Here is a 57671-nt window from a genome sequence, read left to right as displayed (position 1 = left end):
CCCGACGGATCCAACCCGCTGAAGAAGCGCGAGGTTCGCGAGGCCATGTACCGGGCCATCAACGAGGACGAGATCGTGGCCAAGGTCATGAACGGCTACGCGAAGCCCGCCGCATCGTACATCCCGGAGGGGCTGAACGGCTACAATCCCGACGTCAAGCGCCTGGCCTACGACCCCAAGCTGGCGGAGAAGCTGCTGGACGATGCGGGGTATCCCCGTCAGAAGGACGGCTACCGCTTCGAGCTCACCTTGGACGCTCCCAACGACCGTTACGTCAACGACGCGGCCGTCGCCGGTGCGGTCGCGGGCTACCTGGAGAAGGTGGGGATCAAGGTCAACCCCAACCTCATGTCCCGTTCCATTTTCTTCACCTACATATCCACCTCCAACAAGGAGGGCGACAAGACTCACCTCTGCATGACGGGCTGGGCCGACTCGGTGGGCGAGAGCGCCCTGCTGGCCAAGGACCTGCTCTACAGCTTCAACCAGGACGGAAAGGCCGTGAAGCCGGGCTTCGGCGGCGTCAACCGGGGCTATTATCTCAACCCCGAGGTGGACGCTCTGATCGACCGGGCGCTGGCGTCCCGAAGCCACGAGGAGCGCGGTACGATCATGAAGAAGGTCTGGCAGATCGCTGCGGACGACGTTTCCTACATTCCCCTGCACTTCCAGGAGGACCTGTACGCCTACGGCAAGCGCATCGTCTACCACCCGCGCAAGGACAAGCACGTCTACGCCTGGGACATCGAGTTCAAGTAGGCGGGCGGCAGTCATCCGCCCCAACTCTTAAAGGTTGGCCTCGTCGGCTTTTCGGCCCGGCGGGGCCTTTTCCCTGCGTCTTTCGCCCGCGCGGGGGCGCTTCGGAGGTGACGGAGTGCTTCAGTTCATCGTCAAACGTTTGATTCAGCTCTTCATCGTCCTGTTCGCGGTCTCCGTGATCGTGTTTCTGCTCACCAGCGTCATGGGCAATCCGGTCTACCTGATGCTCCGCGAAAGTGCGACCCCGGAGGAGATCCAGGCCGCCACTCAGGCCCTGGGACTGGACAGGCCGTTGCCCGTTCAGTACGGGATCTTCGTGAAAAACGCCCTGAGCGGAAATTTCGGCAGGTCCTACATGTTCCATCTTTCCGCCCTGGGACTGATCCTGGAGCGGCTTCCGGCTACGCTCGAGCTGGTTCTGGTCGCGATCCTGCTCTCGGCCGTCGTCGGAATCCCCTGCGGCGTCCTCGCAGGGGCCTATCCGCGATCGCTCTTCAGCAAGTCCGTCATGAGCCTCTCCATCGCCGGCATCTCCATGCCCTCCTTCTGGATCGGGATGGTGATGATCTACTTCTTCAGCCTCCATCTGGGGCTTCTGCCCGTCTCGGGCCGGGGGGAGGTCGGAACCTTTCTGGGCATCCGAACCAGCCTGGCGACGGCGGACGGCTGGGCGCACGTCGTCCTTCCGGCCGTCACGCTGGCGCTCGGCAGCGTCGCCACCATCATGCGCCTGACCCGGGCGGGGATGCAGGAGAATATGAAGCAGGACTACATCAAGTTCGCCCGTTCCAAGGGGGTGCCGCGCCGCCGTCTGCTCTTCGGGCACGCGCTCAAGAACACCCTGATCCCCGTGGTGACGATCTTCGGGCTCCAGCTGGGCAGCCTGATCGCCTTCACCACCATCACGGAGACCATCTTCGCGTGGCCGGGCATGGGCAAGCTGCTCATCGACGCCATCCACAGCGCCGACCGTCCCATCGTCGCGGCCTACATCCTGTTTGTCGCGGTGCTTTTCGTCTTTATCAACTTCGTGGTGGACGTCCTGTACGTCTTCATCGATCCCCGAATCGATCTGCGCTAGGGGGGCAGGGTATGACGCATACGAAACGCAGAAATTTCTGGCGGGCGCTCATGGCCTCCGAGGGCTGGGCGCGCTTCAAACGTTCCAAGCTGGCCCTGATCGGTGCGGCGATCGTCCTCCTCGTGACGGCGGTGGCGCTCGTCGGGCCCTTCTGGGTCGTCCAGAATCCCTACGACCTCTCCGCCCTCGACCTGGGGGATGCCTACAAGCCTCCGATCTGGTCGGACGGCGGATCGATGCCCTTCATCCTGGGGACCGATCAGCAGGGGCGCGACATGCTGAGCGCCATCGTCTACGGCAGCCGGGTCTCGCTCTTCATCGGCGTTGTCGGAACGCTCCTGGCCAGCGGCCTGGGCATCACGCTGGGGCTGATCTCGGGCTATTACGGCGGACGCGTCGATGCCTTCATCATGCGTCTGGCGGACGTTCAGCTTTCCTTCCCGTCCATGCTGATCGCGCTCTTCCTGATGTCCGTCCTGGGCCGCGGCGTGGCGAACATCCTGCTCTCGCTCACCCTCGTGGGCTGGGTCCGCTACGCGCGGACCGTCCGGGGCGAGACCCTGACCGTCAAGAAGAGCGAGTACGTCGAGGCGACCCGGGTCATCGGGCTGCCGGACGGCAGGGTGCTCCGGCGGCATATCCTGCCGAACGTCTTTGCCTCGATCATCGTGCTGTCGACCATCCAGGTGGGCAATTTCATCCTGACGGAGGCGACGCTGAGCTTTCTCGGGCTGGGCGTGCCCATCACGCGCCCGTCGCTGGGCATGCTCTGCAACGACGGGTTCAGCGTGCTCTACAGCGGACTCTGGTGGGTCTCCATCCTGCCGGGGCTCTACATCATGATCATCGTCTTCGGGATCAACCTTCTGGGGGACTTCCTGCGCGACGAGATGAACCCGAGGCTGAGGTGACCGCCATGGAATCGAAAAACGAAAACGCCCTCGGACGGGCCGGCGAGGTGCTCCTGGAGGTCCGGGACCTGAGGACGTACTTCCACACCTTCAGGGGCGTCGTTCGGGCCGTGGACGGCGTGTCGTTCGACGTCCGGAGGGGCGAGGTCCTGGCCGTGGTGGGGGAGTCCGGGGGCGGCAAGTCCGTCACGGGTTTTTCCATCATCCGCCTGATCGACGAGCCGGGGCGGATCGAGGGAGGCCGGGTCCTCTTCGGAGGCCGGGACCTGATGGTCCTGTCGGAGACGGAGATGAACCGCCTGCGGGGGCGGGAGATCTCCATGGTCTTTCAGGACCCCATGACGTCGCTCAACCCTGTCTATACCGTGGGGCAGCAGCTGGACGAGTGCTTGCGCCTGCACACCCGGATGGGACGGGCGGAGCGTCGGAGGGCCTGTGTGGAGCAGCTCCGTGCCGTGGGGATACCGAACCCGGAGGCGCGCCTGAACAACTACCCGCATCAGTTCAGCGGGGGGATGCGCCAGCGGGTGGTCATCGCCATCGCCCTGGCTGCGGATCCGCAGCTGATCATCGCCGACGAGCCCACCACCGCCCTGGATGTGACGATCCAGGCGCAGATTCTGCGGCTCATGGTGCGTCTGGTTCGCGAACGGGAGCGCTCGCTGATCCTGGTGACTCATGACCTGGCCGTGGTGGCCGAGTCGGCCGATCGGGTCAACGTCATGTACTGCGGCAAGATCGTGGAATCCGGCGATACGCGCACGATCATCGACCGAAGCGCCCACCCCTACACCGACGGGCTGCTCCGCTCCATTCCGAACATGGAGGACAACCGGCGTCGGCTCGACACCATCCCGGGGATCGTCCCGAACATGTTCGACCTTCCGGAGGGCTGCAACTTCGCGCCCCGCTGCGACTGTGCGCGCGACCTGTGTCGTGTTCGGGAGCCCGAACCCGTGGAGCTCGAGCCCGGGCATCGGGTCAGCTGCCACTTCCCTCTGAGGAAGGAATCTCCCGAGCGAAAGGAGGTTCGCTGAGATGGCCGGCTCGGCATTGATGGAGGTACGCGATCTCGTTCAGAAGTTCGAGCTGGACCGAGGGCTGCTGGGCGGGCTCCGGTTCCAGGGGGGGCGTCCGGTGCGGCACACGCGCGTCGTCAGCGCGGTCGACGGGGTCAGCTTCCGGATCGAGAGGGGCGAGGTGTTCAGCCTCGTGGGCGAGTCGGGATGCGGCAAATCCACGGTGGCCCGCACCGTCATCAAACTGTTGGAGCCCAAAGGAGGGAGCGTCTTCTTCGACGGCGCCGACATCACGCGCTACACCCGGCGCCAGATGCTGCCCCTGCGCCGGCGCGTACAGATGATCTTCCAGGACCCCTACGCCTCGCTGAACCCGCGGCTCTCGGTCCGGGAGATCCTGACGGAGCCGATGCTCTTTCACGGTATTGCGGGGACGCGGAGCGAGGCGGAGGAACGGGCTTTGGCGCTGTTGGAGCGGGTCGGCATCCGTCCCGAGCAGGCCGGACGCTATCCGCACCAGTTCAGCGGCGGCCAGCGCCAGAGAATTGGCATCGCCCGGGCCCTTGCGGTGGAGCCCGAGCTGGTCGTCGCCGACGAGCCGGTCTCGGCCCTCGACGTGTCGATTCAGGCTCAGATCCTGAACCTGCTGATGGACCTCCGGGAGGAGTACGGGTTCTCCTGTCTCTTCATCGCCCACGACCTGTCGGTGGTGCGGCACATCAGCGACCGCGTGGCGATCATGTATTTGGGGCGCATCGCCGAGATGGGGGACAGGGACCAGATCTTCGGCGCCCCGCGGCACCCCTACACGGAGGCGTTGTTCTCGGCGGTCCCCCATCTGTCGGGCGGGCATATCCTCACTGCCGCCCCGCTGGAGGGAGAGGTGCCGAGCCCCATCGATCCGCCCTCGGGCTGCCGCTTCCGGACGCGCTGTCCTCGGGCGGTGCCCCTCTGCGCCGAGTCGGTGCCGCAGGCGCGGGAGGTGACGCCAGGGCACATGGTGTTCTGTCACCGGGTCTGATGGAGACAATGGAGGCCTGGACAACGGGGCTCGGACACACCGTGGTTCGCTTTGACGCTGCGGAACTCCGCATCGGGGGGTGCCGTGCCTATGAATTCTGCTACAGAACGAGCAAAGCCTGCACTTTCGACGACGATTTCAACACGATCGCCCCCAAGGTCGAGGAGGCGGACGCCGTGGTCTTCGCCTCTCCGGTTTCTTGGTGGGGATTCTCCGCACAGCTCAAGGCAATGATCGACAAGCTGCACTCACTCCATCGCGCGAAAGAGGAGTTTTCCGGCAAAACATGCGCTCCGATCGCCTGCGCCGCGGACGCAGGTGACATCCGGCACACGGACGGGACGACACGGGCCGCAGCGCTCGCCGAAAAACTCTGAGTTTTATATGCTCTCCACTCCAGAAAAGAGCGAAAGTAAAAGGATTTTTCGGTGTCCTGGGGGCCGCGGCGGAAGCATTCTTCCTCCATTTCGACTCCCAGGACCGATCCGAAGTCATGCCCTATCCGATCTTCGTAACCTCCGAAACAGGATCGGGCTCCGTCAGAAGCGATACGACGAACGCCACAACGCAGCAAACCACGAACGTCATGGTCCGCGCCGTCATGATCGTCGACTCGTAGCCCATCAAATTCCAATATATCGTAAAGAACACGCCGACAACCATGGTCGCGAAGGCCGCCTTGGAATTGAAGCGTCTGGAGAAGATCGCTCCCAGCACGATGACGGAGAACGTGCATCCGATTCCGGCCCAGGCATACCCCACCACCGTATTGATGAGCTTGCTCGGCACGACGTAAGCCGCCAGGAGCGCAACGCAGGCCACGGCCCCCGTGGTGAGGCGTGAGATCCGGAGCATCCTCTCCTGAGAAACTTCCCGGGTACGCTGCAATCTCGGGACGATGACGTTGTCCGCCAGCTCCGTCGAGGCCAGCACCAGCAGGGAGTCCGCCGTGGAGAGCATGGCGGCGATGGCCCCGGTCAGAAACAGCGATGCCAGCATGGGATGAAAAAGCCTCAGCATCAGCGACGGCGTCACCATCTCCTGATCGGAGAGTCCCGTGGGGCCAAAGACGGCGATGCCCACCAGACCGATGAGGGGCGCTCCGATGTAGGCACACGCGCTCCAGAGGATGCCCACGTTGCGCGCCAGGCAGGCCTCGCGATCGTCCCGTATCGCCATGAAACGAGTAGCCAGCTGCGGCAGGCCTCCGAGGAAACCAAAAAACCACGAACCTTCACCGATCACCACTGTCGCTCCGGCGAAGAATCCCACCGCTCCGCCGGTCCAGCTGCTGTAGCTGGGTGCGGAACGCGCCAGGGCCTCGGAGATCGAGGAAGCCCAGACCTCCGGGTGGGTGTGGATGTACCAGACCCCGAAGACGGGGGCCAGGAAGAGGGCGCCCAACATCACCAGGGCCTGAACGCAGTCGGTATAGACCACGCTGCCGAACCCTCCGTACATGGTATAGGGGATGACGATGGCGAAGGTCAGCAACATGCCCAGGTTGAGGGGGATGCCGAACACGGTATAGAAGGTCTTCGCGCCGCCGATCAGCTGCGCCCCGACATAGAAGAAAAAGAAGAATACGATGGCACAGCTGCTGAACACCTTGATCCAGGTCCCCATGGCCCCGAAGCGCTTACTCAGGTAGTCCGTGAAGGTGACGGCTCGGCAGCGCTCCGCGTCCTTCCTCAGAGGACGGGCGATCAGCAGCCAGGAGAGGACAACACCCAGGAAGCTCCCGATGGCCGTCCAGGTCCCCGAGAGTCCCGCCGCGTAGACCACGCCGGGCAGGCCCAAAAGGCACCAGGAGGACTCCGCCGTAGCCCGTTCGGATAGGGCCGCAACCCAGCCTGGAAGCGATCTTCCAGCTATGGAATAGTCCTCGGAGCTCTTCACTTTGCGCCCCTGCCAGAAGCCGAAACCAATCAGAAAAGCCACGTACAGGACCATGATGACGACAAATTGAGACCCCGCATTGACGTACTGCATCGTATTCCCCCCTCTTTTCCTTTTCGGTGCAATCGAATCAAAAACGCCTCGGCCGGAAACACGCCATAAGAAACGCTTTTCTTCCTCTCGCCCCGTTCAGCGACGGGCATTTCGCTTCGCCATCCCCATGCCGTTCATCGCGTAAATCGCGGCCCATGCGGCCGCGTGGCTGGAGATGCCGTTCAGGTCCTGCGGAGGGTAGACCTCCACGAAATCGAAGGCCGCAATCCCCTCGGAGGCAAAGCTGTGAACCATCTGCAACAGCTGATGGGAGGTCAGTCCTCCGAAGTCCGCCGGACCGCCGGGATTGGAGGATACGTCCAGTGCATCGCTGCATATCGACACGTAGACCAGTTCCGCTGCTCCCCATACGCGCTCCTTCACCTCCCGAACCACGTCCTCCCAGCCCCTGCGATGCAGTTCGGGAGCCGTAACGACCCGAGCTCCATGGTCTGCAGCGGCCTTCATTCCACTGGGATGATTCCGCGGACCGCGGATCCCCACATGGACGACGGACACGACCTCCGGGATCTCGTAGGCGCGGTGGAAGGGCGTACAACGGGCATTCTTCTCCGTTCCGTGAAAAGCGAAGAGGTTGTCCAGGTGAGCGTCGAAGTGGACGACTCCGATCCGCTTGCCCAGCCTGGCCAGAGCCCGCAGAGTGGGGATCGAGATGGAGTGGTCCCCTCCAAAGCAAACGGTCTTCTTGCCTCTGGAGTAGACCTCGCCCAGCTTTGCCTCGATCTCCTCGAAAGTCCGTTCGATGTCCCCATTGAACGAAGGGGAGTCTCCGAAATCGCCGACCTTGAGGTCATCGAAAAAATCGTAGTCGAACTCGGGCAGGTAGCCTCCGTAACGCAAGGATACGGAACGGATGCTCTTGGTGCCCAATTCTGCCCCCGTATACGTCCCCGTGGTACAGATGCCCTCCCACGGAGCGCCGACGATCACGACGTCCTGTCCGTCGATCTCCCCGGACGTTATCCTCGGAACCCCCAGGAAAGTCGGGACGCCGCTGTAGACCTCCGGAATCGTCCTCCGCTTCTCGTAGCTCACGGGCCGCTCGAAATCGTTCATCGAAAGATTCCCCCTTCTTCAAAAATAAAGCTCGTACTCCTGCGGTACCGGCGCGTTGTAGACATGAGTCGCTTCATCGTTCTTCTTACGAATCCAGAGTTCCATCAGCTTTTTCGGAAATGCGGGCGCAAGGTACGCGTTGTCCTTCTCCAACCCCTCCATCACGGCATGGAGGTTGAGGGGAAAGACCTGAGCGGTCTCGGGATTCGGATTTCCGAATCCCATGGCGATGGGATCCAGATTGCGCTCGATCCCATCCAGCCCCGCAAGCACCATAGCGGCGAGCATAAAATAAATATTCGCCGAAGCGTCGCCGGTCCGATACTCCATGCGGACCTCGTCCCGGGCAAGATAACTCGGAATGCGTACCGCAGCCGTTCGGGATCCCTTGGCAAAGGTCGCGGCAATCGGGACCTCATAGCCCGGAACCAATCTGCGGAAGCTGTTGGTGCTCGGATTCGTGAAGGCCATCAGGCTCCCCGTAATGCTGTGTTCCAGCAAACCCGCGATGTAGGCCAGCCCCGAACGGGACAATCCGTGGAGCTCGTCCCCCAGAAAAATGGATCGCCCGCCCTTTTCGAGAAACTGATGGACGTGCATGCCGTTGCCCGGCATCTCATAGAGCGGCTTGGGCATCAAAGTGACCTTCAGACCCATCTTGTCCGCTACGGCCTTCAGAATCCACTTCGCCAGACATACGCCGTCCGCCGCCTTGAGGAGATCCATAAAATCCAGCTCGATCTCCAACTGAGAAGCGCCGACCTCGTGATGATGGTATTTGACGGCGATTCCGACATCCTCCATCAAGCGGACGGCCGCGTTGCGGAAATCCGCGTAGCGATCCTCGGGCGGAAGCCTGTGATAGTCCTGGTGTTTTCCGAAATGGGACTGACGTTCAAACGCATCCCCGAGCCCCTCCGCTGAGGCCACACGATAAAAGGAATCCGTCGTACCGCAACCATATTCCACGGAATCGAATACATAGAACTCCAGTTCGACAAGCACCTTGGCCGAATCCGCGATGCCCTTGGAACGCAGGAGCTCCTGCGTTTTTCGGACGACGTTTCGGGGATACTGATCGAAGAGTGCCCCGTCGGCGTTTTGGACATCGTCGAACATGCGCAATATTTGGAAGCCTTCCCGCTCCTCCAGGAAGGCCCGTATCCGCGTCGGGGATGGTCAGCATATCCGAGTCGCTGACCTTGGCATAGCCGTAGTTGGAACCATCGAAACCTATCTTCCGGCCGAAGTCCTCACCTTGTATAAAACTCCTCGGCATTGTCACACTGCGCAGGCCCCCATCCAGATCGACCGACAGGAGATCCAAAAAGTCGAACTCCACGCCCCTTTCGTATCGCCTCAAAATCACTTCTCGTCCCCCCGTTTCGGAATAAGATCGAAAGAGATCGAAACTCTCTCTTAATTCAGCCTACTCTTTCTTGAGTTTTTATCCTGATGGTAAAGCGACAAAAATGTGCAACGCATTTAGCTGATTAAGACAAAATAGTTTTGATCTTGTGAGGAAAAAGAGGGAAATACGATAAACTTTACGAGGCGGAATCCAAGGGACACAGAGGGAGCGCAAGGCTGTACCGGACAAAAAGGGGGGGGCAAAAATTCACTTAAAAACGGAGCTTTCCGAGGAAATTCGGACCTACGCCATCGACCTGTTAGAGAAGAGGGACATCCCGTCCTTGCTGAAAGACCTGTCGCAACGCCTGAGACGCAATATAGCCTATAGAGACATGATCAGCACACGTACCCATACGGGCTCGGCCGACGGCTCCTTCAACGAGTGTGTTCGCTCCTTCCCTCTGGAGGAGCTGCGGCGACTCTTCGCCCTGTATCCCGTCGAGGAGGACAAGCAGATTTGGGGCTATCTGGTCCTGGAACCCAAAGTCGACGAAAGAACGGCCGATGATTCCCTGATCGGTGCGGCGCTCCTGGGAATCCGTTTGGCGGTGCGCCGGGAGATCGCACGTCAAAAGAAAGAACAGGCCTTCCGGGAAGATCTGATGTCGGATCTCCTCTCGGAGAAAACGATCGACCGCATGGAGGCGGACGATCGGCTGAAACTCCTGGGGCTTTCCGGAGATCTCCCTTGTCTCGCTCTCGCCATCGAATTTCTTTCTCCGTCCCCCGAGGACGAAACGAGCCGCCCCGGCTGCAAAGAGGACATCGTCAGAACCTTCTTCCCCACATTTCTCCACACACACCGCTCCGGACAGCTGTTGTGTGCCCTTTTTCCCAGCCGCGGCATGGGATTGGGCGCGCTGCGCGGCAACCTGGACAGTATGGCCAGCCTTTTTCTGCAGCGCGTCTCCGAAGAACGGCCCTTCATTGGGGTCGGAAGCCTTGTACAGTCCCCTATGGACCTCCGCCTCAGCATGGAGGAGGCTCAACGTGCGCTTCTCCTGCGTCGACTGAACGGAAACAGGGACAATCTTCTGGTCTGGAGCGAATTGGGGGAGTTGCGCGTCCTGGGGCTCGTCGCCGAGACGGAAGAGGGGCGCGCATTGCATGATGCCTGCCTGAGGCGCGTGGCGGACTACGACGAGGGGCACAACATGGACCTTCTTCAGACACTCGCCTGCCTGGACGAGCAGAACTGGAACCTGCGGGCGACGGCGAAGCGTCTGTCGTTTCACATCAACACGGTGAAATACCGTTGTTCGAAGCTGAAAGAGCTGCTGGGCATGGACCTGAAGTCCTCGGCCGTGCGTTTCAACATCGCCCTGGCGCTGCGGCTGCACGCCATCTACGAGGGACGGAATGAAACCGAAAGGAGATCGGACTCCCCATGAGCGCGAAGATTGACAGGGACAAGACCCTCGCGATACTTCAACAGCTGATCCGTCTGCGCACGCTTCTCCCCTGTGCGGACGAGAAAGACTTGGTGCGTTACATCCTGTCCCTCTTTCCTTCGGGCGTGCTGGAGGCGAACGTCGTCGACCACGGGGACAATCGGGCATCCCTGGTCGCGATCCTTCCAGGGCACGATCGGAGCCGCAAATTGGCACTGGCCGGCCACACCGACACACAGGCGGTTTTCAGGCGTTCGGACTGGGACTACTCTCCCTTCGGCGGCCACTATCGGGACGGCTGCGTCTACGGTCGTGGGTCTGCCAACATGAAGGGCGGGATCGCCTCGATGATCATGGCATTGCTTTATCTCGCCGAGACAGAGAGACGGCCGCCTGTCGACGTTGCTCTTTGCCTTTGCGCCGACGGAGACTCCAGCGAGATGACGGGCTCGACCGCCATAGCGCGGGGCGGTTTTCTGGAGGGAACTCGAGAGATCCTCTTTGCCGAGCCCACGGAACAGCGCATCGGTATCGCCCAGAGAGGTGGGATCTGGCTGGAGGTCGAGGCGGAAGGGCGATCCTGCTACGCCTGCCGCAGCGAGCTGGGGGTCAACGCCGTGGAGGAGCTGATCCGCTTTTACGAACTCCTTCGGCCGCGCATCGCGGACACAGGGCGCAGCGAACACCCCCTCTTCGGCAAAGCCACCTGCACTCTGACGGGGCTGAACGGCGGGCTTCAGGTCAACTTGATCCCCGATGCCGCAACAGCCACGCTGGACATCCGCCTGCTGCCCGACCAGGACAACGAAGAGATCCTGCAGACGATCCGAGAGCTCGCCGAAGAGAGGATGCGGGCGACTCCGGGACTGTCGATCGAGCTGCGCCTCAGAAACAGCCGCCCTTCGGTGGGGATGGAAGCCTCCGCCCCCATGGTGCGTCGGTTCGAGGCCGTGCTGAGATCGATGGGGCGTGCCACGGAACGTACGGGGCTTTACTATCTGACCGACGCCTGCGTGCTGGTTCCGGCTCTGGGAGTCCCTTTCCTGTTCTACGGACCTGGAGAGGATGTCTATACCTGCCTGACCAACGAACGGATCGCTCTCGACGCCGTGGTCGACGTGGCGGAGGTCTACCTGAGTTATATTCTGAGCTGGGAAGAAAGGTAGAACGCCGATACCCAAACGTCTGCAGAACTCGTTCTCGTTACCGCCGCTTTGGGGCCTCCTCGTGCGCGGGGGATCGGGGGGGGCAGGATCACTGAACGACGACACCGCTCCCGAAAACTTCTTGACAATGTGGGGGGGGGGGTATTCTTAGGAAAATGTCGAATTTTTCCGTCATCGTCATTCTGCCGATCGAGTTGGAGGTGTACGTCATGAAGGCACCGAGAAGGACGCTATCTCTCCTCTTGACCCTCCTTACTTTTACCCTTGTTTTGTTCTTTTCAAGCTCATCCTTTGGGGCGGCCCCTGCAGAAACCGCAGAAGCGCCGTCATCCAAAAGCCGCGGTCCATGGGACTGGGGAGCGCCGGTCCCGGGGGACAGGGATTGGACGATCCTGGTCTATCTTGACGGCGACAACAACCTGGAGGAGTGGGCCTTGACCGATCTGAAGGAGATGGAGCAGGGGCTCCCCGAGGGCGGCAAGGTCGAGGTCGTCGTGCTGCTGGACCGGGCCAAGGGCTACAGCGACGAGATGGGCGACTGGACCGGGACGCGCGCCTACCGCGTCAAAAGATCCACCCGAAAGGACGCGATCGGCTCGGAACTGATCGCGGACTGCGGCGAGCGGAACATGGGGGCCCCGGAGACCCTCGAGGCTTTCGTGCAGGCCGCCGTCCGAAAGTTTCCGGCCCGGAGGACCGCCCTGGTCCTCTGGAATCACGGCATGGGATGGATCAGTATGGCCAGCGACGAGGACGCGCCGGGTGCGGTGGATGGGGTGGACGCTCTGACGCTGAGCGGACTCCGGGGCGTCCTGTCTCGGGTGGCCCCATCTTTGCCGGGGGGAAAGCTGGACCTGCTCACCTTCGATATGTGTCTGATGGCCCAGCTGGAGGTGGCGGCGGCGTGTGCGCCCTTTGCCCGGTATATGGTCGCGGGGGCCACAATTCTGCCCTCGGTGGGCATGGACTACCTGGCCGCGCTGCCGTTGTTCACCCAGGGGCTCGACACGGGCGAGATCGCGCGCAGGATGGTCGGGGCGGGATGCAAGGGGTTCTTGAAGATCCATTGGGACACGGCGTCCCTCACCGCGTTCGATCTTTCCAAGGCCGACGCGCTCATCTCCGCCTGCGCGAAGTTTGCCGGAAAACTGGGCACCCTGGCGCCCAAGGCATGGAGCGACGTGACTCGGACGCTCTTCTACGCGATGAACTACATTGGGCCGGGGGACTACCGCGAGAAGGGGGATGCGGTGTCGAGTGTGGACCTGATGGACTGGCTGAGGCGTCTTTCGGCCATGCCGTGCGGGACGGACCTGAAGGGGGAGATCGCCGCGGTTGAAAAGGCCGTAAGCCCCCTGATTTTGGCGACCGAGTCCGGTCCGTCGATCCCCCTGAGCCGGGGGCTCTCCCTGTATGCGCCCCTGCGGGCCGACAATGTGCGTCCGGGCTACGAGGAGACGGATTTCGACCGGGCGGTCGGGTGGTCGAAGGCCCTTGCCGCGGTCTACGCGATGCAGAAGAAGGAGGGGATGGATCCTCCAAAGATCGTCTCGGTCGAGCTGGGCAGTCCCGTGCCGAAGCAGGGGGTCGGGACGCCCCGCAGAGGCGCCGACTACGCCATCGAGCCCAGCTCCGAGTTCGTCCCGCTCTCCGGGACCGCCTTCTCCGGGATGACGCGGAGCTACCTCAAGGCGACGCTTGAGGGGAAAAACATCTTGTGGGGGTACTGCGGTTTTGCCTTCTCCAGGGAACGGGACGGCGAGTACGTGCAGTCGCTCTCCCAGTTGCTGCCGGCGGAAAATATCAACCCCGACGAGGAGACGACAGACATCGGGACGCCCGTCTTTCGGGACGGACGGAACGAGCTGCTCTATCAGCTTGCCGGGCTCCTTCACTATTTTTCCAACGGGGAGAGTCGGTCGCTGGTCCAGGTCGACGCGGTGGACGTCTCGAACCCGAAGCTCATCACCGTCTCGGGGCTCTACTCCTCCCCGGGGCTGGGGAAGGATATTCCGGTTCAGATCGGCGTCGAATCGGACTTCGGCTCCATCGTCTCGATGGCCGGTGTCGTGACGGATGCCGGTGGAAAGATGACGGTGGTGGCCATCACTCCCAAACCACAGGACGTGTTTCGTCCTCTCCTGAACAAGATTGCGGACGGAAAGCTCGTGCAGGTTGTGGGGGATCCCATCGAGTGGAAGGACGGCCTCTCCGTCGTCGTGGAGCCCGTTCCGGCCGGGTCGTGGATGCGCGTCCTGGTCCAGGCGGAGTCCCTGGGCGGCGAGGGGGACATCCATATCGCTCCCCCCGTCCGGGCCGCGGAAAATCCGATGGTGACGCCCTATCTGAAGGTGACGCAGGAGCGGGGCTACGAGCACTTCCTCGGGCGTTACGCGGCCGTGGGGATCGTCCCCTCCCGGACGGGCACGAACAGCCTCCTGGCCCCCAATGGTGCGGTCCTGGAGATCGAACAGGCAAGTGGCCGGGAAATGGCGTTCGCCGCCACGCTCTCGGCGTTCGGCTCGGATCCGGTCCATCTTCGGCTGCTTGTGCAGCCGGAAGGATTGCCGATCGTGAGGTCGGTGGTGCCGGGAGAAGGTGGGGCGCTTACCTTGGTGAAGAGCGACTTCGCCCTGCTGGTTCCGGAGGAAGGCCGCTACTCCTGGAGGATGATCGACTGCGCCAGCGGCAGTCATATCCAGTTGATCCCGCTGGACGACTTGTGGTTCCCCGCCGGCTATCTGGAGGGGGAGTGGAGCGGGGACGACGGCAGCACCCTGACCTTCCGGGGGGGACAGGCGGGCTACGCCCCGGCCGGGGGCGCCCTCCGCCAGGGCTCCTTCACGCTCTCGGACAATCGGGTGACCCTGACGCCGTCCGACGGACAACCCCTCGTGCTCTTCACCGCCTACAACCCGGAGACAAAAGCCTTGGTCGTCACCTTCGCCGATACGGAGACGGCCACGGTGTACAACAGGCAAGCGGGCTCCCCCCCTCACCCGCAGCCTCCCCACCCGGACCCTTCTCAGCCGCAGTACCCCTCTCAGTCCGTGCCTCCGCAGCCTCAGGTGCCTCCGCAGGGGGCGACGCTCGACGGGGTCTGGGGTGCCTTTGTCAACGGGCAGCAGCTGGTGATGCAGATTCAGGGGAACCAGTACGGAGTGTGGGTGAACGGGATGCCCTCCGAGGCCGGGGTCTTCCAGATTCAGGGAAACAGGATGTACGGGCAGACGAATACCGGGGCGGCATTCTCGAACCTCTTCCAGTGGGACCCAAGCGGGATGGCCTTTGCGATCACGGCCCCGAACGGTTTCACCATCGTCTATCAAAGGATGCAGTGAGGAAACCGTTTTTTAGAAATAAATGAGCCCTTTGATACGGTCGGGTCCGGTTTCGGAATTTGCTGTGCTTGGGTTGGATGTTTGATCGCTTGGCGTGCATCGGCTTAGGCCGTTAATTCGTGGTACAGACTGCTGAACCAGGAGGTTTTCACAAATGCCCAACTGTCAGAAGTGCGGTGCGTCGCTCCCGGCGGGAGCGACCGTGTGCGAGTATTGCGATTCCGTGTTGGAGGTTCCGCGTGCCTCCGTCGGGGGGCCGGCAGGATCGGTCGGTGTGCCCGCGGACTCTCTGGCGGAGGGGGCTCCTCAATTCAAGCGCGGCTCCATTGCCGTGATGCTTCTGTGCACCGTTTTATCGCTGGGGTTCTACATCAGCCTCTGGTATTTTCTGCGCCGCGAATCCCTCAAGGCTCTCAATCCGGAACAGTCCAAACGGACGAACACGCTTATCAACAGTTTTATCGGCGTCCATGGAGCCTACCTCGCCCTGTTGTTCACCCCGGATGCTGCGGAGGTCGCGTTTCTCATGTGGCTGGTCGTCGCCGGGATGAACTTCTACATGTCCTTCTTCGTCCGCGGGCTGCTCCGTGCCCATGCCGAGCGTACGTCCCCCGGCAACGCCGTCAATGCGTCCATAGCGGCCTCGCTCCTCTGGACGTTCCTGTTCAGCATCTTCTACCTGCAAACGCAGATAGATCGGATGATCGACCTGGGCCTCCTCAAGGCACAGGTGTAGGAGGAGGAAAATTCATGGCCCTCCTCCAAATCGTGGAGTTTCGGCAGGACCTCGATCCTTCGGATATCTTCGCGTGGCGCTACGTGGATCCCGAAAACCCGAGGCGCAGCGACGAGCTGGGCAACTGGACCCAGCTGATCGTCCAGGAGTCGCAGGAGGCGATCCTGTTCCGCGACGGTCAGGCCCTCGACCGTTTCGGCCCGGGGCGCTACACGCTCTCGACGGACAACATCCCTATCCTGAGAAAGCTCCTGAACCTTCCGACCGGAGGGGAATCCCCCTTCAAGGCGTCGGTCTGGTTCGTCAACAAAGTCCACGTGCTGGACATCAAGTGGGGCACGGCACACCCGCTCCAGCTCAAGGACCCGGAGTACAAGATCCCCATACCCGTCCGTGCCTACGGCCAGTTCGGGGTGCGTGTCGAGGACGCGCGAAAGTTCCTGGTGAAGCTCGTCGGCACGAGGGATCGCCTCGACCGCGCGACGCTGGTCGCCTCCTTCAAAGGGCTGATCCTGAACCGCATCGGGGACCTCATCGCCTCCTACCTTGTGAAGAAAAAGATCAACGTCTTCGAGGTCAGCGCGTACCTTGGCGAGATGGCGGACGAGAGCGTCGAGCGCCTGAAACCCGTCTTCGAGGATTACGGGATTTCTGTCGTGAATTTCTACGTCGGCTCCGTCAACGTGCCGGAGGACGACCCGGCCGTCGTGGACATCCGAAAGGCCATGTCGGAGAGGGCACGGATGGAGGTCGTCGGTTATGACTATCGGCAGATGCGGTCGTTCGACGCGATGGAGAAGCTGGCCGAGTCCGGCGCCTCCGGGGCCTCCCCGATGATGGGAGCCGGCCTTGGATTGGGCATGGGCATGGGAGCCGGGGGCGCGTTCGGGCGGATGGCGGGACAGATGGCTCAGGAGCTGAACGCGGCTCCTGCGGCACCCGTCCCGCAGCCTCCAGCCTGTCCGCACTGTGGGAATCCCTGCAGGGAAGGCACGCGCTTCTGCACCGTCTGCGGCAAGCCCCTCGCGTCCGTCTGCCCCAAGTGCAGCGCCACGGTGGAGCGCGGCGCCAGGTTCTGCCCTGAGTGCGGTGCGGCGCTGCAAAGGACCTGTGTCTGCGGGGCCGCTTTGGAGTCCGGATCGGCGTTTTGTCCAAACTGTGGAAAGAGGGTGGAATGACGATGGAAAATGTTTCAACGTTCGTGGTTGGGAACGCGGATTCGCCGGCCTCGAGGGCATGGCTGGTGTTCGCGGCGCTCCTGTTGGTCCTCGCCTTTCCATCCGCCGCGATGCCGGCGGAGCTGCGCCTCGAGCGGCGCGCCATCACCGACCCGCAGTCCGGAGGGGTGACGGCGGCCGTGGTCACCCTGCCGGTGGGGTGGCGTCTCGAGGGCGGGGTGAACTGGGATTTTCTGACGTCCTGCTATCCCGCCAGAATAAAGATCATCGTCAAGTCGCCGGGAGACGACACCTGGTTCAACTATTACGGGCCCTATTCCCAGGCGTTTCTTTCCGGCCAGTCCCCCTTTGCGGGGGATGAGGCCTACAAGATGGGCCGCCAGCTCGTGCCCTTCATGAGCCCTGAGGAGGTGATCCGGGAAATGCTTGCAGGGGACCGGGCGATCGCCTCGATACGGATCGTGGGGGTGGACAAGTGCGAGGGCAACGCCGCGAACCGGGAGAGACGGCGCCAGGAGATCGGCGCGATATGGGGAAGTCTGCCCGGAGCAAATCTCCGGGACGTCCGCGTCGAAGAGGCGATCGTCCACGCGACCTTCACGAAGGGCAGCGTCCCGTGGGAGGCCAAGTTCCATGCGATGGCGGAGTACATCTTTACCGTCGACTCGCTGGGAGGGGAACAGGTCCTCTGGGACGTCGGCCCGGTTATCGCGCTTCAGGCCCATGCCGGAAAGCTTGGGGGGTGCGAGGGGATCCTGTCGGCCATGGCTGCGGGGACGATGGTGGACCCCGTCTGGGGGATAGCGATGCAGAACGTCGGGCACCAAATGGTGCAGCGGCGGTTGGACCAGGGGCGCCGGGCCATCGAGGTCAACATGCAGCAGGCCATCGAGTCCGCCCGCCAGATGGGACAGGCCGGCAGCGCGGGGGGAATGGCGGAGACGAACGCCAATGTCATGCGCGGCTGGACCAACACCCTCACCGGCATCGACCTGTGGCGGGGCGACGATGGCGTGACCCACAGCGTCCCCACGGGCTTCCGCTTCGGCTGGTCCGGGCCGGATGGGCAGACGGTCTACTCCGACAACCCCGAGTTCGACCCCAACCGCGATTCGGCGCACTATCCGGGCGACTGGTCCCCGATGCAGACCGTCCCGTGGTGATCGGCGGCGGATCGGGCCCGAAATTTTCATGGTTCTGCGGACGTTTTTTCAGGGGGAGGAGCTTGGCTGTCCGGAGAGGAGGCTGAGGCGGCGGAGGGAAAGGCGATGCAGAAAACGTGTAGCGGGTGGGGCACCAAACAAACGAACGAATAAGGAGGCTGAACGGTGATGCGAAGAGGAAACAAAAGTGTAAGGGGCTTGCTCCTGTGCGTATTGGCGGTCCTGGCGCTGTGCGCTCCGGCCGGGGCCTACACGAAAAGCTATCTCTACGAGGACGGCGGAGCGTGGTGCAATGTCCGGATCGCCACGGACTGGAGCGGCCAAGCCTACTTCATGCTGTACGACGCGGCGGGGACGACCTCGCACCTCTACACGGTGCCGGCGGACTTCTCCGGGCGCAAGGAGGACCTGAACCTCGCCAAGCCCTTCATGACGATCCCGGGGCGGGCGCGATTCTTGAAGATCACGACGGACAGGGACGCCTCCTACGTCTACTACACGCTGGCCGGCGACAGCACGCACCTCTATCGCCTGCCGCTGAAGCGCGGCTATACCGGTCAGCCGGAGGTGCGGGACTTCACGCTGGGAGACAGCGCCTTTGTCTTTGCGGGCTTCTCCCTGGCCAAGGACCCGGACCAGGTCTTGCTGGTGTCGAAGGCGTCCGCGCAGCGGGAGGTGACGATCGGGCTTTTCTCCTTCAGTCAGTGGAGTGTCTCGGGCTCCAAGAGCCCCATCCGCACCTGGACCTGCACTCTGCCGGCGGAGCGTCACTTCGAGCCCCTCAATGAGTGGGATGTGGGGTATACCACCGTCTACGAGGCCAGCACCGGCAAGGTGTGGCTCTCCGTTAAGCAGACCGATACGGTGGTGAGAAAGGAGTGTTACAAATGGTTTTTCCACGCGGACATCGGAACGGGTGGCGGCCTTCGGGCCTTTGACCCTGCGGCCGAAGTCCCCGGATGGAACGAGGACAAGAACTTCAAGGAGCTGCTGATCGGGTCTTACCAAAGGAGCGTCGGCTGGACCAACGAGCCGGTTGTCAACCGTGATTTCGTCAAGTTCACCGTGTACAACGTCGGGACGGGAGGGCGGATGACGATCTCCGACCAGACGGACACCTGGACGGATCAGCAGGCCCGGGAGTTCTGGAGCGGAGGAAAAGGTACTTACTCGCAAAGAGGCCACTTCGTCGACGCCCGGGGCAGGTTGTATGTGATCTACAACTCCGTGGGAGCAGAAGGCAAGTTCGATTTCGTCCGCATCCTCTGTCTCTCCCCCGCGAGTTCCGCCTCCGTCGCGCCGCCCCTCCTCCCGAAGGATGCCGGGCCGCAGCCCGCAGACGCCGTCGTCCTGACCGCCCTGCCGTTCTCGGGTCCGGACGGCTATGTGGCGGTGGGCAGCCGGTGGGAGGTTTACGCGAAGGCGGGTTCGGGCCGGAGCGCCTCCGGGGGCTTCGCCATCCGCAACGTCGACGGCCGTGAACCGGTCTACAAGGGAAGCAACACGGACGGCTCGCCGAGCCACAAGGTGGCGCAGGCTCTGCCCGCAGGGGACTACGAGTGGCGCATGAGCTACGACTACCGCACCGGCAGCGAGGGCGCCATGGTCCGAGCCAGCCCGTGGTCCGAGATGGGGTCCCTGACGGTGACCGCCTCCACGAAGCCCGCTCCTGCTCCGGGCGGCAAAGATGGCGGCGGCGGGTGCGACGCCGGGCTTGCAGGCCTGGCCCTCCTGTTGGTGGCTCCGCTGCTCCTGAGGCGGCGTTAGCCTTCTGCCACGATCCCGATTTTATACCGAGGACCGCCGGCACAATCGGTGTCCGTAGCGTTTATTCACGTTTTGTAGGCGGGAGGCCCTTCAAGGGCCTCCCGTGCTTTACGGTTGAAGTTCAGCGTCTTATGGGGCCGAAGATCCTCCGGATCAGGCGCACCAGCGGAGCGCTGAAGAAGGTGAGGAGGATGAGGGCGATCAGCGCGGCGCAGATGGGGTCGGCGATGAAGGCGGTGTAGTCGCCGCCGCTCTTCAGCATTCCGATGCGAAAGTTGTCCTCCACCATGTTCCCGAGGATCAGCCCCAGGATCAGCGGGGGCAGGGGGACCGATACGCGTTCGAGCAGGAACCCCGCGATGCCGGCCGCCAGCATGATGCCGACGTCCCAATAGTTGGAGCGCATGGCGTAGCTGCCCACGATGGAGAAGAGCAGCACCAGCGCAAACACGACGTTCTTGGGCAGGCGCAGGATCTGGCGGAACGCCTTGATGCCCAGCAGTCCGACGGGGATCAGCATGAATTGGGAGATCAGGGCGATCGCGAAGATGCCGTTGACCATATCACGGTTCTCCTGAAAGATCATCGGGCCGGGCTGGAGCCCGTACATGATCATGGCGCCCAGCACGATGGCGGTGATGGAGTCGCCGGGGATGCCGAAGACCAGGGCGGGGATCCAGGCGCCGCCGATCGCCGCGTTGTTGGCGCTTGTGGGGGCGATGACGCCCTCCTCGCAGCCCGTGCCGAACCTCTCCGGGCTGCGCGAGAGCTTTTTGGCCGTCCCGTAGCCGACCCAGGCCGCCACGTCGCCGCCCGCGCCGGGAAGCGCGCCGATGACGGTTCCCAGGACCGCGGACCGCAGGACCGTCAGCTTGTGTCTCCAGATGCTGGAGAAGACGCGCGACGCCGGGGGCAGGCGCGTTGATCCGGAGAGGGCGGTCGTTCCCAGCCGTTCGGGACGGGACACGGCCCTGAGGACCTCGCAGACGCCGAACATCCCGATCATGACGGGGATGAATCCCACGCCGTCCGCCAGGTCCATGACGTCGAAGATAAAACGGTAATGCCCCGTCGTCAGGTCCGTCCCCACCGTGGAGAGCAGCATGCCCAGGGATGCGGAGACGACGCCCATCAGCGCGTTGCCCTGGCTGAGGATGGCGCTCATGGACAGGCCGAAGATCCCGAGCCAGAAGTATTGGAAGTGGGTGAATCGCAGGGCGAAACGGGCCAGAGCCGGTGCGACGAAGATCAGGAGCAGCACCCCGACGGTGCCTCCGATCGCGGAGCAATAGACATCGAGCGACAGGGGCAGGCCGCTGTCGCCCTTCTGCGTCATCGCGTAGGCGTCGAGGACCGCCGCGGCCGAGGCAGGGGTTCCGGGGATGCGCAGGTATGTCGCGGGGATGTCGCCCGCGAAGATGGACGAGGCGGAGACCCCGATGACCATGGACAGCCCCGTGAGGGGCGGCATGTAGTAGGTCACGGGGATGATCAGGGCGACCGCCATGGTGGCCGTGAGCCCGGGCGTGGCGCCGATGACCAGGCCGAAGAGCATCGAGAGCATCCAGGGCCCGAGGGTGGAAAGGGAGAGAAGCTGCGTTAGGTCCATGGTCAGAACCTCCAGCCCAGGGGTTCGGTCAGTGTGCCCCGGGGCAGCTGGACGCGGAAGACGCCGTTGAACATGAGGAAGATCAGGCCGATCGTCAGGCAGGAGGCCAGAACGGCGAGGAGGGGTCGGACCCGAAAGCGGAGCATCAGGGGCAGAATGCAGGCCAACGCCCCCAGGGAAAAGCCCAGGTGGTGAGTCAGGGGGATGAAGGCTGCCGTCGCGAGGACGACGCACAGGATGTTGACGAACCCCGAACGGGACAGGGGCTCCTGCGGGACGGAGCCCCGCTTGCCGCGAAAAATGGCCCGGAGGGTTTCCCGTATGCCGGTCAGGCCGAGGAGGAAGGCGAGGAGCCGCGGAAAGGTGCCGGGGCCCGTCAGCCTGCGCGCGTCCAGCAGGTCGTCGGGGTATCCCGCGGTCTCGTACCACACGAGGCCGCACAGCAGGATCAGGAAGAGACCGAGGATAAGGCTGGGAGGACGTTGGGGGCTCGCCGCCGTTCCGGGCGTCGGGGAGGGGATAGGGGTCTCCATGTCGTCCAAGTTGTTTCACGCTCCTTTTTGATGTGTGGCTGGGGCACGCGGACGTCGGTACGTGCGGATATGGAAAGAGGGAACGGCGCAAACGTCGCGCCGCCCCCTCCTGAAGAGCTCTCAGGGCAAGCTACTGCCGGAGGTAGCCGCCCAGCTCCATTGAGGCCTTGCTGTCCGCGTCGGCCTTCGCCAGGGTCTCCGCGTAGGCTGCGGAGTCCTGATAGGTGATGGCGAAGCTGTTCTTCTCCATGAATTCGACGAAGGTCGGGGACTCGCAGGCCTTCTTGACGGCGTCGTTCAGGACCGCGACGATCTCCTTGGGCGTTCCCTTGGGGGCCGAGAGCCCGCGCACCGTCGCGTAGGCGACGTCGTATCCCAGCTCCCTTGCCGTCGGGACGTCCGGGAAGGTTTTGCTGCGCTCCGGGCTCATCAGCACCAGGGCGCGGAGCTCCCCGTTCTCGAGCTGAGTCTTCAGCTCCGCGATCCCGCAGGTGATGACGTCGATGTGTCCGCCCAGGATCTCGGGGATGGCGCTGGCCGCTCCCTTGCTGGGGATCCAGAGCGCGTCCTCGGCCTTCAGCCCTGCGGCGTTCATCAGGGCCAGCCGGGCGAGGTCCCAGATGCCGGCCTTGGCGGTGCCGGAGAAGAGGCGCTTGCCGGGGTTGGCGCGGATGTCGTCGAGCAGCGCGGCCAGATCTTTCCAGGCGGCGTCGGCCTTGACGGCCATCGCGGCCGGGTCGCTGTTGATCATCGCGATGTGCTCGTAGTCCTGGTGGGTGGGAGCGGACTTGACCCCCATCCAGTGCAGGGTCGCCAGTTCGAAGGTCGTGCAGGTGAGGGTGTAGCCGTCCGGCTTGGCGCGGGCACCGAAGGAGTGTCCCACCGCTCCGTCGCCGCCCGTCTTGTTCTCGATCACCACGGGCTGTCCCAGGGCCTTCTCGAGCTCCGCGCCCATGGCGCGGATCACGCGGTCCGTCCCGCCGCCGGCCCCCCATGGACAGACGATGGTTATGGCCTTCTCCGGATAGGCCGCCAGGGCCGCACCGGAGGCGAACAGAACGACGACGCAAACCATCAGCAGGGAAACAAAACGTCTCATCATCACGATACCATCCTTTCGTTTTTGGAGCAGAGGATCGTCCTCATTATAACCGTTCGCCTGCACGAAAGGAGAGGGCGAAAAAAATTTTTGCACGGCTTGTCTCCGGTCTTTTTATGGTATAATGCTTCGGTGCTTTGGATGAGGTGCCCTGAGAGCCGTTAGCTCAGTCGGTAGAGCACCGGACTTTTAATCCGGGTGTCGTGGGTTCAAGTCCCACACGGCTCACCAACGCACGCAGCAAATCGAGCGCGGTCCCATCGTCCAGGGGCCTAGGACACAGCCCTTTCAAGGCTGCGACGCGGGTTCGAATCCCGCTGGGACCGCCAGTTTAAACAATCAATGAACGGCATAAGCTCGAAAAACCCCTGAGAAATCAGGGGTTTTTGCTTTTTGAGCCCCTAGATCAAGTGGAAAAAATGCGCCGGCTCGACATGAAAAAGTGTACGGTGCTCTTTGTCTCCTTGCCTTTCATTTTGCGGGCTGGATGGAGGCGATAGGATTGAGATCGGGTGCTTCAGATGCGGTTGCCCCTGCCATCGTCCGAAGGGAAGGGCGAAGATAGAATGTCCCGGATTGCCCCGAAAAGCATCTTGAAACTGTGGGACCGGTTGTGTTGCGGACTCAGGTGGGGAGCGATGGAACGGCTACCGCCGATTTTCTGGTATCGACTTTTCGTCAGCGTCTCCAATTCCTTCGAGGGGGCTCGGAGATTGTCCGGATCACGGAACTTCCTTTGAGACTGTCTTTGGGCAAGCCCCGTCAGTTGCAATCCATTTTCCACGGCGGACAGATCGCCAAGGTAAAAGCTCTCCAATTCCCGGCAGGCAATACGGATGACGCATCTCTGCAAAAGTGGCTCCGGACAGAGGGCTCGTATCGACTCTTTCACGACGGTACAATCTCCTGCGTCCTGATCCCGGATGATGAAAAAAGTGGTGTACGGAGTCCGCCATCGGCTCAGAACCCGCGACAGATGTTTTTCCAGATCCTGCTTTCCCTCGAAGACCTTGTATTGAATGTCCCAACTCTGGGGATCGACCTTGAAGTTTGTCTCGATCAGGCCTTGCAGCATCCATTTGGCTGAGGCCTCCTCCAACAGAAAAAGGAGCGTGCACAATGGAGGGAGAACGGTCATCTTGGATCGGCCCCGGGGAAGAAACCATGTTTCCAAAGCCAGCCCATCTGGCCACCGTCCTCCATATAGGCTTGGAGCTGAGGATCGTCCGCCGCACGACGAATTTCGGTATAACCGTCTTGCTTGACCAGCCAGAAGACCTCCTCCAGTTTCGCTGCGTTCAGAAAATCCGGGGAATGCGTGGATACGAAAACTTGACCCCCTCTATTGCTGTAGCCCCGGAATTCCTCCGCCAACTCCGTCATCAGCTGGGGATAGAGCTGATTTTCCGGTTCCTCAATACAGAGAAGGGGGTGCGGTTTCGGATCGTAGAGGAGCACCAGATAGGCAAACATCTTGATCGTGCCGTCCGAGACGTAGCGATCGATGAAGGGATCTTGAAAAGCCCCGTCACGGAACTTCAAGAGCAGCCGTCCGTCCGATGTCGATTCGGGCGTGATGTCCCCAATTCCCGGCACCCTCTCCTTCATTGCCTGGAGAATTCGCTCGAATGTTTTCCGGTCGTTCTCGTATAGGGAATTGGCGATGAGCTGGAGGTTGTCGCCCCTCTGGGAGAGATGTTCGGCATAACCGGTAACGTCCTTGCTGCCGCGGGCTGCATCGATATGGAAGTCTGAAACATGCCAGTTTTCGATCATCTGACGAAATGCGTTGGCGGCCTTGAAACGCTGAAATTGCCCCAGCCCTTTAATCGCTAAAATGTCGGTTCCGTCAAGGCTTTGCTGCTCCCGGGTCAGCTCCTTGTCCGAGGCCTTGAAATCCTCCTCGTTGTTGATGGCGTAGCCCTTGCCCTTGCTGAAATTCAGGAAGTTGAAAGGAGAGCCGTAGGAACTTCGTTTGTAGCGGAGCAATTCTCTGTTGACCACGGGCTTGTTCTTCTCCTGGCCAATCTCCAGGCGATAGGTCACCAGGCGTTCATAGCCCTCGATCTCCATACGATACTGAAGCTCGATGACGATATCCGCATCGTCTCCCGCGCCCCGGGTGACGACCTGGGAAAACCCACCCCGCTTCTGGAGTGCGACGGAGACATTGTAGGTCAGGCAATCCTTGAGAAAGCCGAATGTGTCAAAAAGCGTACTCTTGCCCGTACCATTGGCTCCGACGACGACGCAGAAGGCCGGAATGCTTCCGATCCTCGCATCCTTGAAAACCTTGAAGTTCTTGAGATTGAGCGTCTCGATTCTCATCGCAGTGGTATCCTTTCTGCGAGCGTGCCGATGATGGGGGTGGAAACCGCCGATATTCTTTCCCAATTATACGCTAACGGAGGCCCTCCATAACGCCTTTGCGCCGGCGGGGCACCCCTCGGCACCCGGCCTCATCTCCTGCCGGGCAGGTAGAGCAGCGTCCCGATGACGGTGGTCATGGGGGCGACGAGCACCAGCCCGAAGCTGCCGACCAGAGTGTGCAGGATCTCCGCGGCCACGTGGTTCAGGTTCAGGATGTTGGCGTTGGAGATGCCCTGTCCCATGAAGAACATCAGCATGGCGATGTAGCCGCCGCTGTAGGCCAGCACCAGTGTCGTCGTCATGCTTCCGATGACGGACCGGCCGATCATCAGCCCGGAGAAGAAGAGCTCGCGGCGCGTAACGGCGGGGTTGTGCCGCACGATCTCCTGCATGGCGGCCGAGAGGTCCATGGCCAGGTCCATCACGGCTCCCGAGGCGGCCAGAAAGATCCCCGAGATGAAGAGCCGCGTCAGATCGAGATTGAGAAACCCCGCGAACAAAAGGGTCTCCGAGAAGGGGCGCACCGCCCCGTTGACCTTGAACGCCGGCAAAAAGAAAAGGGCGATCAGGCAGGTGACGCCGAGCCCCGAGCAGGCACCGAGAAAGGCCACCAGCCCCTTGAGGCCGATCCCCGCCACGAGGAACAGGATGGCCGCCGTCATGCAGCTGATGCAGGCGAAGGTGACCCCGATGGGGTCGTAGCCCTTGAGCAGACAGGGAATCAGGACCTTCCAGATCGTCAGTCCCGTGAAAAAGAAGGACAGCATGGCCTGAAAGCCGGTGAACCCCCCGTAGGCGAGCAGAAAGAGGCAAAAAACCCCCAACAGGATGAACTCCGTCCTCAGGCGGTAGTGGTCCGAGGCCCGGGCCCAGGTCACCCGATCGCCCTGGATTGCGTAGTTGACCAATGCGAGGTCGCCGGGCTCGAAGACCTTGTCCAGCTCCATCTTGCCGGAGAAGAGATTCTGTGCCGTGATCGCGGTGCCCTTTATCGGGCCCTCCAGCAGCTGGAGCACAACCGTCTGGGCTCCCGTAAAGAGCAGGCCGTGCTGGTCCAGCTGTTGGTTGTCCACCTCCAGAACCCGCCCCTCGGCCTGCAGGGAGCCCGTGTTGCGCCGGGTCTCGAACCCCGTCGGAATGAAGTACAGGATACCGCACAGCGCCAGAATGACGCCGGACAGGATCAGGTCCCTGCGGCTCGTGTTGTGGAAGAGGTAATGTTTCAGCATGGCCTTCATGGAGTCTCGTCAGCTCCTCGGTGAAGGAACGGGGCGCGGCTGCAGACCAGCGCGCCCCGTTCCTTCGTTGTCGTGGTGCGCAGGGCGTGGGAGAGGGACGCCCGTTCGCGCTATTGCTGATACTGTGCGATTGCGACGACCTTCCTGAAGATGTCCGTGTTGTCGAAGTATCCGTTGAAGTTCTCGCAGCCCACGCCCACGGCGGAGACGGGAGTGGGCAGGCCGCTGTGGGAGAACGAGGTCCAGGCGATGCCGGCCTTGTGGTTCAGGACGTGGGTGAGGGTGACGGTAAGGGGTTCGTAGCTGCCGTAGGCCGTGTAGTAGGCGTCGTCCTTGGTCGGTCGGTCCGCCTGCGGGGTCATCGTCATGGCGAAGGCCTTCTCCAGCAGTCCCAGCTCGTAGTCCGTCAGGGCCATCTCCAGTGCGGCGACGGCGTCCGGGTCGCCCTTGGCCGCGGCCTCGCTCAGCTTCTTCATCTGGTCCTGGGGGTGGTACTTCAGGCCGAAGAAGTCCTCGATGACCGGCAGCATGTCCGCGAACCTTCCCTCGGGGTTGTCCTTCTTGAATTTTTTGATCTCCGCGTTGAAGGCGAGGTAGGATCCCTTCTGTCCCTCCAGGCGCTTGAGGAAGGCGTCGTAGCGCGTCCCGGCGTAGCCCAGGGCCAGTCCGCCCGTCTCATGGTCGCCGGTCACGACGATCAGGGTCTCCTCCGGATGTTTCCGGTAGAAATCGTAGGCGACCTTGACGGCCTCGTCCAGTGCGATGACGTCGTGAATGGCCGTCACCGCATCGTTGGCGTGGCAGGCCCAGTCGATCTTGCCGCCCTCGGCCATGATGAAGAAGCCCTCGGGGTTGTCCAGAAGCTCGATACCCTTCGCCAGGAATTCCGCCAGGCTGATCTCGGCCTTCGGATCGCGATCGATCGTGTAGGGGAGGGCCGCGTTGTTGTCGAGGGCCGGATTGATGGTCACGACCTTCTCGTCGCCCTTCTTTAGCTTATCGAAGTCCTCCCGGGTGTTGTAGACCTTGTAGCCGCCCTCACGGATGATCTCGGCGACGTCCTTCTGGTCCTTTTTGCTCCCCTTGGGCTGCTTGAAGCCGCCGCCGGCGAAGTATTCGAAGCCGCTTGCGGGAATCTGCTGCGCGATCTCGTAGTAAAGATTGCGGGACGGCGCATTGGCGTAGAACGCGGCCGGGGTGGCGTGCTCGATGGAGACGGTGGAGATGATGCCGACCTTCTTGCCTCTGGCCTTGGCCAGTTTAGCCATGGAGACATAGCCCTCCTTGCCCAGGGGATCCATGGCCACCACTCCGTCCTGTGTCTTCTTGCCCGTCGCGATGGCGGTGCCCGAGGACGAGGAGTCGGTGATCAGGGAGTTGAAGGAATAGGTGGAGGAGAGTCCCTGGGCGGGGAAGGTGTTCATGAGCAGGTGATCGATGGCCGGCTTGAAGTCGGCGATTCCGTCGTCGAGCCTGATCTTGCCCTCGGCCTTGGCGATCTGGGGCTCCAGGGTCGAGGTGTCCTTACGGGCCGCCAGAAAGTACTCCGTAACGTTTCTCTGTGGAAAGGATGTGCCGTCTCCGATGAAGAGGAACACGTACTTCGCCCTCTGCTCCGCGCCGGCCGTGCCGGCGAGCAGAGCGAGCAGAAGAAGGAACGGTGCTATGGAACGTAGCCATCGTCTTTTCATGTGCGATACCCCCCATAGAAATGATCGAGACCTTTCCTTGAACAAACGGCCTCCGGAAGGCATCCGGCCCTCTTTTCGCTCTCCCCCGAAATCGACGGACGGCGGCCCTCCCGGATTATCCTAGCAGAGATGCCGGGGTTGTCAAAACGGCGGCCGACGTGTGCTTTGCATCCCCTCTCCTCCGCCGAGGAAAACGGACATGGGGGCGAGGAATCCCCTTCCCCGCCCCCATGTGCCCGTTTCTCGTCAGTCGTTCGAACCGATCCGTTTTTTCCGGTCGAATTCCTCTTGGATGTCCTTCATGAGGTCCGGCTCCTCGACGAGACGCCGGACCGCCTCGGCGATGATTTGGGCCGACAGGATCAGGGCCCGGTGCAGGGCGTCGGACTTCCCGGCGTCAAGGTACTCCTGCGAGTGGGCCGAGCTTCCCTCGGGCACGAACGCGATGCGGAGGCAGGTGCCGGGAACGTGGAACATGACGTTTCCGAAGTCCGTGGAGCCCGTCTTGGCGCGGGGCGGACGGATCGTGGGGGCGTCCATCTCGCGGGCGACCTCCATGACCAGGTCGTTCAGCTTCAGGACCGGGATCTTGTTGTGGAGCACCTTGTCCTCGATGATCTCGGCCGTAGTGCCCGTCATGAGGGCCGCACCGTTGGCGACGTCGAAGAAGCGCCGGACCACGGTGTCCAGGTACGGCCTGTCGTAGCCGCGGAGGTAGACGAGGCTCTCCGTCTCCTTGGGCACCACGTTGGCCGGCCCTCCCGCGTTGAGGATCGTGTAATGCATCCGGATGTCGTCCTTCACGTGCTCCCTGAGGAACTCGATTCCGTGGAACATCAGCAGGGCCGCATCCAATGCGCTCCGGCCGTCCTCGGGCTTGATCGCCGCATGAGCCGATTTCCCGTGGAATCGGACGCGATAGCGCGACATGGCGAGAGACTGGATGTCCGTGGTCGTCGTCGGTCCTCCGTGGACCATCAGCGCGACGTCGAGCTCGTGGAAGCAGCCCTCCTTCAGCATCATGGACTTGCCGCTGACCGTCTCCTCGGCGGGGGTCCCGTAGACCACCACTTCGCAGGAGGCGTCCTTCAGGCCCTCCCTGAGGGCCAGTGCGGCGCCTACCATGGCCGGCCCCTGCATGTGGTGCGCGCAGGCGTGCCCCATGTTCTCGATGGCGTCGTACTCGCACAGCAGGCCGATCACCGGTCCCGACGTGCCCGTACGCCAGCGGGCGCGGAACGCGGTGGGCAGGCCGGCAATGCCGCGCTCCACCTCGAACCCTCCGCGCTCCAGTTCGGTGCAGAGCAGCTCGGCCGCCCGGTGCTCCTCGAGGCCCACCTCGGGATGATCGAAGATGTCGTCGGACATCGCGGTCAGGCGAGGGGCAAGGGCCTCGATGTGCCGCTTCAGAAGTTCCTTCGTGCCGTTCATGGTTTGGGATGCCCCCGGTCCGGTGCTAAACGTAATGGATGAAGTGGGCGAAGGCCAGGATGGCCGAGCCCAGAAGCATCCACAGCCCGAAGAGTTTCATCATAAACTTCATCCAGAGGTCGTAGCTGATGCCGGTCGCACCCAGGAAGCCCATGAGGGCCGAGGCGTGGGGCAGGATGTAGTTGCAGAACCCGTCGCCGAACTTGTAGGCGAGGACGGTCGTCTGACGGGTGATGCCGGCGATGTCGGCCACCGGGACCAGGACGGGCATGACCACGGCGGCCTGGCCGGTCCCCGAGGTGACGAACCCGTTGACGATGACGTTGATGATGAGCAGCATCGGCGCCTTCAGCCAGTCGGGCATGTAGCCCAGCCCCTTGGCCAGGTTCATGACCACCGTGTCCAGCACCTTGCCGTCCTTCAGGATGATCGCGACCGCGGCGCCCAGCCCCACGATCAGTGCGGCCGAGGTCATCCCCTTGGCCCCCTTGACGATCTCCGTCGCGATCCTGCTGGGACCGAACCCATAGACGAGTCCGCCCGCCAGAGCCATCCACAGAAAGCATACCGCGGTCTCGACGAGCCCCCAGCCGTAGCGGATGCAGCCGAACATCAGAACGGCGAAAGAAAGCACGACGATCGCGAGGATCAGGGGATGCTTTCCGCTGTACGCCACGTCCGAGCCGGACAGGTCGAAGGCGTTCTCGTAGTTCGTCCCGTACAGGACGCTCTTCGTCGGGTCCTTCCGGGCCCTCTCCGCGTAGCGGGATATGTAGACGGAGGTGAGGATCAGGAAGAGGACGAAGCTGACCACGCGCAGCCACATTCCGGAATAGGCGGTGAGCTGAGCCATCTCCTGGGCCACTGCGGTGGTGGGGGCCAGGATGCCTGTCGAGAACCCGATGCCGACTCCCAGGAGGACGATAGCGACTCCGACGATCGCGTCGTAGCCCAGTGTGGCGGCCAGCATCACCCCCAGCGGGGCGAAGCCGATGAACTTGTTGGTGGACTGCGTGATGCCGATGACCGCGAACAGGGTCAGGATGACGGGAATGAACCACTTCTCCTTGCCGGCGCAGGCCCTCGCAAGACGATTGCAGTAGGCGTGAAACAGGCCCGTTGCCAGGATCACCTCCAGGGCGCCTCCGATCAGCAGCAGGGGGAAGATGATGTTGGCCTGCTTCTGAAGCCCCTCCAGGATGTAGTTGGGGATCAGCCAGGGCTTGACCGGCTTTGCCTGGACGTATTGGAAGGAATCCTTGTCCACCATCGTGATTCCCTCCGGCGTCTTGACCCGATTGTACTCGCCGGCGGGGATGACGTAGGTCAGGAAGCTGACGAAGAGGAGGAGGCAGACGATGATGACGTAGGCGTGGGGAAACTTCGACTTCTTCTTGGTCGGCAACGGTGCGCTCTTTGCGGTGCTTGACATTTCGGAGTCCTCCCTTACAGTTTTGATGTGGATCCTGGGACGCCGTCGGATGAAAATAGAGGGAATATGGGGAATAGAAACGACACCCTCCTCGAAGTATAGAAGCCGATACGTGAAATTGCCAATGGCGCGTTCTTATTTCATGAAATAAGCGTTCGTTATCGCGGGGAGGCCTTTATGGATTATCTGGACTGCCGCATCTTGGTCGAGCTGGCGCGGGACCGCAACATGACGCATGCGGCTCAGACCCTTTTCCTGTCTCAGCCCGCGCTGACGCGGAGAATCAAGAACCTGGAGCGCGAGTTCGGAGTCCCGCTCGTAATCCGCAGGTCGAAGGGAATCGCGTTCACGGAGCGGGGCGACCGGCTGCTTGACGCCGCCCGGAAGATGCTGATGGACTACGAGGTGCTGAAGAGCGACCTCGCGGCGTTTCAGGAGGGGAGGGTATCCGGCGAGCTGAGGATAGGGGCCATTTACGTTCTGCTGGAGAGCGTTCTTCCTCCTCTCATCGCCTCCTTTGCGAGCCGCTGCCCCGAGGTTGCCTTTCAGCTGGTGGCCCAGCCCAACGTCAAGCTTTTTCACGGGCGGCGGGTGCACCTGGGATCCGAGCCGATGTACGTCGTCTCGAAGGAACCGATCGACCTTGCGGATCTCCCGATGCTGCCCCGGATCGACGCCGTCAGGAACGCCAAGCTGAACGCCCTGCTGGATGCCTGGTGGAACGAGCGCTACAGACACCCCCCAAGGAGCCTCGTTCGGGTCAGCAACTCCAACATCGGCCTGAAGCTGGTCTCGCTCGGCATGGGATATGCCTTCGTCTCGGAGTCCTCCCTCGCCAATTTCGGCTCCGGCCTTTTTCGCACGCCGATGTACGATGGCCGGGGGCAGCCAGTCCTGCGTCACACCTTCCTCTACTATCGAAACGAGGTCCTTCGCCTGAGGCAGGCCGCGGCCTTTCTCGATTTCATCGAGAAAACGGGGCTGCCGCCGCCCTCCGGGGCGGGCGGGGATCGCGATGAGCCCCCGGGTTCCTTGACAGGGCCGGGACGGGGGGTATAATCCTATGAACTCTATTCATTTATGGTCGGGAAAAGGCGAGGATACAGGGGCCGCCTCCTGCCGTCCGGGACAGAGAGCGACGTTCGCAGGCTGAGAGACGTCGAACGGCCGGGGGAGGATCCGCGGGGCGTCCCGTGGAGGAACGCGGCCTAAGGCCTGTGGAGCCGGGGCGGAAAGGGACCGCTGGTCCTGGAGTACGTTCACGTTCGGGCCCGCGTCAGTGGCCTTTGAGGTGGAGCTCCGGTACGGAGACGGAGTTCAAGCAGGGTGGTACCGCGTGCCTGTGGGCGCGTCCCTACGTTGATGTGGGGACGTGCTTTTTTTTTGCGGGGATGTCCCCGGGGTTCGATGATGGAGGTGGACTGCCATGAAGTACGGAATTGTCGGCTGCAGGGGCCGGATGGGCGTGGAGGTCGAGAGGGCGTTCGGCGCGTTGGGTCACAGCCTGGTGCTGACGTCGGACCTCGAGGGCGTGGAGTGCCGGGAGCGGCCCGAGGTCCTCGTGGATTTCTCGTCGCACGCCGCGCTGGCGGGGACGGCGTCGCTGTGCCGCGAACATCGGTGCGGGCTGGTCGTCGGGACGACGGCACTGAAGGAGGAGCACTTCAGCCTCCTGCGGGCGCTCGGGACGGAGGTGCCGGTGGTGCAGAGCTTCAATTTCGCCACAGGCGTGAACGTCCTCGCCATGATCCTGAAGGACTACGCACCGCTTCTTTCGGACTGGGACCTGGAGATATCGGAGACGCACCACAACCGAAAGAAGGATGCCCCTTCGGGTACGGCGATCCTGCTGCGCGAGGCCGCGGGGCGCGACTGCCCCACCCATTCCCTTAGGCTGGGCGGCGTGCCGGGGGACCACACGGTCTGTTTCGGCAACGACGGCGAGGTGCTGACGCTAACCCACCGGGCTCTGAACCGGAGCGTCTTCGCCCTGGGGGCGCTGCGTGCGGCCGAGTTCGCGAGGACGGCGAGGCCCGGGTTTTATTCTTTCAGGGACGTGCTGAAAAAATCTGTGGAGGAGAGCTGAACGATGCAGGATCGGGATATGAGCACCGAGGAGATCATTCGCCTCATCAAGGAGTCCAGGAAGACCACGCCCGTGCGGGCCTGGGTGTCGGGCGACCTGAAGGGGCTGGACTGGGGCGAGCTCAAGTTCGTCGGGAGCGCGGAGTTCGGCGTGCTGTTCGGCGACCATGGGGCGGTCCGCGAGCGGCTGGAACGCCACGGGGCCCGTGTGACGGCCAGCGAGGTGGAGGTTCTGGCCCGGAATTCCGCCGTCCCTCTGACGGACCTGACCCGGTACGAGGCGCGCATCGAGCCGGGGGCGATCATCCGTGACCGGGTCGCGATCGGCAAGGGGGCCGTGGTCATGATGGGCGCCGTCATCAACATCGGTGCCGTGATCGGCGAGGGGACGATGATCGACATGAACTGCGTGCTGGGCGGACGGGCGCGCATCGGAGCCCGGTGCCATATCGGCGCCGGGGCGGTGGTCGCCGGCGTCGTCGAGCCGGCCTCGGCCGTACCGGTGACGATCGGGGACGACGTGCTGGTGGGGGCGAATGCCGTCATCCTGGAGGGGGTCCAGGTCGGCTCGGGCGCGGTGGTGGCGGCAGGGGCGATCGTCACCCGCGACGTCCCAGCCGGGGCGGTGGTCGCCGGGTCCCCGGCCAAGGTGATCAAAATGGTGGACGACAGGACCGCCTCAAAGACCCAGATCGTCGAGGACCTGAGAAAACTGTAGGCAAAGGGGGTGCCGATGACAATGAGGGACATCGAAGGGCGCGTGTCGGGATCCGCCGTACCGGGACTGGTGGTTCAGAAGTACGGCGGCTCGTCCGTGGCCACGACCGAGAAGATCCGCGGCGTCGCCCGGAAGATCAAGGACCGTGCCGCTGCGGGGGAAAAACTGGCCGTCGTGGTCTCCGCAATGGGAAAGACGACGGATGGCCTGATCGCCCTGGCCCGGGAGGTCGCGCCGAACCCCTCCGCCCGGGAGATGGACATGCTCCTGACGACGGGCGAGCAGATCTCCGCGGCCCTGCTGTCCATGGCATTGAACGGGTTGGGCGTTCCCGCCATCTCCCACAACGCCTTTCAATTGGGGATCGTCACGTCGGGCAACTACAGCAACGCGCGCATCCAGGACATCGATCTCTCCCAGCTCAAGAGGGATCTGGAACGCTGCGATGTGGTGGTGATCACGGGGTTTCAGGGCGTGACGCCCGAGGGGGAGCTGACGACCCTGGGGCGTGGGGGATCGGACACGTCCGCCGTGGCGATCGCGGCCAAGGCGGGGGCGCGCTGCGAGATCTACAGCGACGTGCCGGGCATCTTCACCTGCGACCCCAACAAGGTGCCGGGCGCGCGCAAGCTGGACTGCATCACCTACGACGAGATGCTGGAGCTGGCGGCCCTGGGGGCCAAGGTCCTCCACATGAGGGCCGTCGAGCTGGCGCAGAGGTACGGGGTGGAGCTGTATTGCGCCTCGACTTTTTCGGACGAAAGGGGTACCCGCGTGGTCAAGGAATTGCCGGAGTGGATGGAACACCCTGCGGTGACGGGCGTCACCGTGACGCGCAGCCAGACGAAGTTCGTCGTCAAAAGGATCCCCGGAAATGGAGACGTCATCTCCGGGCTTTTTCAGGCCCTGGCCGCCCGCGGGGCGACCATCGACATGATCTCGATGGTCCGGGACGAGGGGCTTTCGTTTCTCACCTTCACGGTCCTGGACGGCGATACCGACCGGATCGTCAAGGCCATCTCCGACTACATGGAAGAGCATGGGCTGAAGGGCTGGGAGGTCGAGCCCGGCGTGCCCGTGGCCAAGGTCTCGGCCGTGGGAAACGGGATGAACGCCTCCACGGGCGTCGCCGGACGTCTCTTCGCCGCACTGCGGTCCCGCAACATCTCCATCCTGGGCATCTCGACGTCGGAGATCAACATCTCCGTCCTGGTCGAGGGGACCAGTGCCGATGCTGCGGTGGAGGTCCTGGCGCGGGAGTTCGCCCTGACCGACCCGAGGGCCTCCTGACCCCTCCCGTGCGCCGGGCCGCTCCTGCCTTCGGCCCCTGGGTTATAATGGGCGCACATATCCCGCGATCGGACGGGAGGAGGTTGGAGCGGTGCGACGTGCGGTTTTTCTGTCGGCGTTGCTGATGGTGTTGATTGTTGTGTGGGGAGGGACGAGGGGCGAGGCCTCGGACACGGCGAACCTTCCGGACAAGGCGAGCCTCTCCGCCAATCGGATGCGGTTCGACTCCGGGACGGGGGACTTTCTGGCGACGGGAAACGTCGTCATCGTAGCGGACGGGCTGACCGTGACGGCGCCCCGGGGAACCGGAAACGTCGAACGGCGTGAGGTGCTGTTCGACGAGGGGGTCACGGCCTCCGGAGACTGGCAGGGCGACCGGATAGACCTGCGGGCCGGAAGCATGGAGCTTTCCTTCGGGGAACCGCCCTCATGCAAAATGGTCAAGGGGGTCCGGGGCGGTGTGGGGACGATAACGCTGGATGCGGACCGCGTGACCCTCATCGGGCGCGGGGGGGTGTCCCCCTCCGGCGAGGACCGCCAGACGAAGGTGTGGCTGGTGAACGCCCGGCGCGTGGAGGACCGCTCGATGGGCATTGCCTTCGGTGCGGGGGCGATGGAGGGGCTGATTCGCGACGGCGTCCTGGTGTCCATGACGGCCAAGTCCAAGGTCTGGATCGAGGGGCGGCCGAACCGCACCGGCGATGCGGTGAGCCTGAACGGCGACAGGGCGATCTACTCCGAGGAACGGGGCAGCGTCGTCCTGAGCGGCAACGTCCGGGCGGTCCAGAAGGGGCGGACCCTGACCTCGGACTCCCTCGTCTATTTCCCCGAGCAGAACCGAGTGGAGGCGCTGGGCGGCATCGTGAGCCAGTCGGGGGTCGCCAGTGCGGACCGGGCGACGATCACCATCGAGATCCCGCGCGCCTCCGGGGCGCCGGCCTCGGGCGACAAAAAGGGCGGCAGGCGATGAGTGCGAAAAAGGGGAAGGGCAGGCCCGCCCCCTCCTCCGTTCCGGAGTCGGGGGCGACGGACGGCACCGAAGGAAGGAAGCCCCTCCGGCTGGCGGCCCGTGGGCTCCGCAAGGGGTACGGAGGGCGCCTCGTCGTGGCCGATGTCGACATCGAGGTCGGTCCGGGGGAGGTGGTCGGCCTTCTGGGGCCCAATGGAGCGGGCAAGACGACCTCGTTCTACATGATCGTGGGGCTCGTCAAGCCGGACGCCGGAAGCGTGTTCATCGGGGATCGGGATGTCACCGGGCTGCCCGTCTACGCCCGGGCCCGGGCGGGGATCGGCTATCTGCCGCAGGAGTCCTCGGTGTTCCGCAGCCTGACGGTGCGCGAGAACATCGACCTGGTCTGGGAGGAGCTGGGACGTCCGTCGGAGGACGCCACGGACCGCCTGCTCGAGCAGTTCGGCATCGCGCACATCGCCGATACCCGCGGCTATGCCCTCTCGGGCGGCGAGCGCCGCCGCGTGGAGATCGCCCGCGCCCTGACGCTGCGACCGCGCTTCGTTTTGCTGGACGAGCCCTTCAGCGGCATCGACCCCATCGCGGTGAGCGACATCCAGGCGATGATCCACACGCTGAGGGAACAGGGCTACGGCGTGCTTATCACCGACCACAACGTCCGCGAGACCCTCTCCATCACCGACCGGACCTATCTGATCCACGACGGAAAAATCTTCCTGAACGGCTCCCCCGAGGAGGTCGCCCAAGACCCCATGGCGCGCAAGTTCTACCTGGGCGACAACTTCTCCTGGTGAGGGGGGCGGAAAAAGCGGCTTCTCCTGGGCTCACGCCCCTGCGGAGTAGCGGCCCGGCCCGGCCGGAACCGCCAGCCCGGCCGCGGAAAGCGTCATCAGACAGCCCTGGAGCGTCGCCAGATCCAGGCCGCTCTCGGCCATCAGCTCGTCGGTCGTCCGACCGCCCTGCCGCTGCAGGAGCGCGAGGACGATCTTTTCGTCCGTGGAGAGCTCGGGGGCGGCGTTCGGCACGCTCTCCCCGAGGTCCAGCATCAGTTGGCCGTACCGGCCCGAGATGTTCTGGACGAACTCCTCGACGTCGATCAGGGGCTCCGCGCCGTCGCGCAGCAGGCGGTTGGTCCCCTTGGAGACCGTCTCCGTGATCCGGCCAGGGACGCACCAGACCTCCCGTCCGATGTCGAGCGCCAGGCGGGCGGTGATCATGGCGCCGCCGTCCTCCGGGGACTCCACCACGACCACGCGGCCCGCCATGCCCACGATGATGCGGTTGCGCTCGGGGAAGCGCCAGGGATCCCCGCCCGTGTCCATCGGGTACTCGGACACCAGGGCCCCGCGCTCGGCGATGCGGGCGAAGAGGTCGCGGTGCTCCGAGGGGTAGACGCGGTTCACGGCCGTGCCCAAAATGGCGACGGTGCGGCCGTTCTCCGCCAGGCATCCGATGTGTCCCGCGGCGTCGACCCCGCGGGCCCCGCCGCTGACCACGAGATAGCCGGATCGCGCGAGGGCTCGTCCCAGGGCCTCGCCCACCGACTTCGCGTACGGACTGCATTTCCGGGTCCCGACCACCGCTACGGATGGCGTGTGCGCGAAATCGAAGGCCCCCCTGACGTAGAGTCCTATCGGCGGCTGCGGAAGGTCCTTCAGCCTTGGGGGATAGCCCTCGTCGTCGATCGTCAGAAAACGGGCGCCCGCGGCCTTCGTCCGCTCCAGTTCCCGGTCCGCCCAGTCCCGATCCCGCAGAAGCTCCTCCAGCCTGGCCCGGACGGCCGGACGAAGCTCCAGGCGTCCCAAGAGCGCCTCGCCGCCGGTCTCGAGCGCATCGGGCCCGTATCGATCCCGCAGGGCCTCGAAAGCGCTCAGGGGGGCGCGGGCGGCGCCGAGCAGCAGAGCGGCCCTGAGCAGGGGATGATTCATGCTCCGTCCCCCGGGGGGACGCCTCATCCCTGCATTGCCTTCAGGAACTCGCGTACGGCCGCCGTGGGCGCCTCCCGGCCGAACAGGGGCGTCCCGTCCCCGCTCCGCCACGGCGCCAGCCCCTCCTCGAAGGTGGGGCGGCCCGGGCCCTCGTAAAGGACGCCCAGGGGCCACGGCTCCGACTGAAAGGCCAGGCGGTTGGCCTCCGCGAGATCCGAGGCGTCCCGGTTCCGGTCCAGCTCCACGGTGTTGGCCGCGAACCACTGCCACGTGTTGAGCTTGTTGAACGAGACGCAGGGCTGAAAGATGTCGACCAGCGCGTAGCCCTTGTGGAGGATCGCCTTTTTGATGAGCTCCTTGGTCAGATCCGGAGCCCCGGCGAAGCCGCGCGCCACGAAGGAGGCCCCGCAGGCCAGCGCCAGAGCCAGAGGATTCAGCGGGACGCTGTTCACGCCCTCCGGCTGCGTGGCGGTCCTCATGCCCAGCGGGCTGGTCGGCGAGGCCTGCCCCTTGGTCAGTCCGTAGATCATGTTGTTGCAGACGATGTGGGCGATGTTCGGGTTGCGGCGGGCCGTGTGGATGAAGTGGTTTCCGCCCTCGCCGTACATGTCGCCGTCCCCGCCCACCGCGATGACCGTCAGGTTCGGATTCGCGGCCCGCACACCGGTCGCCGCGGGGAGGGCACGGCCGTGGAGCCCGTTGAAGAAATGCGCCGTTAGGTAGTGGGGCATCTTGGCCGCCTGGCCGATCCCGGAGACCACCGCCACCCCGGTAGGGTCGAGGCCCAGCTCCGTGAGGGCGGCCTTGAGGCATTCCAGGATCTTGTAGTCCCCGCACCCAGGGCACCAGGAGATCTCGCCGTGGTAATCGAAGGGTGTCCCGCCCGTTTTCGCTCCGTTCCGCTGCGCGTTCATCGTCCCGCCCCCTTCTGCGAATGACGGCCCAGGAGCTCTCCCAGGCGCCCGGTCAGCTCCTCCACCGAGAAGGGCTGCCCGTCGTACTTCAAGACCGTGTCGGTGGCCGCGAATCCCGTCTCCAGATGGACCAGGCGGGCGAACTGGCCGGCGGCGTTGTTCTCGACGAAGATGCGCCGTTCGGCGCTCCGCATCAGGGCGTCCATCTCGCGGGAAAGCGGGTAGACCTGCTCGCAGCAGACCAGTGCCGCATCGTCCGGGTCGAGGACGGCGAACGCCTCCTTCAGGGGCTCCGCCAAGGAGCCCCAGCAGACGACCAGGATCTTGGCTCCGCGGGGGCCGACGACCGTCGGGGGCATCGCCTCGTCCCTCATCCGCTCCAGCTTGGCCATGCGCTTGTCGTTCATGCGGACGCGCAGGGCGAAGTCCTCGGTGATGTGCGCGTCCTCCGTGTGCTCGTGGCTGTCGAACCCCACCAGCCCTTCACCGTGGCCGGGGACGCCCCGGGGGGACAGGGGACTGTCCGAGAGGGCGTAGCGCGCGTAGCCGGCCGCTGTCCTCACGGGACCCTCCGGCTGGGGAAGCACTCCCGGGTCCGGCGGCGCGAGGTCGTAGGCGCTGTCCAGGAAATGCTGGTCGGTCAGCAGAATGACGGGGGTCTGGAACTTCGCGGCGATGGCGAAGGCCCGCGCGGCGATCTCAGGAGCGCTCTCGGCGGAGCCGGGCGCGAGGAGCGCGCGGGGGAAGTCTCCGTGTCCCGCGTAGAGCGCCAGGTTCAGATCGGCCTGCTCCGTGCGCGTCGCCATGCCCGTCGCGGGGCCCGGACGCTGGGCCAGGTGGACCACCACGGGCGTCTCCGTGATGCCCGCGAGGCTGAGCCCCTCTCCCATCAGGGCAAAGCCGCCGCCCGAGGTGGAGACCAAGGTGCGTGCTCCGGCATAGGAGGCTCCGATCGCCATGTTGATGGCGGCGATCTCGTCCTCGGCCTGTTCGACGGCGCAGTCGAACAGCCCTGCGTTCTTGGAGAAGAAGCTGAAGAGCGCCGTGCCCGGGGACATCGGGTAGGCGGAGACGAAATTGCAGCCCGCGGCGGCGCAGCCCACGGCGACGGACAGGTTCCCGCTCATGAGCATGCGCGCCGACGAGGCGGACGAGGGCGGGTTGAGGGCAAACCTGGGGTGCGCGTCGCGGAGTTCGACCCCCAGCGCGTGCCCCCTGCGAAAGGCCTCCTTGTTGCGTGCCGCCACCTCGGCGACCTTGAAGCGCGCCTCGTACAGGGGATCGGCGGACTCCGGGAGCAGGCCCAGGACCCCGGCGACGAGGCCGCCCACGAGCGTCGCCTCATAGATGGCGCCGCCCAGCTCCTTGGCTTTGGCGGCCAGGGGAAGGTCGACGAGGGAGGCCCCCGTCTCCCGGAGCTTCGCGGCGTCGGCCTCCAGACGCGCGAGGTCTGCCACGACGGTCGTCTCGGGCGTCACCCGGCTCAGGACGTTCGGGCGCACTCCCTCCGCGAGCACGAAGAGCAGGTCGATGCGTTCGCTCCATGCCCGGACCGGCCGGGTGGAGACGCGGATGCTCGTGGAGTTGTTGCCGCCCCGGACGCGGGACATGTACTCGCGCGTCGAAAAAAGATGGTAGCCCGCGTCCGTCAGCAGCTGGCACAGCATGTCCTCCATGGTCTGAAGGCCCTGTCCGGCCGCCGCGCAGAGGCGGAGGCAGAAGTCCCGGCGGCTTTCGCCGTTCCTCGTCTTCTCGTTCGTCACTGGCATTCGCTCCTTCGGCGATAAAGTCTGCGGTCCTTTGCTTCAATGCTTCCGCAATCGGAGGCCTGCGCCGGGGCAGGGAGCTGCGTGCCCCGGCCCCGGCCCCGGCACAAGCCGTTTTCGTGATGCCGGAGCTTTATTATCCAATATCTGCCGTGCTTTTTCAAAAGGGGAAATCGTGAGCCGACCACTCCCCGATTCCTTTCGTCGGCGATTTTCCGGGCGTGTCCTCGTTTTGGGGGCAGTCCCCCGGGCGACGGACCGGAGCGGGGCTAGACCGGGAACAGGACGTAGGTGTAGAGCATCGCCAGCAGACCGAGGAAGACCCACAGGAGAATCGAGGGCATCAGGGTCTTGCGGATGACCTCCCCCTCGCGCCCCAGGATGGAGACGCAGGCGCAGACGGCCACGACGTTGTTCGGGCAGATCATGTTCCCGATCGCGCCGCCCGTGTTCTGTGCGGCCACGAGCGTCACGGGGTTGAGCCCCAGGTTTTTGGCGGCCTCGATGTGCAGGGGGTTGAACATCAAGTTGGAGCCGAGGTTGGTCCCGGTGATGAACCCCCCGATCTGGCCGATGAGGACCGCCGCCACGGGATAGAGGGCCCCCGCGGCCGCGCTTAGGGTTTTGGCCAGGGCGCTGACCTGTCCGGAGAGCTTCATGCAGTTGACCATCGCCAGCAGGAAGCCCATGGCCAGGAGGGCGGGGATGACCTTCCTGAAGGAGTCCCGCATCGCCTCGACGAGGTAAGAGGCGTGGCGGAAGATGAGGGAGGCCAGGACGGCGCTGACCAGGATGACGCATCCCACCCAGACCGTGTATCCGCCGCCGAAGGCGATCAGATGCGGCAGCGGCACGGAGAGCCGCACGCTCACCAGCAGCGTGCACAGGATGAAGTAGGGGGACAGGGAGAAGAGGAGGGAACCCGAGGCCTGCGCGTCCTGTTTTTCGGAGTGCTCCAGCCGGTATCGCTCCGGGATGGAAAGGGGGTCCTCGCGGCGCAGGGTGAGGTAGGCGCTGTAGAGTAGGGTCCCCACGAAACCGCCCAGCAGGCTGGTCAGCTCGGTGATCTGGATGAGCACATTGCTGATGGTGAAGTTGACGACGCCCATGAGGAGCCCCATCGCCAGGATCTCCCGCCAAATCCCCCTGAGCGCTCTGCGGCCGAACACGAAGGCGATCATCAGGATGGGCAAAAGCACGTACTCGAAGCAGGCCATGCGCCCGGTCATCGCGGAGGCCTGGACGAAGTCCACGAACTTGCCCGCGCCCACGACGGTGGTGACCCCCGCCCCGCCCCAGCTGACGGGCGCGGAATTGCCGATCAGGCAGGCGGCGGCAGCGACCACGGGGTTCATGCCCAACCCGACCAGAAAGGGCGCCGCCAGGGCGGCGGGGGACCCGGCGCCCGCCGCGCCCTCCAAGAAGGTTCCGAAGGGGATGGCGAGCAGCAGCACCATCAGCCGCTTGTCGGACGTCACGCCGGCCAGCCCGTTGCGGATCCGGTCCATGGCGCCGGCCTTCAGCATCACCTGAAGCATGGTGAATGCGGCGAAGATGATCCATACGATCCTCAGTCCGTCGGCGATGCCGGACACGCTGGTCTCGAAGAGCGCCGCGGCGGGGCTTGAGAAGAAAAATACGCCGCTGACGAAGGCGATCAGCCAGCAGGCGGGGGCCATGACCTTGGAGGGCAGGTCGAAACCGGCCATGCCGATCAGGATGGCTGCGATGGGCAGCAGGGCGAGAGAGAAGTGGAGCATGATGTCACATCCTTGTCTTGTGAGGTTTGGATGAAGCGAAGATGCGGGAAAAGCGTGCAAAAATGCGGAACGGCCCTCCTTGATGTTCGGGATTTGTATGATGAAAAGAGGACGGACCCCGGCGAATCGGGGTCCGTCCTCTCGAGATTTCCTGCTCAATGGAGCATCAACTCATCGTCGGAGGTCCGGACCACGATTCGTGAGGATGAGAATGAGGGCGAGGAGCGACGATGCAAAACGACGGGTCCGGGACATGAGCTTCTCCTTTCCGGGCCTGAAGCGGAGGCCCACGAATGCAATGATTCGGACGACGAGTCGATTTTTGTTGAATGTTGCGGCGTATTCTAGCAGTGAAGCAGGAGGGTGTCAAATCTTTTTTCGGTGCGGCAAGCGGCTTTTCCCTCCACGGTCCGGCTCCGCTCCATAAAATGCCTACAAAGGAATCCGTAATTTTACATTCTTTGACTTGTCTTGACATTTGGGGGTTCCCTTGCTAATCTTGAGCACGTGATCGTGGTGTTGTCACTCTATGAAAGAGAGTGCTAATTGCTTTGAATGACGTGCGATGGAATTGAGCGGATTGATATAGAGGCAGATGCGAGAACGCCGGGGCGGAGGTGAGGGGCGGTGACGGAGAGGCAGCTGGGGATCATCCTCGCGGTGGTTTACGAGTACATCAAGACGGGGGAGCCCGCCGGGTCGCGGACCATCACGAAGAAGTACATCCGGGGACTGAGCCCCGCCACGATACGCAACGAGATGGCGGACCTCGAGGAGATGGGGTACTTTTACCAGCCCCACACCTCCTCCGGCCGCCTGCCGACGGCCAAGGCCTATCGGGTCTACGTGGACTCCGTCACGGCCCGGGCCCGGAGCCGGCCCCAGGAGGCCGAGACCTGGCACAGGGAGCTTGCTGGACGCCGAAGCGGCATCGAGGGGTTGCTGACCTATGTCACGCACCTCCTGTCCCGGCTGACGAGCTGTGTGGCGGTGGCCGCGGTTCCGGGGCTCGACGACGCCGAGATCTGGCACATCGATCTGGTGCCGCTCGGGGGAACGCACATCCTGGCTCTGATCGTCCTGAAGGGCGGTCTGGTGCACCATTCGCAGTTCGATCTTCCCTGCGAGGTCGAGCCCGGACTTCTGGAGGAGCTGAGCCGCCGCATCAACACCGTGGCTTCGGGCCGGTCCTGGAGCGAGGTGCGCGACGTGCTGTTTCAGTACGTGCAGGGGGGGCTCGAGGATGCCGAGGCGGCCTGCCGTGCGGCCATCCGGGAGCTGGACGACTTCCTGACCGTTCAGAACTACCGTTTTTTCAGCAGCGGGGCCAAGCACATCCTGAACCTTCCCCACTTCCAGACCCTGTCGCGCCTTCAGGCGGTCCTGGCGCTTCTGGAGCAGGAGAAGCCCCTGGCTCACATGATCGAGAAGTGCCGCAAAAGCGCGGCGCTGAACGTCTCGATCGGCGAGGAGAACGAGGCGGAGGGCATGCAGGAGAACTCCATGATCCTCATCCCCGCGCGGCTGCGCCAGCAAAAGGCGGTTTTGGGGCTTATCGGCCCTTTGAGGATGGACTACGAGCGCTCCATCTCCGTCCTCGAGTCCGTGGCGGACGCCCTGGACGAGGAGGCGGAGGACTGAGCGCCGTCCTGGGCTTCGCGGTGTCGCAGATGGCGATGGAGCACAGAACGATGGGCTTTTGTACGTTCGAGAGAAGGGGAGCCCGGGTGGGGAGATGATGACATGGACGATATGAAGGACGACCGCGTCAGAGGGGGGGGCAACCCCTGCGAAAACGATGAGGGGAGCTCGTCGGAGTGCCTGGGGCCCGAGGGGCCCGTGAAGGAGTACGTGATCGAGGACGGCATTCTGAAGGAGGACGGGGGGCTCGATTTTGGGCCGGAGGCGGAGACCGTCCCCCCGGCGGAGGACGACGAGGCCTCCGCGGCGCAGAAGCGCATTGCGGAGCTGGAGGGCGATCTGGCTGCGGCACGGGCGGACCTCTACAACTACCGGCAGCGGGTGGCGCGGGAGCGCCAGCAGGCCCGGCGGCTGATCGTGGACGACACCATCGAGAATCTGCTGCCCGTCCTGGACAACCTCGACCGGGCCCTGGCCGTCCCGGAGGAGGGCAGCGCCAAGGACGTCCTGGTCGGCGTGCGCATGGTGAGGCGCCAGTTCCTCTCGGCCCTCGAGGAGATGGGGGTCAAGCCCATTCCGGCCGAGGGGGCCGCGTTCGATCCTGCGATCCACGAGGCGGTGGAGACGGTCGCCGTGGAGGACCCCGAACAGGACGGGGTGGTCCAGTCCGAGCTGCTCTGCGGCTATCGAAGCGGCGAGCGCGTGCTTCGGGCTTCCCGCGTCACGGTCGGCAAGGCCTGATCCCGGCGCCCCTCCGCGCCGCGGGCCGGAGGGATGGCGGCAGGCTTGTGGAAACGTCAAAACAGATACAAATACATAAAAGACAAAATTTGAAGCACATACAGGGGGAAAGACCATGAGCAAAGTTGTGGGTATCGATCTTGGAACGACGAACAGCTGCATTGCGGTGCAGGAGGGCGACCAGACGACGATCATCGCCAACGCCGAGGGCATGAGGACGACCCCGTCCGTCGTGGCCTTCACGAAGGACGGAGAGCGTCTGGTGGGCCAGCTGGCCAAGCGCCAGGCCATCGTCAATGCGGATCACACCATCATGTCGATCAAGCGCGAGATGGGGACGGACTACCGCGTGGACATCGACGGCAAGAAGTACACGCCGCAGGAGATCTCCGCGATGATCCTGCAGAAGCTGAAGCGCGACGCGGAGGATTACCTCGGCGAGCCGGTGACCCAGGCGGTCATCACGGTTCCGGCCTACTTCACGGACGCTCAGCGCCAGGCGACGAAGGATGCGGGCTCCATCGCGGGGCTCGAGGTGCTGCGCATCATCAACGAGCCGACGGCCGCCTGCCTCGCCTACGGCGAGAACAAGAAGGAGGAGCACAAGATCCTGGTGTTCGACCTTGGCGGCGGAACGTTCGACGTCTCGATCCTGGACGTGGGGGAGGGCGTTTTCGAGGTCCTGGCGACGGCGGGCGACAACCGGCTGGGCGGCGACGACTGGGACAACCGCATCGTCGAATGGATGATTGCGGAGTTCAAGAAAAGCGAGGGCATCGAGCTGAAGAACGACCGCATGGCGATGCAGCGCCTGCGCGAGGCGGCCGAGAAGGCGAAGATCGAGCTCTCCTCGATGACGGAGACCACGATCTCCCTGCCCTTCATCACGGCGAACCAGAGCGGCCCCAAGCATCTGGAGATGAAGCTGAGCCGGGCGAAGTTCGAGGAGATGACCGCGGACCTGATGGACCGCACGATCATCCCGGCGAAGCGCGCCATCGAGGATTCCGGCCTCAAGACGAGCGAGATCGACAAGATCCTGCTGGTCGGCGGCTCGACCCGCATGCCGATGGTGCAGAAGAAGATCGTCGAGCTGATGGGCAAGGAGCCCACGAAGGGCATCAACCCGGACGAGTGCGTCGCGGCCGGTGCCGCCATTCAGGGGGCGATCCTGAAGGGCGACCACAAGGACATCGTCCTGGTGGACGTGACCCCGCTCTCCCTGGGCCTTGAGACCCTGGGCGGCGTGTTCACCAAGGTCATCGAGCGCAACACGGCCATCCCGGTCTCCAAGAGCCAGGTGTTCACGACGGCCTCGAGCAACCAGACCCAGGTGGAGATTCTGGTGCTTCAGGGCGAGCGCTCCATGGCGGCGGATAACGTGAAGCTGGGACAGTTCGTGCTGGACGGCATTCCGCCCGCGCCGCGCGGCATCCCGCAGATCGAGGTGACCTTCAATATCGACGTCAACGGCATCCTGAACGTCTCCGCGAAGGACAAGGGGACGGGCAAGGCCCAGAAGATCACCATCCAGTCCTCGAACCTCTCCAAGGACGAGATCGAGCGTATGAAGAACGATGCCGAGGCCAACGCGGACGAGGACGCGAAGAGGCGCGAGGCCGCGGAGGTCCGCAACGAGGCCGACTCCGCCGTGTTCGCCGCGGAGAAGCTGCTGAACGACCTGGGCGACAAGATGACCGCGGAGGAGAAGGGCAAGGTGAACTCCAAGCTCGACGAGCTGAAGCGCGCCATCGAGGAGAACGACGGCGCCAGGATGAAGAGCGTCAAGGAGGAGCTGGAGAAGACGATACAGGAGTTCTCGACGCGCCTCTACCAGGGCCAGGACGCGGGGCAGGAGAGCGCGGGCGGCGCCTCCGGCGGACCGGCGGGCTCCTCCTCGGACGGGGAGACGGTGGACGCCGAGTTCAGCGATCAGGGACAGGTCTAGGCGGAGTTTGTGCCGACGGAATAGGCTATAATGAGCGAGGGACGGAAGGGACGATGTTGGACCTTCCGTCCCTTTGATGCGGGCCCGAGCGGGGCGCGAGTTTCTGTCGTATAACGGGGTGTGTCTATTTTGGAAGATCTGTATCAAATCCTGGGGGTGGCGCGCGACGCCTCTCCGGCGGAGATCAAGAAGGCCTACCGCCAGCTTGCGCGGCAGTACCACCCGGATGCGAACCCGGGGGACAAGGAGGCCGAGGAACGCTTCAAGAAGATCAACGCGGCGTATTCCGTGCTGAGCGACCCCGAAAAACGGGCGCGCTACGACCAGTTCGGCTCCGCCGACGGGTCGGATCCCTTCGGCGGCGGCTTCGGGGGGGACTTCGGCGATCTGTTCGGGGACCTGTTCTCGCAGGTCTTCGGCGGGGGGATGGGCCGTCGGCAGGCCGACCCCAACGCGCCGCGCCGCGGCGCCGACCTGGAGATGTCCCTGCGGGTCTCCCTGCTGGAGGCGGCGAACGGGGTGACCCACACCCTGGAGGTCCCGCGCTGGGAGACCTGCGGGACCTGCAGCGGGTCCGGGGCTAAGGCCGGCACGTCGCCGGAGACCTGCGCGACCTGCGGCGGGCGCGGACAGGTGGAGCAGGTGCAGCGCACCCTCTTCGGCCAGTTCGTCTCCGTGACCGTATGCCCCAACTGCCAGGGCCGGGGCAAGACCATCCGGGAGAAGTGCTCCGACTGCGGCGGGCGCGGTCAGGTGCGCCGCAAGCACAAGCTGGAGGTCAAGGTGCCCGCGGGGGTCGAGCGGGGGACCCGGCTGCGCATCACGGGTGCGGGGGAGGCCGGGGTCAACGGCGGCCCTCAGGGCGACCTGTTCCTGCTGATCGACGTGGAGCCGAGCAAGGATTTCGACCGGGACGGCGCGGACCTGCACACCCGCCTTCTTCTGACCTACCCTCAGGCGGTGCTGGGCGCGGAGGTGGAGCTGGCCACCCTGATCGACGGGGTGGAGAAGGTCGAGGTGCCCGCCGGGACCGCGCACGGCCAGGTGCTCAAGATCCGGGGCAAGGGCATGCCGCGCCTCCGGGGCCCGCGAGGGCGCGGGGACCTCTACGCCCACGTGCTGATCGACATTCCCTCCAGGCTCACCGACCGGCAGAGGGAGCTGATCACGGAGCTGGCGGGCGAGATGGAGACCCCGGTCGGGGCCGGGGAGCCCGGGTTCTTCGAGAAGTTCAAGAAGCTCTTCGACTAGGAGCGCGGGGGCCGGCGGCGTCCGGCCCCTCCCCATTGCGGAATCGGGCGCCCGCCGCGCTCCGCATCCTGGCGGGCACGGCGTGTGCGCCGGAGGACGGCGCGCCTTTTCGCGCCGTTATATTTTGCTCGGTCCCGCGCCGCCGTCCTTGACATTCCCGCCCCGAAGCGGTATAAGGTTGGCTGCAAAGGGGCGTTTTCTGCAGGGCGCCCGGTGGGGTCGTTCGTCCTTCGCGAGGGAGGGCGGTCCTTTGCGCAGGGCCCGAAAGGGCGTGTGTCCCCTTTGGGGGACGTCATATTGTCGCACCGGGCACGGACGCCCGGGCGGAATTTTGGGGGCAGGGAGCCCCCGGCCTACAACAAGGAGGTTGTACTGTTATGGCTATGGTTATCAATCACAACATCCCCGCGCTCATGTCCTACAATGCCGTCAGGGGCACCATGAACTCCCTTCAGAAGTCCATCCAGAAGCTCTCCACGGGCCTTCGCATCAACAGCGCCGCGGACGACGCGGCCGGCCTCGCGATCAGCGAGAAGATGCGCGCGCAGATCCGTGGCCTGGACCAGGCGGTGCGGAACAGCCAGGACGGCATCAGCATGATCCAGACGGCCGAGGGCGCGCTGAACGAGACGCACAGCATCCTGCAGCGCATGAGGGAGCTCTCGGTGCAGAGTGCCAACGACACGCTGACGCAGCAGGACCGCGGCTACATCCAGCTGGAGATCGACCAGCTGCGCGAGGAGATCACGCGCATCGGCAACACCACGCAGTTCAACAAGAAGAAGCTGCTGAACGGCGACGCGGCGGTGCTCTGGAGCAGCGACAACCTGAATACGAAGGCGATCGTGAACGGCGGGCTGCGTCAGGTCGACCAGTTCGGCCAGAAAAATGCCATCGAGGGCAACTACGAGATTAAGATCAAAGCCAAAGCAGGGCAGGGCGAGGTGCAGAAGAGCGACATTTTCAAGGTAAAGCATAAGGATGTGATAAACATCACGTCCCAGGATCCCTATCTTGAAAATGTCAAGACGTCCGGGCTCCAGACTAAGGGAGCTGGAGGCGCTAATGCAATTTATACAATTAAAGCGGCGGCAGCGGCGAATATTACTGGCAAGAGACTGGCGCATATAGGGACCCAAGCTCACTGGGATGACGCTGCCTTTACGGGGGATATAACGGCAGCGAACACCAAGGGCGGCAGTGCGGAGCTGGTGGTGACCCTTAAGGCTAAGCAGGGCGGTGGCGCGGCCGCTAAGGGGACCGCGACCTTTACCGTTAAAGGGCGTGTGACGATGGCTGACGGCTCCGCTGTCGAGATTGCCGAACAAACCGTTACTTTGGAGGCGGACGCTGTTGGAGCTGGTTGGGGTACCAACCTCACCGCTAAAGCACTGGTGGGAGATTTGGCGGGGCTGACTCTTGACGGAACGACGTTTTCGAATGCTGAGATGCAGGCGATGAATCTGGGCGACTCCGCAATCTTTCAGATAGGCAAGAACGAGGCGACGACCTCGACCGGAACTCCGGATGTCCAGTTGTCGGTTTCCGATCCAACTGCGACGGGGCCTCATCTCTATAACTTGGATGTCGCTAAAATCAGGGGTAAGGATATCACCCTGCAGCAGTATTATTTTGAGGACGGCAAGTTGCAGACGGGGAGCGTCACCCTCTCGTTCGCGGAGAAGAATGCAGCGAATGGTAATTTGGTTGTTGCCGACCTAAGCGGTAAGGATTTGGCGGTATTCGAAGCGATGAAGATCGGTGATGTCGCCAAAAAGGGCATCAAGTTGCGTGATCTGGACAAGTTCTGGGATGCCCAGGGTCGCTTCATGCTGACCGACCCCCAGACGATCACCATTACACAGGGTGACGGTAAACAGGCAAAGATTACTCTCTATGCCAATGACACGCTGGGTGATGTTGCAAAGAAATTGAGAGATGCCATCGGAAATAGCGAGGCTAAAGGCGGGCTTGGGCAGGCTCAATATCTTGCTGACCCTGAAGGGGCTGTCAACTTTGCAACTTTTGTCGAGGGGAACGAGCTGAATACGTCTGAGTCTGTGAACGGGACGTTCGTGATTCGTACGGTGATTCCAGGAACGACGGGACGTCTCAGTTTCGCGGGAGATGAGGATCTGATCAAGGCTTTTTCTCTCAACGTTATCCAAGAGGCGAGGGAAAGCGACTACACGGTGGATATCGCAAATGCCCACACTGGAGAGATAATTGTCTCTGGAGCCAAAACGACAGGCAATCGTTTGGTCGGTGTGTTGCACCCGAATATTGATGTGGAGTTTGATGCATTGACAGGAGTAACGGCAGCTTGGAGTGCAGCTGGCAAGAGGTTCTCGTATGTCAACAAAGAAGGCTCGACGATCCTTCACCTTGCGGACAACACGACGGTGTTCCAGATCGGCGCCAACGAGGGCGAGGATATGGGGATCAACATCGGCGACATGCGCGCTCATGCCCTGGGCCTGAACGAGGTCCTGGTCACCGACCGCGAGTCCGCGGCGCGCTCCATCACGGTGATCGACAACGCGCTGGACAAGGTGTCGACGCAGCGGGCCAAGCTGGGCGCCTACCAGAACCGCCTGGAGCATACCATCAACAACCTCACGGTGGCGGGCGAGAACCTGACGGCGGCCGAGAGCCGCATCCGCGACACGGACATGGCCAAGGAGATGATGAACTTCACCAAGCTCAACATCATGCTCCAGGCCGGCAACGCCATGCTGGCGCAGGCCAACCAGCTTCCGCAGCACGTCCTGAGCCTGATTCGTTAACCGTACACTCCGTCTTTGAGAGGGCTGTTTAGCGGCCCGTATCGACTTGAGGGAAAGGGGTTTTCGTTCCCTTTCCCTCTCCTCTCAAAGTTGCGGCAAGTTTGACGAAGGAAGGTGAGGGCTATGGAGGTTCGTTTGACTCCGGGCGGGGCGACGATTCCCGAGGCCCCACCCGCTGAGGGTCTGCCCCTGCGGCGTGCTTCGGGCGTCGAGCCCGGGGCGGCGGTGCCGCCCGAGTCCGCCGAGAACTCTCCGGACCCGCTGTTGGAGTTGGACAGGGAGGGGCTGAAGTCCCTCCTGAAGAGGACGGCCGATCTGGTCGAGAGCCTGACGCCGAGCAACCGGCACCTCAAGTACGAGGTGATCGACGAGGCGGGCATGGTCCAGATTCAGGTGATCGAGACCCTAGACGGAAACATCGTCCGCAAGATTCCCGCGGACGAGATCGTGAAGCTGGTCTCGCGGATCCGCGAGACGCTGAACGAGCGGCTGGACGTGGTCGTGTGATGCAAAGCCCTCCCTCCGGGGAGGGCGTTTTGCTATACTGTAGCCGAAGTTTTAAAGCGAATGGGGATCCGAAGCGAGGTGAGGCTGTGGGAAAGGGGCTTGGCAGCGGCTCGGATGGGAGCCTTTTGAAGCTGACGCGGGAGGAGCGGCGCGAGATGCTCCTTCTGGAGGAGCGGGGGGAGCTGCCGACCGAGATCGACCGCTCGACGGACCTGTTTTTCCGGTTCCTTCTGGGGCGCCCCTCTCGGACGCACCTTCTTCTGGATCTCGTCAACGCGATCTTCGAGACCCTGGGACATCCTCGGGTGAGGCGGTTGGAGCTTGCGGAGACGGAGCTTGCCCCGGAGGGCTGGAGGAGGAAGCACGCCCGTCTGGACCTCCGTGCGGTGGACGAGCATGGCCGGCATCTGAACATCGAGCTTCAGCGGGAGGGGCACGAACATTTTGTCCCGCGCTGCCTCTATTATTGGGGGAAGAGCTATGTGCGTCAGCTGGGCGCGGGGAGGAGCTACCACGACCTGAGGGCGACGGTTCTGATATCGCTGCTGGGTTTTCCCCTGTTTCCGGAGGAGCGTCCGGGGGTGTGGGACTTTGTCCTGACGAACCCGGTTACGCGGAAGGTCCTGACGTGGGATGAGCTGCTGGTTTATGTGGAGCTGAAGAAGTTCCGGGACGGCATCGATCGGATCCGGGAACGGATGAAGGCCGATCCGACGCACAAGCTGACGGACGAGGAGCGTTTGGCGGTCTGGAGCGGTTATATGAGCAACGATGGAATGGGGGTGAGTCTGATGCGCACGGCGTTGTCCGGGGACAAGGTTTTTGAAGAGGTGACGGCTGCGGAGCGGGAGTATTGGGGTACGCCGGAGTACCGTTATTATCAATTGCGGGCGCAGATGGACGAGCTGGACCGTCGGGCGATCGAGGAGACGCGGATCAAAAAGGCGGAGCAGCGGGGCATGGAGCAGGGCATGGCACAGGGCATGGCACAGGCCAAGCGGGAGACGGTGCGAAACCTTCTTCGGATGGGGGTGGATGTCCGTACGGCCGCCGAGGCGACGGGGCTCCCGATCGAGGAGATTGAGGGGTTGCGTTAGCTGGAGCCTGCCGTTGCTCGTGTCGCGGAGGCTCTTCCTTCGGGGAGGGCCTTCTGCCTTTGTCCAGCTGCCTTGCTTGCGTTGACAAGCCTGGGCTGGTGTGGTTGAATGGAAATCGTAATGGATGCCGAATATGTCCTTGCAGACTCGGGAAGCGGGTGCGACGCCCGCGCGGCCCCGCCACTGTAGCCCGGACGAATCCGCACGGAACACCCACTGGGGAGGCGCTCCCCGGGAAGGGGCGGAGGAGGAAGAGGGGAAGTCAGGATACCGCGTCTGCAGGCGAGAGGGAGATATTGTTTGCGTGGGCGAACTCCTTTGCAGATGACCGGTGCTGTGAAAGAGCGAGACACGACTCGGGTTCGTGTCTTTTTTTGTGCCCGCTGCGCCGCCGGTGCGTACGAAGGGGGTATATAAGCGATGAAATCCTCCGCTTCGCCTCACGGAAGGGCGAGGCCCGACAGGGCGGGCATCCTGGTCGTCTCGTTCGGTACCTCCGTGCCCGAGGCCCGCAGGGCCATCGACAACCTCGTCGACAGCGCCAAAGAGGCTTTTCCCGAGGCGCAGGTCCGCCTGGCCTTCACCTCCAACATCATCCGCAGAAAGATCGCCCGCGAGCAGAACGTCGGGATCCCGACGCCCGCCGAGGCCCTGGCCCGGATGCAGGACGAGGGGATCACCCGCGTCTGCGTGATGCCCACGCACATCATCCCCGGCGAGGAGTACGACGACATCCGGAGCGTCGTCGACGCCTTCGCCTCCATCCGGGGCAAGTACGGGTTCCGGAGGATCGCCCTGGGGTCCCCTTACCTCCACAGCGTGCCCGACTGCGACCGCATGGCCGAAATCCTGGCGGCCCGCTTCGGGCGCCGGCTGGAGGACGAGGGGACCGCGATCGTCCTGATGGGGCACGGCACGCCCACCCACAGTGCCAACGCCATGTACTGCCAGCTCCAGCTGGCCCTGGACCGGATCGCGGACGGCCGGTTCTTCATCGGCACGGTGGAGGCGGCGCCGACGATCGAGGACGTCGTCCGCGGCCTCAAAAAACACCCCTCCGTCGGGAGGTTGGTGCTCTCCCCGCTCATGATCGTCTCGGGCGACCACGCCAATAACGACATGGCGGGCCCGGATGACGACTCCTGGCTGCATCGGCTGAGGAGGGAGGGCTACGAGAATGTCGAGCCCCATCTTGTGGGGCTGGGCGAGGACCCGCGGATGGCGGAGGTCTTCGTGGAGCGCATCCGCGAGATGCTGCTCTGAGCCCTGCCGCCGAGCTCCGGCGGGGGCGGGACCGTAATGGTCCGGAACTTTGTTGGCCGGGATTTTTTCATAGGGAGTGATCGCTTGAAGCTGATCGTTGCGGGCGTAGGTCCGGGCGACCCGGATATGGTGACGGCGGGGGCGCTTCGCGCCCTCGACGAGGCGGATCTGGTGCTGATCCCGCACTCGCGGGACGGCAGGCCGAGCGTGGCTGCCGCCGCTCTGCGCGGGCATCTGAGGGAATCGGCCGCCGTTCCGGTGGTCTTTCCCATGGTGCGCGACGCCTCGGTGCGCGACGCCGCTCTGCGCGAGCGGCTGGAGGAGCTCCGCCCGCGATGGGAGAGGGCGGAGACCGTCGTGCTGCCGGTGATCGGGGACTCGGCCCTCTACGCCACCGGCGCGTACCTCTACGAGGTCTGGCGCGGGCTGGTCCCGGGTTTGGAGCTCCGCCTCGTGCCCGGGGTCTCGGCCCATTCCCTGGCCGCGTCCTGTGCCCGGAGGTTCCTGGCCCTGGGCGAGGACGTGCTCTGCGTCATCCCGGCTACGGCGGAGCCGGCGCGCATCGAGGCGGCCCTGAGGGCTGCGGACGCCGCCGCGCTCTACAAGCCCAGCGCGCTGGGGGAGGGGCTGAGGCCGTTGGTGCTGGGAGCGGGGCCCTGGCGGGAGACGGTCCGGGTCGACCGAGCCGGCCTGCCGGACGAGAGCGTCCTTTACGGCGATCCGGCCCTGGACCCTGCCGAGGAGTATTTGTCGGTGTTGCTGCTGTGGAGGTAGCGGCCCCCTCTCGGGGTGAGGGGTCATGGATTGGCGGGCGCTTCTTGTCGGCGAGCTCTGGCTGACGCTCGACATCCTCCTGGGACTGCTGATCGGGGACGTCGTCCTGAGGCTCGGGCTGGCGGATCGCCTGATGCGGAGGATGATGCCCTGGCTTCGCCGGCACGGGATCGGTCCGGTGCTGGGGCTCTCCCTGACCCTCAGCCTGGGTTCGGCCAAGACCGGCGCGGCGCTTCTGGCGTCCGCTCTGGACGAGGGGCGGATCGATCGCCGGACGGCCCTGTGGGGGACGCTGCTGCTGGCCTTCCCGGGGTACCTGCGCCGATGGCCCGCCACGCTGGTGCTCTCGGTGAGCATGGCGGGGCTGGCGGGCGGAATCTTCGCCCTGACCCTCATTTTGCGGAGCGCGGTCCGGTTCGTGATGGTCCTGGGCATCCTGCGGGCGCGGGAGACCGGCGCGCCGGAGCCGGAGGCCCCGCCCCCGGCGCGGCGCGGCGTCTCCGGGCTCTGGCGGAAGCTCCTGAAGACCCTGCCGCTGGCCTGGTTCTTTTACGCCGTCGCGTTCACGCTGGTCCCCTATGCGGAGGAGGCGCTCCGGAGCCGGTTCATGGGGGGGACCTTCCTGCCCCTTGCGGGTTGGACGGTGGCGGCGGCGTCCATCGCCCACGTCTCCGCGGCCCTGGCGCTCGCGGGCGGGAGCCTGGCGGCCGGGGAGCTCTCCGTCGCCCAGACGGTCTTTGCGCTGCTGCTGGGGAACGGGTTGGGGATCGTCACCCGCGCGCTTCGCCAGAATGCGGGCTACTATTTCGGCCTGTTCCCGGCGGGGCTGGCGCGGTCGATGCTGTTCTGGAACGTCGCGACGGTGGCTTTTTTGTCGTTGGCGAGCCTTCTGTTGGCCGCGCTGCCGCTGCTGTGACGTGCGTCGTTGAAAATTGCGGATGGGGAGGCGTTTGGCGGAATGAGACCGGAGGAGATCGAGCGGGCCAGTATGGCCGTCATCGAACGTGAGATGGGGGACTGGACGGGCCCCGAGGAGAACCTTCCCGTCCTCAAGCGGGTGATCCACACGACGGCGGACTTCGACTTCGTCCGGAACCTGGTCTTTTCGCCCGACGCCGTGAGGCTGGGGCGCGAGGCGCTGCGGCGGGGCGTCACGGTGGTCACCGACACGGCGATGGCGGCGTCGGGGATCTCCAAGCCCTCCGCCGCGCGCTGGAACGTACCGGTGGTCTGCCGAATGGCGGACCCCGACGTCCGGGACGAGGCGCTGCGCCGCGGGGTCACCCGCGCCGTGGTGAGCATGGAGCGGGCGGTTGAGGAGACCCCGGACGCGATCTTCGCCATCGGCAACGCCCCGACGGCCCTGATCCGCCTGTGCGAGCTGGTGCGGGAGGGCGCGGCCAGGCCCTCCCTGGTGATCGGCGTGCCGGTGGGGTTCGTCAACGTCGTGGAGTCCAAGGAGATTTTGGTGGGCACGGACGTGCCGCACATCGCGGCGATGGGCCGCAAGGGCGGATCGCCGGTGGCCTCGACCATCGTCAACGCGCTCCTCTACGGAATGGAGCCATAGGAGGGGCATGGCCGCGGGGGGCGCGAAGAAACTTCGGGAGGGTGTGACGACGGGCGCCTGTGCGGCCGCCGCCGCGAAGGCCGCCGTGCTGCGCCTTCTCACGGGGTCGTGCCCGGCTCAGGTGGAGGTGGAGGGCCCGACGGGCCGGAGGTTCCTGCTGGACATCCTGCCGCTTCCCGACGGCGGCTGCGGGGTGGTCAAGGACGCCGGGGACGACATCGACGCCACGCACGGCCTGACCGTCTGCGCCTCGGTCGAGCTTGGCGACGGCCCGGGGCCCGTGACCTTCGCGGCGGGGCCCGGGGTCGGGACGGTCACGCTGCCGGGTCTGAAGGTCCCTCCGGGCGAGCCCGCCATCAACCCCGCACCGCGCGGCATGATAGCCAACGCCGTGAGGGACGCCGCGGGCGAGCGCGCCGCGCGCGTCACGGTCTCGGTCCCCGGAGGCGAGACCGTGGCCAGGCGCACCTTCAACCCGCGGCTGGGCATTGAGGGCGGAATCTCGATCCTGGGCACGTCCGGGGTGGTGCGGCCCATGGACGAGGCCGCGATTCTGGAGTCCCTGACCCTGGAGCTCAGCATTCTGGCCTCGCTGGGCGTCCGGGACGTCGTGCTGACGTTCGGGACCACGGGCGAGGCCGCGCTCCGCAGGGCGTGGGGGATTGCGGGGCGATGCGTGATCCAGACGGGGAACTATCCCGGCCACGTGCTGGACGAGGCCGCGCGCATGAAGTTTCGGCGCTGCCTGTTCTGCGCGCATCCGGGCAAGCTCCTGAAGGTTGCGGCGGGGTCGTTCAACACGCACAACCGCGTCGCCGACGGCCGTCTGGAGGCGCTCTGCACCCAGGCCGCGCTGGCGGGCGCGGACCGGGCCGTCGTGCAGCGGCTCTACGGCTGCCGAACGACGGAGAACGCCATGGAGCTCCTGAGGGAGGAGCACCTGGATTTCCTCTGGGATCGGCTTGCGGAGGTCGTGGCCAGACGGTGCACCGACCGGTCCTTCGGCGATCTGCCGGTCGCGGCGGCCTTCATCGACAACGAGGGGACGATCCTGGGCCGCACTCCGGACGCGGAGGCCGTGGCCGAAAGCGCCGCCGGGTGGTGCGAACGAGGACGGGAGGCGGATGGCGGATGACGCACGAACTCTGGGTGGTGGGGGCCGGGCCGGGGGCTGCGGACCAGCTGACCCCCGCGGCGGCGGCGGTGCTGGCGCGGGCCGGCTGCGTCGTGGCAGCCGCCCGGCA

Annotated in this window: 48 protein-coding genes, 2 tRNA genes, 1 pseudogene and 1 riboswitch (1 of these 52 running past the window's edge); of the genes and pseudogenes, 33 read left to right on the top strand and 18 right to left on the bottom strand. The window is 64.1% G+C overall.

Annotated features, from left to right (window positions below; translation table 11 throughout):
- The 6 genes from EII26_RS05010 to EII26_RS04985 all read left to right on the top strand — a co-directional run.
- On the top strand, positions 1–759 hold the final stretch of the coding sequence (locus EII26_RS05010; RefSeq protein ID WP_124888051.1) for an ABC transporter substrate-binding protein. It extends 861 nt beyond the left edge of the window; only the last 759 of its 1620 coding nucleotides appear in the window; its start codon lies off the left edge, out of view; the stop codon is at positions 757–759.
- 115 nt (positions 760–874) lie between these two features.
- A complete protein-coding gene (locus EII26_RS05005) occupies positions 875–1840 on the top strand; it encodes an ABC transporter permease (protein WP_124888050.1) in 966 nt (321 codons plus the stop codon).
- A gap of 11 nt (positions 1841–1851) precedes the next feature.
- Positions 1852–2751 carry an ABC transporter permease gene (locus EII26_RS05000; RefSeq protein WP_124888049.1) on the top strand — a complete coding sequence of 300 codons (900 nt, stop codon included), beginning with the start codon at positions 1852–1854 and terminating at the stop codon, positions 2749–2751.
- 5 nt (positions 2752–2756) lie between these two features.
- Entirely contained in the window at positions 2757–3788 is a 1032-nt protein-coding gene (locus EII26_RS04995; protein WP_124888048.1) for an ABC transporter ATP-binding protein, read from the top strand.
- A gap of 1 nt (position 3789) precedes the next feature.
- On the top strand, positions 3790–4791 hold the full coding sequence (locus EII26_RS04990) for an ABC transporter ATP-binding protein (RefSeq protein WP_124888047.1): 1002 nt from the start codon (positions 3790–3792) through the stop codon (positions 4789–4791).
- Positions 4792–4799: 8 nt separating this feature from the next.
- Positions 4800–5168 (top strand): flavodoxin family protein, encoded by a 369-nt coding sequence (locus EII26_RS04985; RefSeq protein WP_158612167.1) that lies wholly within the window; start codon positions 4800–4802, stop codon positions 5166–5168.
- Positions 5169–5289: 121 nt separating this feature from the next.
- Here the strand turns inward: EII26_RS04985 and EII26_RS04980 are convergent, their stop codons facing one another.
- The 4 genes and pseudogenes from EII26_RS04980 to EII26_RS13410 form a co-directional block, all read right to left on the bottom strand.
- Entirely contained in the window at positions 5290–6783 is a 1494-nt protein-coding gene (locus tag EII26_RS04980) for a sodium/proline symporter (protein WP_124888045.1), read from the bottom strand.
- Between the two features lie 96 nt (positions 6784–6879).
- Positions 6880–7860, bottom strand: coding sequence for an agmatinase family protein (locus tag EII26_RS04975; protein WP_124888044.1), 981 nt, complete (start codon positions 7858–7860; stop codon positions 6880–6882).
- A gap of 18 nt (positions 7861–7878) precedes the next feature.
- A complete protein-coding gene (locus EII26_RS04970; RefSeq protein ID WP_233572613.1) occupies positions 7879–8979 on the bottom strand; it encodes a glutamine synthetase family protein in 1101 nt (366 codons plus the stop codon).
- 100 nt (positions 8980–9079) lie between these two features.
- A pseudogene (locus EII26_RS13410) lies at positions 9080–9139 on the bottom strand (hypothetical protein); the annotation flags it as partial.
- A 466-nt stretch (positions 9140–9605) separates the two neighbouring features.
- On the opposite strand from EII26_RS13410, the gene EII26_RS04965 reads away from it, so the two are divergent.
- Both EII26_RS04965 and EII26_RS04960 read left to right on the top strand, forming a co-directional pair.
- Complete coding sequence (locus EII26_RS04965) at positions 9606–10664, top strand: PucR family transcriptional regulator (protein ID WP_124888043.1); 1059 nt, start codon at positions 9606–9608, stop codon at positions 10662–10664.
- Positions 10661–11830 carry a M20 family metallopeptidase gene (locus EII26_RS04960; protein ID WP_124888042.1) on the top strand — a complete coding sequence of 390 codons (1170 nt, stop codon included), beginning with the start codon at positions 10661–10663 and terminating at the stop codon, positions 11828–11830. Before EII26_RS04965 ends, EII26_RS04960 begins: the two co-directional genes overlap by 4 nt.
- Positions 11831–11918: 88 nt before the next feature.
- Here EII26_RS04960 and EII26_RS13095 read toward each other — a convergent pair whose 3' ends face one another.
- The gene (locus EII26_RS13095; protein WP_158612166.1) at positions 11919–12164 is read right to left on the bottom strand and encodes a hypothetical protein; all 246 of its coding nucleotides are present in this window, start codon (positions 12162–12164) and stop codon (positions 11919–11921) included.
- Here EII26_RS13095 and EII26_RS04955 point away from each other — a divergent pair.
- The 5 genes from EII26_RS04955 to EII26_RS04935 all read left to right on the top strand — a co-directional run bounded on the left by EII26_RS04955 (position 12073) and on the right by EII26_RS04935 (position 20015).
- Positions 12073–15171 carry a clostripain-related cysteine peptidase gene (locus tag EII26_RS04955; protein ID WP_255415931.1) on the top strand — a complete coding sequence of 1033 codons (3099 nt, stop codon included), beginning with the start codon at positions 12073–12075 and terminating at the stop codon, positions 15169–15171. The genes EII26_RS13095 and EII26_RS04955 overlap by 92 nt on opposite strands.
- A 154-nt stretch (positions 15172–15325) precedes the next feature.
- A complete protein-coding gene (locus tag EII26_RS04950) occupies positions 15326–15907 on the top strand; it encodes a zinc ribbon domain-containing protein (protein WP_124888040.1) in 582 nt (193 codons plus the stop codon).
- 14 nt (positions 15908–15921) lie between these two features.
- Positions 15922–17085 (top strand): SPFH domain-containing protein, encoded by a 1164-nt coding sequence (locus EII26_RS04945; protein WP_124888039.1) that lies wholly within the window; start codon positions 15922–15924, stop codon positions 17083–17085.
- 2 nt (positions 17086–17087) lie between these two features.
- On the top strand, positions 17088–18248 hold the full coding sequence (locus EII26_RS04940) for a hypothetical protein (RefSeq protein WP_124888038.1): 1161 nt from the start codon (positions 17088–17090) through the stop codon (positions 18246–18248).
- Between the two features lie 168 nt (positions 18249–18416).
- Positions 18417–20015 (top strand): Synerg-CTERM sorting domain-containing protein, encoded by a 1599-nt coding sequence (locus EII26_RS04935; RefSeq protein ID WP_233572615.1) that lies wholly within the window; start codon positions 18417–18419, stop codon positions 20013–20015.
- A gap of 121 nt (positions 20016–20136) precedes the next feature.
- On the opposite strand, the gene EII26_RS04930 is transcribed toward EII26_RS04935, so the two are convergent.
- The 3 genes from EII26_RS04930 to EII26_RS04920 form a co-directional block, all read right to left on the bottom strand.
- Positions 20137–21624, bottom strand: a complete 1488-nt coding sequence (locus tag EII26_RS04930) for a tripartite tricarboxylate transporter permease (RefSeq protein ID WP_124888036.1) — start codon at positions 21622–21624, stop codon at positions 20137–20139.
- 2 nt (positions 21625–21626) lie between these two features.
- A complete protein-coding gene (locus EII26_RS04925; RefSeq protein ID WP_158612164.1) occupies positions 21627–22157 on the bottom strand; it encodes a tripartite tricarboxylate transporter TctB family protein in 531 nt (176 codons plus the stop codon).
- Between the two features lie 130 nt (positions 22158–22287).
- Entirely contained in the window at positions 22288–23256 is a 969-nt protein-coding gene (locus EII26_RS04920; RefSeq protein ID WP_124888034.1) for a tripartite tricarboxylate transporter substrate binding protein, read from the bottom strand.
- Positions 23257–23411: 155 nt separating this feature from the next.
- Here EII26_RS04920 and EII26_RS04915 point away from each other — a divergent pair.
- Positions 23412–23487: transfer RNA gene (locus EII26_RS04915), tRNA-Lys, on the top strand.
- A gap of 22 nt (positions 23488–23509) precedes the next feature.
- A tRNA-Glu gene (locus tag EII26_RS04910) sits at positions 23510–23585 on the top strand.
- Between the two features lie 188 nt (positions 23586–23773).
- On the opposite strand, the gene EII26_RS04905 is transcribed toward EII26_RS04910, so the two are convergent.
- From EII26_RS04905 to EII26_RS04880, 6 genes are all read right to left on the bottom strand, one after another.
- The gene (locus EII26_RS04905) at positions 23774–24331 is read right to left on the bottom strand and encodes a DUF4276 family protein (RefSeq protein WP_199735071.1); all 558 of its coding nucleotides are present in this window, start codon (positions 24329–24331) and stop codon (positions 23774–23776) included.
- Positions 24332–24390: 59 nt separating this feature from the next.
- Positions 24391–25584 carry an AAA family ATPase gene (locus EII26_RS04900; protein WP_124888033.1) on the bottom strand — a complete coding sequence of 398 codons (1194 nt, stop codon included), beginning with the start codon at positions 25582–25584 and terminating at the stop codon, positions 24391–24393.
- A gap of 131 nt (positions 25585–25715) precedes the next feature.
- The gene (locus EII26_RS04895; protein ID WP_124888032.1) at positions 25716–26864 is read right to left on the bottom strand and encodes a YibE/F family protein; all 1149 of its coding nucleotides are present in this window, start codon (positions 26862–26864) and stop codon (positions 25716–25718) included.
- A 110-nt stretch (positions 26865–26974) separates the two neighbouring features.
- On the bottom strand, positions 26975–28555 hold the full coding sequence (locus tag EII26_RS04890) for an alkaline phosphatase (RefSeq protein WP_124888031.1): 1581 nt from the start codon (positions 28553–28555) through the stop codon (positions 26975–26977).
- Positions 28556–28801: 246 nt separating this feature from the next.
- Complete coding sequence (locus tag EII26_RS04885) at positions 28802–29986, bottom strand: M20 family metallopeptidase (protein WP_124888030.1); 1185 nt, start codon at positions 29984–29986, stop codon at positions 28802–28804.
- Positions 29987–30011: 25 nt separating this feature from the next.
- Positions 30012–31418: a YfcC family protein gene (locus EII26_RS04880; protein WP_124888029.1), complete on the bottom strand. Its 1407-nt coding sequence runs from the start codon at positions 31416–31418 to the stop codon at positions 30012–30014.
- A gap of 177 nt (positions 31419–31595) precedes the next feature.
- On the opposite strand from EII26_RS04880, the gene EII26_RS04875 reads away from it, so the two are divergent.
- The 6 genes from EII26_RS04875 (at position 31596) to lptB (ending at position 37275) form a co-directional block, all read left to right on the top strand.
- Entirely contained in the window at positions 31596–32477 is an 882-nt protein-coding gene (locus EII26_RS04875) for a LysR family transcriptional regulator (RefSeq protein WP_124888028.1), read from the top strand.
- 367 nt (positions 32478–32844) lie between these two features.
- Positions 32845–33504 (top strand): 4-hydroxy-tetrahydrodipicolinate reductase, encoded by a 660-nt coding sequence (locus tag EII26_RS04870; protein WP_124888027.1) that lies wholly within the window; start codon positions 32845–32847, stop codon positions 33502–33504.
- Between the two features lie 18 nt (positions 33505–33522).
- On the top strand, positions 33523–34221 hold the full coding sequence (gene dapD, locus EII26_RS04865; protein WP_124888086.1) for a 2,3,4,5-tetrahydropyridine-2,6-dicarboxylate N-acetyltransferase: 699 nt from the start codon (positions 33523–33525) through the stop codon (positions 34219–34221).
- Between the two features lie 21 nt (positions 34222–34242).
- Positions 34243–35511 carry an aspartate kinase gene (locus tag EII26_RS04860; protein WP_233572612.1) on the top strand — a complete coding sequence of 423 codons (1269 nt, stop codon included), beginning with the start codon at positions 34243–34245 and terminating at the stop codon, positions 35509–35511.
- 91 nt (positions 35512–35602) lie between these two features.
- Complete coding sequence (locus tag EII26_RS04855; protein WP_124888026.1) at positions 35603–36481, top strand: hypothetical protein; 879 nt, start codon at positions 35603–35605, stop codon at positions 36479–36481.
- The gene (gene lptB, locus EII26_RS04850) at positions 36478–37275 is read left to right on the top strand and encodes an LPS export ABC transporter ATP-binding protein (protein ID WP_124888025.1); all 798 of its coding nucleotides are present in this window, start codon (positions 36478–36480) and stop codon (positions 37273–37275) included. Before EII26_RS04855 ends, lptB begins: the two co-directional genes overlap by 4 nt.
- A 30-nt stretch (positions 37276–37305) precedes the next feature.
- On the opposite strand, the gene dprA is transcribed toward lptB, so the two are convergent.
- From dprA to EII26_RS04830, 4 genes are all read right to left on the bottom strand, one after another.
- Positions 37306–38409, bottom strand: a complete 1104-nt coding sequence (gene dprA, locus EII26_RS04845) for a DNA-processing protein DprA (RefSeq protein ID WP_158612163.1) — start codon at positions 38407–38409, stop codon at positions 37306–37308.
- A 23-nt stretch (positions 38410–38432) separates the two neighbouring features.
- Positions 38433–39323 (bottom strand): thiamine pyrophosphate-dependent enzyme, encoded by an 891-nt coding sequence (locus tag EII26_RS04840; protein WP_124888023.1) that lies wholly within the window; start codon positions 39321–39323, stop codon positions 38433–38435.
- Positions 39320–41092: a 2-oxoacid:acceptor oxidoreductase subunit alpha gene (locus EII26_RS04835; protein WP_124888022.1), complete on the bottom strand. Its 1773-nt coding sequence runs from the start codon at positions 41090–41092 to the stop codon at positions 39320–39322. The genes EII26_RS04840 and EII26_RS04835 overlap by 4 nt, the downstream gene beginning before the upstream one ends.
- A gap of 266 nt (positions 41093–41358) precedes the next feature.
- A complete protein-coding gene (locus tag EII26_RS04830) occupies positions 41359–42849 on the bottom strand; it encodes an L-lactate permease (RefSeq protein ID WP_124888021.1) in 1491 nt (496 codons plus the stop codon).
- Between the two features lie 627 nt (positions 42850–43476).
- Here EII26_RS04830 and hrcA point away from each other — a divergent pair.
- From hrcA to cbiD, 12 genes are all read left to right on the top strand, one after another.
- Complete coding sequence (gene hrcA, locus EII26_RS04825; protein ID WP_124888020.1) at positions 43477–44490, top strand: heat-inducible transcriptional repressor HrcA; 1014 nt, start codon at positions 43477–43479, stop codon at positions 44488–44490.
- A gap of 102 nt (positions 44491–44592) precedes the next feature.
- Positions 44593–45231 carry a nucleotide exchange factor GrpE gene (locus EII26_RS04820; RefSeq protein ID WP_124888019.1) on the top strand — a complete coding sequence of 213 codons (639 nt, stop codon included), beginning with the start codon at positions 44593–44595 and terminating at the stop codon, positions 45229–45231.
- A 115-nt stretch (positions 45232–45346) separates the two neighbouring features.
- On the top strand, positions 45347–47179 hold the full coding sequence (dnaK, locus tag EII26_RS04815) for a molecular chaperone DnaK (protein ID WP_124888018.1): 1833 nt from the start codon (positions 45347–45349) through the stop codon (positions 47177–47179).
- A 120-nt stretch (positions 47180–47299) separates the two neighbouring features.
- On the top strand, positions 47300–48430 hold the full coding sequence (dnaJ, locus tag EII26_RS04810; RefSeq protein ID WP_124888017.1) for a molecular chaperone DnaJ: 1131 nt from the start codon (positions 47300–47302) through the stop codon (positions 48428–48430).
- 377 nt (positions 48431–48807) lie between these two features.
- Positions 48808–51216: a flagellin N-terminal helical domain-containing protein gene (locus tag EII26_RS04805; RefSeq protein WP_342447299.1), complete on the top strand. Its 2409-nt coding sequence runs from the start codon at positions 48808–48810 to the stop codon at positions 51214–51216.
- A 123-nt stretch (positions 51217–51339) separates the two neighbouring features.
- Positions 51340–51723 carry a flagellar protein FlaG gene (locus tag EII26_RS04800; protein ID WP_124888016.1) on the top strand — a complete coding sequence of 128 codons (384 nt, stop codon included), beginning with the start codon at positions 51340–51342 and terminating at the stop codon, positions 51721–51723.
- Between the two features lie 86 nt (positions 51724–51809).
- Entirely contained in the window at positions 51810–52820 is a 1011-nt protein-coding gene (locus EII26_RS04795; protein ID WP_158612161.1) for an Rpn family recombination-promoting nuclease/putative transposase, read from the top strand.
- Between the two features lie 95 nt (positions 52821–52915).
- Positions 52916–53114: riboswitch (cobalamin riboswitch) on the top strand.
- Positions 53115–53240: 126 nt separating this feature from the next.
- Positions 53241–54083, top strand: coding sequence for a sirohydrochlorin cobaltochelatase (locus EII26_RS04790; RefSeq protein WP_124888014.1), 843 nt, complete (start codon positions 53241–53243; stop codon positions 54081–54083).
- An 84-nt stretch (positions 54084–54167) separates the two neighbouring features.
- The gene (locus EII26_RS04785; protein ID WP_124888013.1) at positions 54168–54857 is read left to right on the top strand and encodes a precorrin-2 C(20)-methyltransferase; all 690 of its coding nucleotides are present in this window, start codon (positions 54168–54170) and stop codon (positions 54855–54857) included.
- Between the two features lie 25 nt (positions 54858–54882).
- Positions 54883–55773 carry a hypothetical protein gene (locus tag EII26_RS04780; RefSeq protein WP_124888012.1) on the top strand — a complete coding sequence of 297 codons (891 nt, stop codon included), beginning with the start codon at positions 54883–54885 and terminating at the stop codon, positions 55771–55773.
- 42 nt (positions 55774–55815) lie between these two features.
- Positions 55816–56427 carry a precorrin-8X methylmutase gene (locus EII26_RS04775; protein ID WP_124888011.1) on the top strand — a complete coding sequence of 204 codons (612 nt, stop codon included), beginning with the start codon at positions 55816–55818 and terminating at the stop codon, positions 56425–56427.
- 7 nt (positions 56428–56434) lie between these two features.
- Positions 56435–57562, top strand: coding sequence for a cobalt-precorrin-5B (C(1))-methyltransferase CbiD (gene cbiD / locus EII26_RS04770; protein ID WP_124888010.1), 1128 nt, complete (start codon positions 56435–56437; stop codon positions 57560–57562).
- Positions 57563–57671 lie beyond the last annotated feature (109 nt).

Source organism: Fretibacterium sp. OH1220_COT-178, assembly GCF_003860125.1.
In the GTDB taxonomy this organism is placed as follows: Bacteria; Synergistota; Synergistia; order Synergistales; family Aminobacteriaceae; genus CAJPSE01.
This window is presented reverse-complemented; position numbering and strand designations above follow the sequence as displayed.

What these genes read in the sequence shown, in the direction of transcription:
- EII26_RS04800 (WP_124888016.1), top strand. Translation starts at nt 51,340, where the DNA reads ATGGAGGTTCGTTTGACTCCGGGCGGGGCGACGATTCCCGAGGCCCCA.
- EII26_RS04995 (WP_124888048.1), top strand. Translation starts at nt 2,757, where the DNA reads ATGGAATCGAAAAACGAAAACGCCCTCGGACGGGCCGGCGAGGTGCTC.
- EII26_RS04900 (WP_124888033.1), bottom strand. Translation starts at nt 25,584, where the DNA reads ATGAGAATCGAGACGCTCAATCTCAAGAACTTCAAGGTTTTCAAGGAT.
- EII26_RS04930 (WP_124888036.1), bottom strand. Translation starts at nt 21,624, where the DNA reads ATGGACCTAACGCAGCTTCTCTCCCTTTCCACCCTCGGGCCCTGGATG.
- EII26_RS04835 (WP_124888022.1), bottom strand. Translation starts at nt 41,092, where the DNA reads ATGCCAGTGACGAACGAGAAGACGAGGAACGGCGAAAGCCGCCGGGAC.
- EII26_RS04880 (WP_124888029.1), bottom strand. Translation starts at nt 31,418, where the DNA reads ATGTCAAGCACCGCAAAGAGCGCACCGTTGCCGACCAAGAAGAAGTCG.
- EII26_RS04905 (WP_199735071.1), bottom strand. Translation starts at nt 24,331, where the DNA reads ATGCTGCAAGGCCTGATCGAGACAAACTTCAAGGTCGATCCCCAGAGT.
- EII26_RS05000 (WP_124888049.1), top strand. Translation starts at nt 1,852, where the DNA reads ATGACGCATACGAAACGCAGAAATTTCTGGCGGGCGCTCATGGCCTCC.
- EII26_RS04965 (WP_124888043.1), top strand. Translation starts at nt 9,606, where the DNA reads ATGATCAGCACACGTACCCATACGGGCTCGGCCGACGGCTCCTTCAAC.
- EII26_RS04925 (WP_158612164.1), bottom strand. Translation starts at nt 22,157, where the DNA reads ATGGAGACCCCTATCCCCTCCCCGACGCCCGGAACGGCGGCGAGCCCC.
- EII26_RS04960 (WP_124888042.1), top strand. Translation starts at nt 10,661, where the DNA reads ATGAGCGCGAAGATTGACAGGGACAAGACCCTCGCGATACTTCAACAG.
- dapD (WP_124888086.1), top strand. Translation starts at nt 33,523, where the DNA reads ATGAGCACCGAGGAGATCATTCGCCTCATCAAGGAGTCCAGGAAGACC.
- EII26_RS04935 (WP_233572615.1), top strand. Translation starts at nt 18,417, where the DNA reads ATGCGAAGAGGAAACAAAAGTGTAAGGGGCTTGCTCCTGTGCGTATTG.
- EII26_RS04775 (WP_124888011.1), top strand. Translation starts at nt 55,816, where the DNA reads ATGAGACCGGAGGAGATCGAGCGGGCCAGTATGGCCGTCATCGAACGT.
- EII26_RS04895 (WP_124888032.1), bottom strand. Translation starts at nt 26,864, where the DNA reads ATGAAGGCCATGCTGAAACATTACCTCTTCCACAACACGAGCCGCAGG.
- EII26_RS04970 (WP_233572613.1), bottom strand. Translation starts at nt 8,979, where the DNA reads ATGTTCGACGATGTCCAAAACGCCGACGGGGCACTCTTCGATCAGTAT.
- EII26_RS04920 (WP_124888034.1), bottom strand. Translation starts at nt 23,256, where the DNA reads ATGAGACGTTTTGTTTCCCTGCTGATGGTTTGCGTCGTCGTTCTGTTC.
- EII26_RS04975 (WP_124888044.1), bottom strand. Translation starts at nt 7,860, where the DNA reads ATGAACGATTTCGAGCGGCCCGTGAGCTACGAGAAGCGGAGGACGATT.
- EII26_RS04840 (WP_124888023.1), bottom strand. Translation starts at nt 39,323, where the DNA reads ATGAACGCGCAGCGGAACGGAGCGAAAACGGGCGGGACACCCTTCGAT.
- EII26_RS04780 (WP_124888012.1), top strand. Translation starts at nt 54,883, where the DNA reads ATGGATTGGCGGGCGCTTCTTGTCGGCGAGCTCTGGCTGACGCTCGAC.
- EII26_RS04950 (WP_124888040.1), top strand. Translation starts at nt 15,326, where the DNA reads ATGCCCAACTGTCAGAAGTGCGGTGCGTCGCTCCCGGCGGGAGCGACC.
- EII26_RS04820 (WP_124888019.1), top strand. Translation starts at nt 44,593, where the DNA reads ATGGACGATATGAAGGACGACCGCGTCAGAGGGGGGGGCAACCCCTGC.
- EII26_RS04980 (WP_124888045.1), bottom strand. Translation starts at nt 6,783, where the DNA reads ATGCAGTACGTCAATGCGGGGTCTCAATTTGTCGTCATCATGGTCCTG.
- cbiD (WP_124888010.1), top strand. Translation starts at nt 56,435, where the DNA reads ATGGCCGCGGGGGGCGCGAAGAAACTTCGGGAGGGTGTGACGACGGGC.
- EII26_RS04830 (WP_124888021.1), bottom strand. Translation starts at nt 42,849, where the DNA reads ATGCTCCACTTCTCTCTCGCCCTGCTGCCCATCGCAGCCATCCTGATC.
- dprA (WP_158612163.1), bottom strand. Translation starts at nt 38,409, where the DNA reads ATGAATCATCCCCTGCTCAGGGCCGCTCTGCTGCTCGGCGCCGCCCGC.
- EII26_RS04985 (WP_158612167.1), top strand. Translation starts at nt 4,800, where the DNA reads ATGGAGGCCTGGACAACGGGGCTCGGACACACCGTGGTTCGCTTTGAC.
- EII26_RS04940 (WP_124888038.1), top strand. Translation starts at nt 17,088, where the DNA reads ATGGAAAATGTTTCAACGTTCGTGGTTGGGAACGCGGATTCGCCGGCC.
- EII26_RS04885 (WP_124888030.1), bottom strand. Translation starts at nt 29,986, where the DNA reads ATGAACGGCACGAAGGAACTTCTGAAGCGGCACATCGAGGCCCTTGCC.
- EII26_RS04945 (WP_124888039.1), top strand. Translation starts at nt 15,922, where the DNA reads ATGGCCCTCCTCCAAATCGTGGAGTTTCGGCAGGACCTCGATCCTTCG.
- EII26_RS04875 (WP_124888028.1), top strand. Translation starts at nt 31,596, where the DNA reads ATGGATTATCTGGACTGCCGCATCTTGGTCGAGCTGGCGCGGGACCGC.
- dnaK (WP_124888018.1), top strand. Translation starts at nt 45,347, where the DNA reads ATGAGCAAAGTTGTGGGTATCGATCTTGGAACGACGAACAGCTGCATT.
- EII26_RS04990 (WP_124888047.1), top strand. Translation starts at nt 3,790, where the DNA reads ATGGCCGGCTCGGCATTGATGGAGGTACGCGATCTCGTTCAGAAGTTC.
- EII26_RS04805 (WP_342447299.1), top strand. Translation starts at nt 48,808, where the DNA reads ATGGCTATGGTTATCAATCACAACATCCCCGCGCTCATGTCCTACAAT.
- EII26_RS04790 (WP_124888014.1), top strand. Translation starts at nt 53,241, where the DNA reads ATGAAATCCTCCGCTTCGCCTCACGGAAGGGCGAGGCCCGACAGGGCG.
- lptB (WP_124888025.1), top strand. Translation starts at nt 36,478, where the DNA reads ATGAGTGCGAAAAAGGGGAAGGGCAGGCCCGCCCCCTCCTCCGTTCCG.
- EII26_RS04890 (WP_124888031.1), bottom strand. Translation starts at nt 28,555, where the DNA reads ATGAAAAGACGATGGCTACGTTCCATAGCACCGTTCCTTCTTCTGCTC.
- EII26_RS04860 (WP_233572612.1), top strand. Translation starts at nt 34,243, where the DNA reads ATGAGGGACATCGAAGGGCGCGTGTCGGGATCCGCCGTACCGGGACTG.
- EII26_RS04870 (WP_124888027.1), top strand. Translation starts at nt 32,845, where the DNA reads ATGAAGTACGGAATTGTCGGCTGCAGGGGCCGGATGGGCGTGGAGGTC.